This window comes from Curtobacterium poinsettiae (genome assembly GCF_025677645.1).
Taxonomy (GTDB): Bacteria; Actinomycetota; Actinomycetes; order Actinomycetales; family Microbacteriaceae; genus Curtobacterium; species Curtobacterium poinsettiae_A.
The window spans coordinates 1,537,171-1,594,841 of the sequence record NZ_CP106879.1; the positions used below are offsets into that span (position 1 = coordinate 1,537,171).

The 57,671-nt window shown below is 71.8% G+C and carries 50 protein-coding genes, 1 tRNA gene, 1 pseudogene and 1 riboswitch (2 of these 53 only partly in view); of the genes and pseudogenes, 32 read left to right on the forward strand and 20 right to left on the reverse strand.

Annotated features, from left to right (window positions below; all coding sequences use genetic code 11):
• Both OE229_RS07515 and OE229_RS07520 read left to right on the forward strand, forming a co-directional pair.
• Positions 1–132: the final stretch of a DUF3097 domain-containing protein gene (locus tag OE229_RS07515; protein ID WP_262137250.1), read on the forward strand. The gene continues 783 nt to the left of window position 1, outside the view; 132 of the gene's 915 nt are visible here — the last part of the coding sequence; its start codon lies off the left edge, out of view; it ends in the stop codon at positions 130–132.
• A 70-nt stretch (positions 133–202) separates the two neighbouring features.
• On the forward strand, positions 203–856 hold the full coding sequence (locus tag OE229_RS07520; protein ID WP_182065891.1) for a spermidine/putrescine ABC transporter substrate-binding protein: 654 nt from the start codon (positions 203–205) through the stop codon (positions 854–856).
• Positions 857–994: 138 nt separating this feature from the next.
• On the opposite strand, the gene OE229_RS07525 is transcribed toward OE229_RS07520, so the two are convergent.
• Positions 995–2,008, reverse strand: coding sequence for a LacI family DNA-binding transcriptional regulator (locus OE229_RS07525; RefSeq protein ID WP_209133528.1), 1,014 nt, complete (start codon positions 2,006–2,008; stop codon positions 995–997).
• Positions 2,005–2,427 carry a DUF3054 domain-containing protein gene (locus OE229_RS07530; protein WP_220456603.1) on the reverse strand — a complete coding sequence of 141 codons (423 nt, stop codon included), beginning with the start codon at positions 2,425–2,427 and terminating at the stop codon, positions 2,005–2,007. The genes OE229_RS07525 and OE229_RS07530 overlap by 4 nt, the downstream gene beginning before the upstream one ends.
• A gap of 115 nt (positions 2,428–2,542) precedes the next feature.
• On the opposite strand from OE229_RS07530, the gene OE229_RS07535 reads away from it, so the two are divergent.
• From OE229_RS07535 to OE229_RS07575, 9 genes are all read left to right on the forward strand, one after another.
• Positions 2,543–3,493 (forward strand): hypothetical protein, encoded by a 951-nt coding sequence (locus OE229_RS07535; RefSeq protein WP_262137251.1) that lies wholly within the window; start codon positions 2,543–2,545, stop codon positions 3,491–3,493.
• Positions 3,494–3,782: 289 nt separating this feature from the next.
• The gene (locus OE229_RS07540) at positions 3,783–4,937 is read left to right on the forward strand and encodes an extracellular solute-binding protein (RefSeq protein WP_262137253.1); all 1,155 of its coding nucleotides are present in this window, start codon (positions 3,783–3,785) and stop codon (positions 4,935–4,937) included.
• Positions 4,934–5,974 carry an ABC transporter permease gene (locus OE229_RS07545; RefSeq protein WP_262137255.1) on the forward strand — a complete coding sequence of 347 codons (1,041 nt, stop codon included), beginning with the start codon at positions 4,934–4,936 and terminating at the stop codon, positions 5,972–5,974. The genes OE229_RS07540 and OE229_RS07545 overlap by 4 nt, the downstream gene beginning before the upstream one ends.
• The gene (locus OE229_RS07550) at positions 5,971–6,783 is read left to right on the forward strand and encodes an ABC transporter permease (protein ID WP_262137257.1); all 813 of its coding nucleotides are present in this window, start codon (positions 5,971–5,973) and stop codon (positions 6,781–6,783) included. Before OE229_RS07545 ends, OE229_RS07550 begins: the two co-directional genes overlap by 4 nt.
• 30 nt (positions 6,784–6,813) lie before the next feature.
• Positions 6,814–7,920, forward strand: a complete 1,107-nt coding sequence (locus OE229_RS07555) for an ABC transporter ATP-binding protein (protein ID WP_262137259.1) — start codon at positions 6,814–6,816, stop codon at positions 7,918–7,920.
• Positions 7,917–9,503 (forward strand): inositol monophosphatase family protein, encoded by a 1,587-nt coding sequence (locus OE229_RS07560; RefSeq protein WP_262137261.1) that lies wholly within the window; start codon positions 7,917–7,919, stop codon positions 9,501–9,503. The genes OE229_RS07555 and OE229_RS07560 overlap by 4 nt, the downstream gene beginning before the upstream one ends.
• A 213-nt stretch (positions 9,504–9,716) precedes the next feature.
• Positions 9,717–10,508 (forward strand): hypothetical protein, encoded by a 792-nt coding sequence (locus OE229_RS07565; RefSeq protein WP_182065884.1) that lies wholly within the window; start codon positions 9,717–9,719, stop codon positions 10,506–10,508.
• 59 nt (positions 10,509–10,567) lie between these two features.
• On the forward strand, positions 10,568–11,569 hold the full coding sequence (locus OE229_RS07570; protein WP_262137263.1) for an ATP-binding cassette domain-containing protein: 1,002 nt from the start codon (positions 10,568–10,570) through the stop codon (positions 11,567–11,569).
• Positions 11,566–12,414 (forward strand): ABC transporter permease, encoded by an 849-nt coding sequence (locus tag OE229_RS07575; protein ID WP_051596514.1) that lies wholly within the window; start codon positions 11,566–11,568, stop codon positions 12,412–12,414. Before OE229_RS07570 ends, OE229_RS07575 begins: the two co-directional genes overlap by 4 nt.
• A gap of 74 nt (positions 12,415–12,488) precedes the next feature.
• Here the strand turns inward: OE229_RS07575 and OE229_RS07580 are convergent, their stop codons facing one another.
• Positions 12,489–13,151: a LuxR C-terminal-related transcriptional regulator gene (locus tag OE229_RS07580; RefSeq protein WP_262137266.1), complete on the reverse strand. Its 663-nt coding sequence runs from the start codon at positions 13,149–13,151 to the stop codon at positions 12,489–12,491.
• A complete protein-coding gene (locus tag OE229_RS07585) occupies positions 13,148–14,383 on the reverse strand; it encodes an ATP-binding protein (RefSeq protein ID WP_262137267.1) in 1,236 nt (411 codons plus the stop codon). Before OE229_RS07585 ends, OE229_RS07580 begins: the two co-directional genes overlap by 4 nt.
• A gap of 114 nt (positions 14,384–14,497) precedes the next feature.
• On the opposite strand from OE229_RS07585, the gene OE229_RS07590 reads away from it, so the two are divergent.
• The 4 genes from OE229_RS07590 to OE229_RS07605 all read left to right on the forward strand — a co-directional run bounded on the left by OE229_RS07590 (position 14,498) and on the right by OE229_RS07605 (position 19,290).
• Positions 14,498–15,895 carry a PspC domain-containing protein gene (locus OE229_RS07590; RefSeq protein WP_262137269.1) on the forward strand — a complete coding sequence of 466 codons (1,398 nt, stop codon included), beginning with the start codon at positions 14,498–14,500 and terminating at the stop codon, positions 15,893–15,895.
• 11 nt (positions 15,896–15,906) lie between these two features.
• Entirely contained in the window at positions 15,907–16,230 is a 324-nt protein-coding gene (locus OE229_RS07595) for a hypothetical protein (RefSeq protein ID WP_262137271.1), read from the forward strand.
• 154 nt (positions 16,231–16,384) lie between these two features.
• Complete coding sequence (locus OE229_RS07600; RefSeq protein WP_247737568.1) at positions 16,385–18,286, forward strand: APC family permease; 1,902 nt, start codon at positions 16,385–16,387, stop codon at positions 18,284–18,286.
• Complete coding sequence (locus OE229_RS07605; protein ID WP_262137273.1) at positions 18,283–19,290, forward strand: DMT family transporter; 1,008 nt, start codon at positions 18,283–18,285, stop codon at positions 19,288–19,290. Before OE229_RS07600 ends, OE229_RS07605 begins: the two co-directional genes overlap by 4 nt.
• Positions 19,291–19,324: 34 nt before the next feature.
• Here OE229_RS07605 and OE229_RS07610 read toward each other — a convergent pair whose 3' ends face one another.
• Positions 19,325–21,007 (reverse strand): long-chain-fatty-acid--CoA ligase, encoded by a 1,683-nt coding sequence (locus OE229_RS07610; RefSeq protein ID WP_262137276.1) that lies wholly within the window; start codon positions 21,005–21,007, stop codon positions 19,325–19,327.
• Between the two features lie 95 nt (positions 21,008–21,102).
• Here OE229_RS07610 and OE229_RS07615 point away from each other — a divergent pair, with 95 nt between their 5' ends.
• Positions 21,103–22,029: an oxygenase MpaB family protein gene (locus OE229_RS07615; protein ID WP_262137278.1), complete on the forward strand. Its 927-nt coding sequence runs from the start codon at positions 21,103–21,105 to the stop codon at positions 22,027–22,029.
• 82 nt (positions 22,030–22,111) lie between these two features.
• Here the strand turns inward: OE229_RS07615 and OE229_RS07620 are convergent, their stop codons facing one another.
• The 4 genes from OE229_RS07620 to OE229_RS07635 all read right to left on the reverse strand — a co-directional run bounded on the left by OE229_RS07620 (position 22,112) and on the right by OE229_RS07635 (position 26,082).
• Positions 22,112–23,143 (reverse strand): aldo/keto reductase, encoded by a 1,032-nt coding sequence (locus OE229_RS07620; RefSeq protein ID WP_280634932.1) that lies wholly within the window; start codon positions 23,141–23,143, stop codon positions 22,112–22,114.
• Positions 23,140–23,706 carry a TIGR03086 family metal-binding protein gene (locus tag OE229_RS07625; protein WP_182065874.1) on the reverse strand — a complete coding sequence of 189 codons (567 nt, stop codon included), beginning with the start codon at positions 23,704–23,706 and terminating at the stop codon, positions 23,140–23,142. Before OE229_RS07625 ends, OE229_RS07620 begins: the two co-directional genes overlap by 4 nt.
• 773 nt (positions 23,707–24,479) lie before the next feature.
• Positions 24,480–25,040 (reverse strand): YceI family protein, encoded by a 561-nt coding sequence (locus tag OE229_RS07630; protein ID WP_027464630.1) that lies wholly within the window; start codon positions 25,038–25,040, stop codon positions 24,480–24,482.
• A gap of 109 nt (positions 25,041–25,149) precedes the next feature.
• Positions 25,150–26,082 carry a hypothetical protein gene (locus tag OE229_RS07635; RefSeq protein ID WP_262137281.1) on the reverse strand — a complete coding sequence of 311 codons (933 nt, stop codon included), beginning with the start codon at positions 26,080–26,082 and terminating at the stop codon, positions 25,150–25,152.
• A gap of 471 nt (positions 26,083–26,553) precedes the next feature.
• On the opposite strand from OE229_RS07635, the gene OE229_RS07640 reads away from it, so the two are divergent.
• From OE229_RS07640 to OE229_RS07675, 8 genes are all read left to right on the forward strand, one after another.
• Positions 26,554–27,558 (forward strand): aldo/keto reductase family protein, encoded by a 1,005-nt coding sequence (locus OE229_RS07640; RefSeq protein WP_262137282.1) that lies wholly within the window; start codon positions 26,554–26,556, stop codon positions 27,556–27,558.
• Between the two features lie 190 nt (positions 27,559–27,748).
• Positions 27,749–28,273: a GtrA family protein gene (locus OE229_RS07645; RefSeq protein WP_182065872.1), complete on the forward strand. Its 525-nt coding sequence runs from the start codon at positions 27,749–27,751 to the stop codon at positions 28,271–28,273.
• The gene (locus OE229_RS07650; RefSeq protein ID WP_262137284.1) at positions 28,270–29,787 is read left to right on the forward strand and encodes a glycosyltransferase; all 1,518 of its coding nucleotides are present in this window, start codon (positions 28,270–28,272) and stop codon (positions 29,785–29,787) included. The genes OE229_RS07645 and OE229_RS07650 overlap by 4 nt, the downstream gene beginning before the upstream one ends.
• Positions 29,784–31,772: an ArnT family glycosyltransferase gene (locus tag OE229_RS07655; RefSeq protein ID WP_262137285.1), complete on the forward strand. Its 1,989-nt coding sequence runs from the start codon at positions 29,784–29,786 to the stop codon at positions 31,770–31,772. Before OE229_RS07650 ends, OE229_RS07655 begins: the two co-directional genes overlap by 4 nt.
• Positions 31,773–32,214: 442 nt before the next feature.
• Positions 32,215–33,039 carry a DUF4397 domain-containing protein gene (locus tag OE229_RS07660; protein WP_182065869.1) on the forward strand — a complete coding sequence of 275 codons (825 nt, stop codon included), beginning with the start codon at positions 32,215–32,217 and terminating at the stop codon, positions 33,037–33,039.
• Between the two features lie 99 nt (positions 33,040–33,138).
• The gene (locus tag OE229_RS07665; protein WP_262137287.1) at positions 33,139–34,293 is read left to right on the forward strand and encodes a glycosyl hydrolase family 8; all 1,155 of its coding nucleotides are present in this window, start codon (positions 33,139–33,141) and stop codon (positions 34,291–34,293) included.
• Complete coding sequence (locus OE229_RS07670; RefSeq protein ID WP_262137289.1) at positions 34,290–35,003, forward strand: class F sortase; 714 nt, start codon at positions 34,290–34,292, stop codon at positions 35,001–35,003. The genes OE229_RS07665 and OE229_RS07670 overlap by 4 nt, the downstream gene beginning before the upstream one ends.
• 45 nt (positions 35,004–35,048) lie before the next feature.
• Positions 35,049–35,843 (forward strand): polyprenol monophosphomannose synthase, encoded by a 795-nt coding sequence (locus OE229_RS07675; protein WP_071405494.1) that lies wholly within the window; start codon positions 35,049–35,051, stop codon positions 35,841–35,843.
• A gap of 105 nt (positions 35,844–35,948) precedes the next feature.
• On the opposite strand, the gene treZ is transcribed toward OE229_RS07675, so the two are convergent.
• Genes treZ through glgX form a run of 3 tightly spaced genes read right to left on the reverse strand, consistent with a single transcriptional unit; the run spans position 35,949 to position 42,429 of the window.
• Entirely contained in the window at positions 35,949–37,703 is a 1,755-nt protein-coding gene (gene treZ, locus OE229_RS07680) for a malto-oligosyltrehalose trehalohydrolase (protein WP_262137290.1), read from the reverse strand.
• Positions 37,700–40,201 (reverse strand): malto-oligosyltrehalose synthase, encoded by a 2,502-nt coding sequence (treY, locus tag OE229_RS07685; RefSeq protein WP_209133489.1) that lies wholly within the window; start codon positions 40,199–40,201, stop codon positions 37,700–37,702. Before treY ends, treZ begins: the two co-directional genes overlap by 4 nt.
• Positions 40,198–42,429: a glycogen debranching protein GlgX gene (gene glgX / locus OE229_RS07690; protein WP_182064883.1), complete on the reverse strand. Its 2,232-nt coding sequence runs from the start codon at positions 42,427–42,429 to the stop codon at positions 40,198–40,200. Before glgX ends, treY begins: the two co-directional genes overlap by 4 nt.
• Positions 42,430–42,557: 128 nt before the next feature.
• On the opposite strand from glgX, the gene OE229_RS07695 reads away from it, so the two are divergent.
• From OE229_RS07695 to OE229_RS07710, 4 genes are all read left to right on the forward strand, one after another.
• Positions 42,558–42,881, forward strand: a complete 324-nt coding sequence (locus OE229_RS07695; protein WP_182064882.1) for a hypothetical protein — start codon at positions 42,558–42,560, stop codon at positions 42,879–42,881.
• A gap of 82 nt (positions 42,882–42,963) precedes the next feature.
• Positions 42,964–43,075, forward strand: a riboswitch (TPP riboswitch).
• A complete protein-coding gene (locus OE229_RS07700; protein WP_182064881.1) occupies positions 43,070–43,708 on the forward strand; it encodes an ECF transporter S component in 639 nt (212 codons plus the stop codon). Its footprint overlaps the riboswitch before it by 6 nt.
• A gap of 2 nt (positions 43,709–43,710) precedes the next feature.
• On the forward strand, positions 43,711–46,299 hold the full coding sequence (locus OE229_RS07705) for an ATP-binding cassette domain-containing protein (protein ID WP_262137291.1): 2,589 nt from the start codon (positions 43,711–43,713) through the stop codon (positions 46,297–46,299).
• Entirely contained in the window at positions 46,292–46,912 is a 621-nt protein-coding gene (locus tag OE229_RS07710) for a nucleoside/nucleotide kinase family protein (RefSeq protein ID WP_262137292.1), read from the forward strand. The genes OE229_RS07705 and OE229_RS07710 overlap by 8 nt, the downstream gene beginning before the upstream one ends.
• Positions 46,913–47,011: 99 nt before the next feature.
• Here the strand turns inward: OE229_RS07710 and OE229_RS07715 are convergent, their stop codons facing one another.
• The gene (locus OE229_RS07715; RefSeq protein ID WP_262137293.1) at positions 47,012–48,403 is read right to left on the reverse strand and encodes an MFS transporter; all 1,392 of its coding nucleotides are present in this window, start codon (positions 48,401–48,403) and stop codon (positions 47,012–47,014) included.
• Positions 48,404–48,505: 102 nt separating this feature from the next.
• Here OE229_RS07715 and OE229_RS07720 point away from each other — a divergent pair, with 102 nt between their 5' ends.
• Positions 48,506–49,927 (forward strand): LLM class flavin-dependent oxidoreductase, encoded by a 1,422-nt coding sequence (locus OE229_RS07720; RefSeq protein WP_262137294.1) that lies wholly within the window; start codon positions 48,506–48,508, stop codon positions 49,925–49,927.
• On the forward strand, positions 49,924–51,189 hold the full coding sequence (locus tag OE229_RS07725; protein ID WP_262137295.1) for an acyl-CoA dehydrogenase family protein: 1,266 nt from the start codon (positions 49,924–49,926) through the stop codon (positions 51,187–51,189). Before OE229_RS07720 ends, OE229_RS07725 begins: the two co-directional genes overlap by 4 nt.
• A 40-nt stretch (positions 51,190–51,229) precedes the next feature.
• Here OE229_RS07725 and OE229_RS07730 read toward each other — a convergent pair whose 3' ends face one another.
• From OE229_RS07730 to OE229_RS07750, 5 genes and pseudogenes are all read right to left on the reverse strand, one after another.
• Positions 51,230–51,574, reverse strand: a complete 345-nt coding sequence (locus OE229_RS07730) for a metallopeptidase family protein (RefSeq protein WP_262140114.1) — start codon at positions 51,572–51,574, stop codon at positions 51,230–51,232.
• Between the two features lie 92 nt (positions 51,575–51,666).
• A tRNA-His gene (locus tag OE229_RS07735) sits at positions 51,667–51,742 on the reverse strand.
• A gap of 75 nt (positions 51,743–51,817) precedes the next feature.
• Positions 51,818–52,455, reverse strand: a pseudogene (gene orn, locus OE229_RS07740) (oligoribonuclease).
• A gap of 839 nt (positions 52,456–53,294) precedes the next feature.
• Entirely contained in the window at positions 53,295–54,536 is a 1,242-nt protein-coding gene (locus OE229_RS07745) for an MFS transporter (protein WP_262137297.1), read from the reverse strand.
• The gene (locus OE229_RS07750) at positions 54,533–54,982 is read right to left on the reverse strand and encodes a MarR family winged helix-turn-helix transcriptional regulator (protein ID WP_111024208.1); all 450 of its coding nucleotides are present in this window, start codon (positions 54,980–54,982) and stop codon (positions 54,533–54,535) included. Before OE229_RS07750 ends, OE229_RS07745 begins: the two co-directional genes overlap by 4 nt.
• A gap of 82 nt (positions 54,983–55,064) precedes the next feature.
• Between OE229_RS07750 and OE229_RS07755 the strand changes: the two genes are divergently transcribed.
• Positions 55,065–55,355: a hypothetical protein gene (locus OE229_RS07755; RefSeq protein ID WP_017886051.1), complete on the forward strand. Its 291-nt coding sequence runs from the start codon at positions 55,065–55,067 to the stop codon at positions 55,353–55,355.
• A 29-nt stretch (positions 55,356–55,384) separates the two neighbouring features.
• On the forward strand, positions 55,385–55,645 hold the full coding sequence (locus tag OE229_RS07760; RefSeq protein ID WP_110859168.1) for a thioredoxin family protein: 261 nt from the start codon (positions 55,385–55,387) through the stop codon (positions 55,643–55,645).
• On the opposite strand, the gene OE229_RS07765 is transcribed toward OE229_RS07760, so the two are convergent.
• Positions 55,589–57,169, reverse strand: a complete 1,581-nt coding sequence (locus tag OE229_RS07765) for a DUF6716 putative glycosyltransferase (RefSeq protein ID WP_263345199.1) — start codon at positions 57,167–57,169, stop codon at positions 55,589–55,591. The two genes, OE229_RS07760 and OE229_RS07765, sit on opposite strands and share 57 nt — an antisense overlap.
• Positions 57,170–57,322: 153 nt before the next feature.
• On the reverse strand, positions 57,323–57,671 hold the 3' portion of the coding sequence (locus OE229_RS07770; RefSeq protein WP_262137299.1) for an N-acetylneuraminate synthase family protein. Its footprint extends 524 nt past the window's final position; 349 of the gene's 873 nt are visible here — the last part of the coding sequence; the start codon falls outside the window, past its right edge; the stop codon is at positions 57,323–57,325.

The window sequence follows — 57,671 nt, forward strand, 5'->3', positions numbered from 1 at the left end:
GCCGAGCAGGCCGACATTGCCAGGGCGTGGCAGCGGATCCTCGGGCAGGTGCGCACCTTCGCCGACCTCGAGCCGGAGCTGCTCGGCCGCGTCGAGGAGCTGATCGACTTCGTCACGGAACCACGGGCCTGAGAACCGGCGGATTGCCCGACGGGCGCGGTGTGCCGGGGGTGATCCGCGCCTCCAGGCCTACTGTTGAGGCATGGACGGCATCGACGGTCGCGTACGGGGCGCGGTCGACCTGTGGCTGCGCTGGCTGCCGCGCTGGCAGATCGGTACCGCCCGCCCGCGCACACGCATCTGCCGGAAGTGCACCGGGTCCCCGATCGCCGCGGCCGCGGGGTTCGGGCCCGACGTGCCGCACGCCGTCCAGCACGCGCTGATCGGGCGGATCTCGACCATCGTCGAGGACGCCGTCGACGACTACACGGCGAGGAACCTGCCGCTGCTGCAGCGTGAACTCGAGCGGGCGGCGGCCCGGAAGCGGCACGCGGGGTACCAGCCGGCCGAGGGGTTGTCGCCGGAGTTCCAGGGCCTCGACGTCGACCCCGAGCCGTCGCCGGGGTCGCCGTTCCTGTTCACCCTCGGCGAGCTGGCCGGCACCGGTGCGGGGGAGCAGACGCCGCGCGAGCCGCTGTCCGACGAGGCGAAGGCCGCGCTCCGGCACGAGATCGCGCTGTCCGACGAGTGTGCGCGCTCGACCGGGACGGCGGTGTGCCTGGCGCTCATCGACCACCGGCCGCGGATCGCCGAGGCCGTCGAACGGCTCGTGGAGCCGCAGATCGAGGCGCTGGTGTCGGACATGTTCCGCGGGTTCGACGGGCCGGAGGACGGGCCGCGCAGCGGGTTGTTCTGAGGTGCGCGGGCGCGGGGCGCGGGGCTGCGTTCGGTGCGAGGTTCCGTACTCGGTGCGAGGGCCGTCCGGCCTCACCGAGTACAGAACCTCGCACCGTTCGCACGGCTCCTCGCACGGTGCGAGGTCGGCGGGCCGGTGTCAGCGGGGGAGCAGGGTGCGGCCGGGGATCACGGTCCCGCGCAGTGAGCGGTGCTCGACCGGGCGCGCGGGGTCGTCGATGCGGCCGATGACGAGGTCGATGGCTTCGCGGCCGATGCGCTCGATCGGTTGCTCGAGCGTCGTGAAGCCGATCCAGTCGCTCGCCAGCGGGTAGACGCCGTCGAACCCGGTGACGGAGAGGTCGCGCGGGACCTCGACACCGCGGCGGGCGAGCGCCTCGCACACGTCGAGCATCAGCCGGTCGGTCGGACACATCACCGCGGTCACGCCCGACTCCTGCACGGCGTCCACCAGGTCGGCGGCGAGGTCGTCGGGCGGCCGCACGAAGCTCGCGTCGATGTCGATCACCCGGACGCCACGTGCCCGGAGCCGCTCGAGCATCGCCGAGGACCGCGCGTGCTGCGTGATCGCGTCGTCGAGCGGGACGGTGAGCACCACGGCCGAGGTGTGGCCGGCGTCGGCGACGGCGTCCGCGATGGAAGCCCCACCGTCGACCTCGTCGCAGTAGACGCTCGAGAGCGCCGGGTGCAGTTCGGGGCGACCGGCGACGACGGTGGCGATGCGGGGCGCGAACTCGGCGATGTCGGCGGACGGCATCAGGCCGCTGCAGACGACGAGCCCGTCGACGCGCATCGACACGAGTGCGGCGAGGGCGGACTTCTCGTCCTCGACCCGCCCGACACCCGTCGTGGTGACGACGCGGTAGCCGAGTTCGGACGCGCGGCGCTCCATCACGGCGTGCAGTGCGGTGTAGACCATCGACGAGGCGTCACGGACGAGCATCCCGATCGTGTTCGTGCGCCCGCTGACCAGCCCGCGAGCCATCGCGTTCGCGACGTACCCGAGCTCGGCTGCCGCTCGTTCGACGCGTTCGCGGGTCTCGTCCGAGAACCGTCCCGTCCCGGACAGCACGCGGCTCACCGCCGACTTCGAGACGCCCGCACGTGCAGCGACGTCGAGGATCGTCGGCTGGGAACCGCGGCTGCCGTTCACGCGTCGGACGCTGCGGCGTCCTGCCGCGACCGCGACCCGGTGAACCGGAGCACGCCGCGGGCGATCGCGCGCCAGCCGAGCAGGAACACCCCGAGCACGATCGTCGCGACGATGACGAACGAGATCGGCAGCGGGTTGCCGTCGACGTCCCCCTGGCCGGTGGCGACGCGGATGGCCAGACCGACGAAGACCGTGAGGACCCAGACCACGATGCCGGTCGGCCAGAAGCGCAGCGGTCGAGCCCATGCCCCGCTCGTCACGTACCCGATCGCCCAACCGGCCAGGAACGGGTAGGCGGTGGTCCAGAGCGCCAGGGCCGTGTTGGCCTCGCCGTGCGACGAGCGCCCGATGAGCGCGAAGACGACGATGAGGACGACGTCGATGACGGCTGCGAGCCAACCCCAGGTGCGTGCGTTCACCCGCTCATTCTCGCAGTTGCTGATTCATCCGCTTGCGACTGTGGACGGACGCGGCTGTCCACAGGCTGATCCGGCTGTACTCGCACCGTGCGAGGTGTCCGCCAGCATCCGGTGCATGGCTGCTCATCCCCGTTTCCCCGCCGTCCCAGACTGCACGGTCCTCGTCGCGCACGAGTCACGACCCGACGAGGCCGCGGCGATCCGGGTCCGGGCCCGCGCTGGGGAACTGATCCGCATCGCGCACGGCCGGTACGCCGACACCGAGCGGTGGAAGGGCCTCCGCCCCGAGCAGCGGCACCACGTGCTCGTGCGATCACTCGTCGACCGGATCAGACCCCGCTTCGTCGTGTCGCACCTGTCAGCGGCAGCGGTCATCGGTGTGCCGCACGTGGGCCGGTGGCCGGAACGAGTCCACCTGACCAGACCCGGGCGTGATGCTCGGACGACCAACGCCACGTTCGTCGTGCACGCCGACTTCGACCCGTCGATGGCGGCCACGTGGCGGTTCCGCACGGACGACCTGACCCTGACGGGGTTCGACGGGACGGCCGTGGACCTCGCCATGACCTTGCCGATGACGGAGGCGGTGGTGGCCCTCGACCGGCTCCTCGCCCTCGGCGCGGACCGCGACGCCGTCCTGGACGGGGTCGCCCGGCGGGGACGGAAGGGCCGGCGCCGTGCCCTGCGGTCCGTCGGTTTCGCAGACGCAGCCGCTGACTCGGTCGGGGAGTCGCTGGTCCGGGTCCGTCTGGACGAGTACGGCGCTCCCACCCCGGTGCTGCAACGACGCTTCACCACCCCGGGCGAGCCGGACATCGTCGTGGACTTCTGGCTCCCGGACCAGGGCGTGGTGATCGAGTTCGACGGTGAGGTGAAGTACCGCGATCCAGGGCTACGCGGAGGGCGGTCGGCGGAGGACGTCGTCATCGCGGAGAAGTACCGCGAGGACCGCTTGCGCTCCTTCCCCGAGGTACGCGGTGTGATCCGGTACGGCTGGAAGGACGTGTGGGACGAGCCCGCGTTCCGCGCGAAGCTTCGGAATGCCCGGGTACCGATGTCACGGTGACCTCGCACGGTGCGAGGGGCGGCGCGAACGGTGCGAGGTTCCGTACTCGGTGCCGGGCTCCAGGGCGGGCACGGAGTACGGAACCTCGCACCAGGCGCGCAGCACGCGCCCACCCCACCGCACCCGGAGTTCACCCGGCGGCGACGCCGGAGGCACCCGGAGTTCACCCGGCAGCGCCACACTCGACCTCGGCGCGGGAACGTTCCCACACGGCCCGCCCGCACCGCCCGCACGACCGCACGCCCCCACCCCGCACGCCCCCACGCACCACGGAACAGGGAGAACCCACGTGAAGACCCGAGTCCTCGCCGGCCTCGCCATCGCGGCAGCCGCGACCGTCGCACTCTCCGGCTGTGTCCAGAGCGCCAACGCCTCGAACGCCTCCGACGCCGACGGCACCACCGACCTCACCGTGTTCATCAGCGGCGACACCAACGTCCAGGACCTCTGGGACAAGTCGCTCATCCCCGCCTTCGAGAAGGCGAACCCGAAGATCCACGTCAGCACCAGCATCGACCTGCACGGCGAGCACGACGCCCAGACCCAGGCGAACCTCGCCACCGCGGTCAAGGCCGGCAAGTCCGTCGCGTACGACCTCGTCGACGCCGGGTTCGTCACCACCGCCGGCAAGGCCGGGCTGATGGCGACGGTCAGCGACAGCACGATCCCGAACCTCAAGGACGTCCCTGACGCCACGAGGCAGCAGGGCGGCGACAGCGCCATCCCGTACCGCGCCTCGAGCGTCCTGCTGGCGTACGACGCGAAGAAGGTCACGGACCCGCCGAAGACCCTCGACGACCTGCTCGCCTGGATCAAGGCGAACCCGGGCGAGTTCGCCTACAACTCCCCGTCGTCCGGCGGCTCGGGTGGCTCGTTCGTGGCCACGGTGCTCGCGAAGTACCTGACGCCCGCCGAGCAGGAGACGATGCAGACGAAGTACGACAAGTCGCTCGAGTCGAAGTGGGACGAGGGCTTCGCGGCCCTGAAGGACCTCGGCCCGTCGACGTACCAGAAGGGCGTCTACCCGAACGGCAACGACCAGGTCGTGCAGCTGCTCGGCAGCGGCCAGATCGCGATGGCGCCCGTGTGGAGCGACCAGTTCATCACCTCGCAGAAGACCGGCATCATCCCGAAGACCGTCAAGGCCGTGCAGATCGACGACCCGTCGTTCACCGGCAGCGCGAGCTTCCTCGGCATCCCCAAGACCGAGCCGGCGGCCAAGAAGGCGGCAGCCGAGAAGCTCGCCGACTTCGTGCTCAGCGCGAAGGGGCAGCAGCTCGTCGCGAGCGCCGTCTCCGGCTACCCGGTGATCCCGCTCGACAGCCTGCCGAAGTCGGTCGCCGAGCAGTTCGCCGACGCGAACCCCTCGCAGCTCCGCCTCGGGTTCCAGAGCGACTTCTCCGCCGACATGAACGCGGCGTGGGACGCGAAGGTCCCGCAGTGACCCAGACCGTCCAGGACGGCCCGGCAACCGGCCGGGAGGCCCGTGGCGACTCCGCCATGGGCCTCCCGCCCGTCCCGCCCCACGCCCAGGGCCCGGCGCACCCCGCCGGCGGGCGCACGGCGCAGCAGCGACTGGCCCGCCGTCGGCGGGGGCAGGGCCTCGCCCTCGTCGCCGCCCCGGTGCTGGTCGTCGTCCTGTTCGTCGGCGTCCCCGTGGTGAACGCCGCCCTGTTCAGCCTCGGGTTCACCGGCGGCCTGAACCAGGCGCTCGCCGACATCGGTGGCGACACCGTGCGCGGCTTCTCGTTCGCGGTCTACGCCACCCTGCTCGGCAACGCCACGTTCCTGCGTGACCTGGTCGCGACGCTCGGGGTCACCGCGCTGTCGACCGGCCTGACCGTGGGGCTCGCCGTCGTCGTCGCGGTGATCCTGCGGCTCCGCGGAGGTTTCCTCGGCAAGACCCTCAGCGTCCTGGCCGTCGTGCCGATCTTCGTGCCGGTGGTCATCGCGAGCTGGTCGATCCTGACCTTCACCGATGCGCAGGGCTTCCTCCGGAGCCTCGGTGCACAGTTCGGCCTCGACGTCCCGGTGTGGGGCTACACCCTCGTCGCCGTGGTGTTCGGCAGCGTCTGGACGAGCCTGCCGTTCGCGGTGCTCATGATCGCCGGGGCGCTGCAGGGCACCCCGGACGCCCTGGTCGAGGCCGCGAAGGACGCCGGGGCGAGCACCTGGCGCGTCGTCTGGCAGGTGCTCCTGCCGATGGCCGCGACTCCGCTCGTCATCGCGACGACGTTCACCGTGATCGGGGTCCTCGGCTCCTTCACGGTGCCGTACTTCACGGGTCCGAACGCCCCGACGATGCTCGGCGTCGACATCTCGAAGTACTTCCAGGCCTACAACCGCCCCCAGCAGTCGACGGCGATGGCGTTCATCGTGTTCGCCTTCGCCGCGGCCGCGAGCGTGTTCTACCTCCGCTCGACGGTCCGGGCGAACGCCGGCGAGCTGCGGAAGCAGCAGCAGAAGCAGGAGCAGCCGTGATCAAGCGACTCACCGGGACCACCCTGGTCTGGGCCACCGCCGTCGTGCTGGCCGTGTTCATCCTCGGGCCGCTCGTCTGGCTGGCCGCCCGTGCCTTCGCCACGACGTGGACCTACCCGAACCTGCTGCCCGACGGCTGGACCCTGCAGTGGTGGGGCACCGTGTTCGAGGACCGCAGCCTGGCCGTGGCGGTGCAGAACTCGCTCGTCCTCGCACCGCTCACGGTCCTCATCGCCGCGGTGGTCTGCCTGCCCGCCGCGTGGGCGATCAGCCGCATCGAGTTCCCGGGGCGGCGGCTCGTGCTCGTCGGGCTGTTCGCCACGAACGCGTTCCCGAAGATGGGCCTCTTCGTCACGATGTCGGCGATGTTCACCGCGCTGGACCTCATGAACACGGTCACCGGCATCCTGATCGTGCACGTCCTGGGCTGCGTCGTGTTCATGACGTGGCTGCCCGCCGCAGCGTTCTCGGCCGTGCCGCGATCCCTCGAGGAAGCCGCCCGCGACGCCGGGGCCAGCCGCTGGCGGACCTTCTGGAAGGTGACGTTCCCGATCGCCTGGCCCGGGAACCTCGTCGCGATGGTGATGTCGTTCCTGGCGTCGTTCGACGAGGCGCAGGGCACGTACCTGGTCGGAGCCCCGACGTACATGACGATGCCGACGGCGATGTACTCGCTCGTCCTCAACTCCCCGCGGCAGGTCTCGGCGGTGTTCGCGATCGCGCTGAGCATCCCGTCCGTGGTCCTGCTGCTGCTCGCCCGGAAGCACATCATGGGCGGCCGCCTCGCGGACGGCTTCCAGATCCGATGAAGCGACAGAACCCATGAAGCGACAGACCCGATGACCCACACCAGCACGAAAGGCGACCAGATGACGGACCAGGCGCTCGTCGCGGAACGCGCTCCGGGCCTCCAGGCCGACGGCAGCACGACGGACCGGACCCGATCCGGCGGCCTCACCATCCGCGGACTGCGCAAGACGCTCGGCGGGCGCGACGTCGTCGCCGGCATCGACCTCGACGTCGCGAAGGGCGAGCTCGTCTCGCTGCTCGGGCCGTCCGGATGCGGCAAGACCACGACGCTCCGCATGGTGGCGGGGTTCCTGCCCGCCGACGGCGGCGTGGTGGCCATGGGGGACCGCGACGTCACGTCGCTCGGCCCGGAGCGCCGGCCGAGCGCGATGGTGTTCCAGAACTACGCGCTCTGGCCGCACATGACGGTGACGCAGAACGTCGCGTTCCCGCTGCGGACCCGACGGGTGCCGAAGCAGCGGGTCGCCGAGCGGGTGCGCGACGCGCTCGAGCTCGTCGGCCTGAGCCACCACGCCGGCTCGAAGCCGACCGCGATCTCGGGCGGTGAGCAGCAGCGCGTCGCCCTGGCGCGCGCCATCGTGCAGGAGCCCGACGTGCTGCTCCTCGACGAGCCGTTGTCGAACCTCGACGCGAAGCTCCGCGTGAGCGTCCGCGACGAGATCCGCCGCATCCAGCAGCGACTCGGCATCACGACCGTGATCGTGACGCACGACCAGGACGAAGCGCTCAGCATCTCCGACCGGATCGCCGTCATGCACGACGGCCGCATCGAGCAGATCGCGACCCCGACGGAGCTCTACGCCCGCCCCGCCACGAGCTTCGTCGCATCGTTCATCGGGTCGACGAGCGTCGTCACCGGCCGGTTCCTCGCCGGCACGTCGGTCAGTCCGACGGCGGCCGACACGGTCCTGGTCCGGCCCGAGCAGGTCGTGCTCACCGACGACTCGCCGATCCGTGCGACCGTCGCGCGGGTGCTCATGCGCGGGCACTTCGCCGAGGTGGTGCTCAGCACCGACGGCGCAGAGCTCCGCGCCTACGTCACCGGGCCACCGCCGACGGTCGGCACCGAGACCGGGGTGCGCCTGGGCGACGTGCTCGTCCACCGCGACGGCGTGCTGCTCGAGGTCGCCCGGTGAGCGCCGCCGTGTCGGCACCCGCCGACCAGGTCGTCGCCACCCGCCCGGACGGGAGGCCCGGCGTGCGTCCGCCACGCCTCGTCGCCCACCGCGGTGCGCCGCGCGTCCGGCGCGAGAACACCCTGCCCGCCATCGCGGTCGCCGAGGCGCTCGGCGCCGAGGTGATCGAGGTCGACGTCCGCCGCACCGCCGACGGCGTCGCCGTCCTGCTGCACGACGAGACCCTCGGCCGGATGTGGGGCGACGCCCGCCGGGTGGCCGACGTCGACTGGTGCGACGTCGCCCGGCTCGGCAACGGCCTCGACCGGATCCCGCGGCTCGACGGTGCGCTCGAACGGCTCGACGGCTGCCGGTCGACCCTGGTCGTCGACCTGACGGACGCCGAGGACGCCCTGGTGGCCGCCCGGACCGTGGCCGGCTTCACCGGCTCCACGGTGGTGGCCTGGTGCGGGGCGCCGGCGGCGATGGCGGCCGTCCGTTCCGTGCTGCCCGACGCCGACGTCTGGCTGGCGTGGGAGTCGCTCGACCCGCCCGTGTCGGCGGACCTCGAGGCGCTCGACCCGTCGACGCTCAACCTCGACGTCGCGTTCCTCACACCGCGCACCGTCGAGGTCGCACACGCCCTGGGCCTGCGCGTCGCCGTCTGGACGATCGACGACGCCGAGCCGGCGGTCTGGGCAGCCCGGCTCGGCGTCGATTCGATCACCACGAACGACGTCGGTTCCATCGGAGCGGCCCTGTCCGCGGCTGAGCGCGACGGCTGGCCCGAGCGCGACCGCGAGCCCACCGAGACCGAGGTCGCCTCGCGCGCCCAGGCCCTGGCCCACCGCATCGCCCACGAGGTCATCGCCTACACGCGTGAGCACCCGGTCAGCGAGGTCCACACCAAGGCGAACCCCGCCGACCTGGTCACCGATGTCGACCGCCTGGTGGAGCAGCACGTCCGCTCCCGCGTGCGGATGGTGTTCCCCACGCACGGGTTCACCGGCGAGGAGTACGGCGAGGCCCCCGGCGACCGGCACCGCTGGTTCCTCGACCCCGTCGACGGCACCACCAACCTGGCCAACGGCGTGCCCTGGACCTCGATGTCGCTCTGCCTGACCCGTGGTGGCCGACCGCTCGTCGGTGTCGTCGCCGACCCCTGGCGCGGCGAGGTGCTCGAGGCCCGACGTGGCCGCGGCGCCACCCTGCGCGACCGCCAGCTCCGACTCGACGACACACCCCGGCCGCTCGCCGGCGCAGTCGTCGGCACCGAGCTCGACGGACACCGCCCCTGGCCGGGGTTCGGGGCGTTCCTCGACGCCCTGGTCGACCGGTCGTGCACCCTCCGGGTGCAGGGGTCTGGCACGTTGACGATCGCGCAGGTCGCGGCCGGGCGTGGGATCGGCGGCTGCGTCTCGGCGTTCAACCCGGTCGATCACGGGGCCGCGGTGCTGCTCGTGCACGAGGCCGGGGGCGTCGTGCTGACGCCGGCCGGCCCCGTCGAGGGCTTCCCGCCCGTGGGGGAGCCGTTCCTGGTGGCGCACCCTGGTGCCGCGGACGAGCTGCACGCGGTGTGGACGGCGGCGCTCGCCGCGGGGTGAGCCGCGGGGTGAGCCGCGGCGCGCACGGGGCCGGGAACCGTGCCCGGGGTGCGCAGGTGCGCACGGTGCGGACTGGAGGCACGGTGCCAGCCCGGCACGCGCCTCCCGGCCGACTCTGAGCGGGCGCTCAGTCACCGGACGCCCGGGGTTCGTAGTGTTGCAGTCCACGACGGGTCCGACCGGGCCCACCGTGCACCCGAAGGAGCATCGACCATGGGATTCCTCGACCGCCTGCTCGGACGTCCGGAGCGTGACCGATCCGCTGACGCACAGCAGAACCAGTGGGGGCAGCCGCCGCAGCAGCAGCAGGGCTACCGGTACGGCCAGCAGTCGTACCAGCAGCCGGCGCCGTCCGCACCGCAGGGCGGCCAGTACGGCGTCCCGCAGTGGGGCGGTGCACCGACGCAGCAGCAGGGTGCGACGACTGACGACGAGCGTGCGGTCGAGCGCTACCGCTACCTGCTCCGCACCGCACCGCCGGAGCGCATCGAAGAGGTCCACGCCGAGGCCTTCGCCAAGCTGACCGACGAGCAGCGCCGCATGGTCTACGACGAGTTCACCCGGACCGCGCCTCCCGGTGAGGCGCCCCGGGGTGACGACCCCCGCTCGCTCGCCCAGTCGGCGACCCGCTCCGAGATCCGTCAGCCGGGCTTCATGGAGCGCTCGCTCGGCGGTGTCGGCGGTGGCGGACGCTTCGGCGGCCAGCGCGGCGGTCCGTCGTTCGGCAGCATGATCGGCGCCTCGATCCTCGGGACGGTGGCCGGCTACGTCATCGGTTCGGCGATCATGAGCGCGTTCCTGCCGGACCCCGGTTCGTTCGATGGCGGTACCGACGCTGCGGGTGACGGTGGTTCGGAGGACACTGGTGCTGAATCCGGCGATGCCGGGGCGTCCGACGGCGGCGCATCCGACGGCGGCGGCTTCGACAATGCGGGCTGGGGCGACAGCGGATCCGACTTCGGCGGTGGCTTCAGCGACTTCGGTGGTGGTGACTTCGACGTCTGAGTGACGTCCGTCGCTCCGCCGGACCCCCGGGTACCCACCGTGTCCGACGAAGGAGCGACATGGCCATCATCGAAGCCTCCGGGCTCACCAAGACCTACAAGTCGAAGTCCGGGCCGGTGCACGCGCTCGCCGGACTCGACCTGTCGGTGCCACAGGGCACCGTGAAGGCGCTGCTCGGGCCGAACGGCGCAGGCAAGACCACGGTGGTGAAGGTGTTGACCACCCTCATCACACCGGACTCGGGCACCGCGACGATCGACGGCATCGACGTGATCGCCGACCCGCAGGCCACCCGGCGGTCCATCGGGGTGTCCGGGCAGTACGCGGCGGTCGACGAGAACCTGACCGGGTTCGAGAACCTCGAGATGATCGGGCGGCTCTACCACCTGGGCCGCAGGACGGCGCGCGATCGTGCCCGGGAGCTCATCGACGTCTTCGACCCGTCCGAGGCCGGGGACCGACCGGTGAAGGGCTTCTCCGGCGGCATGCGGCGACGCATCGACCTCGCCGGGGCGCTGGTGATGAACCCGCGCGTGCTGTTCCTCGACGAACCGACCACGGGCCTCGACCCCCGCAGCCGGCTGGCGCTCTGGGGCATCATCGAGGACCTCGTGGCCGAGGGCGCGACGGTGCTCCTCACCACCCAGTACCTGGAAGAAGCCGACCGGCTCGCCGACGACATCGCGGTCATCGACGACGGGGCGGTCATCGCCGAGGGCACCGCGGACCAGCTCAAGGCGCAGGTCGGCGGGCACCGGGTGGTCGTCACCCTGGTCGACGATGCCGACGGCGACGCGGCGACCACGGTGCTGCGCCGCTCCGGGGTCGGTGAGGTCGAGACCTCGGGCGACGGCCGCACCCGTGCCATCGCGGTGGAGGCCGGTCCGGCAGCCCTGCAGCGCGTGCTCGCCGACCTGGGCGAGGCCGGCATCGAACTCCACGACGCCGGCATGCGACGACCGACCCTCGACGACGTCTTCCTCCGCCTGACCGGGCACGCCGCGACGGACGACGACCCCGGCGAACCCGCGGCGACCAAGCAGAAGGAGACGGCACGATGACCACCACGTCCCTCGCGCCGGGCCGCCAGCTGCCCGTCGTCGTCACCTCGCCGCTCGCCGTCTGGGTCGAGGACGGCTGGACCGTCACCAAGCGGAACCTCATCAAGCTCAAGCGGTCGCCGGACATGCTCGTGTTCGCCGTGCTGCAGCCCATCATGTTCGTGCTGCTGTTCAGCCAGGTGTACGGCGGCGCCATCCAGGTGCAGGGGACCGACTACACGCAGTTCCTGATGGCGGGGATCTTCGCGCAGACCGTGGTGTTCGGTGCGACGTTCTCCGGGTCGGCGATGGCGCAGGACCTGAAGGAAGGGCTGATCGACCGGTTCCGGACGCTGCCGATGTCGGCGTCCGCGGTGCTGGTCGGGCGCACCAACTCCGACCTCGTCCTGAACTCGATCTCGATGGCGATCATGATGCTCACCGGCCTGGCGGTCGGGTGGAGGGTGAACTCGTCGCCGCTCGAGTTCCTGGCCGGCATCGCCCTGCTGCTGCTGTTCAGCTACGCGTTCAGCTGGGTGATGGCGCTGCTCGGCATGAGCGTCAAGACGCCCGAGGTCATCAACAACGCCTCGTTCATGATCCTGTTCCCGCTGACGTTCATCTCGAACGCGTTCGTGCCGAGCGACACCCTGCCGCTGGTGCTGCGCGTGTTCGCGGAGTGGAACCCGGTGTCGTCGCTCGTGCAGGCCGCGCGGGAGTTGTTCGGCAACGTCGGGTCCGCCCCGGTACCGGACATCTGGACGATGCAGCACCCCGTGCTGACCGTCCTGATCGGGATCGCCGTGATGCTCGTGGTGTTCGTCCCGTGGGCGGTGAACAAGTACACCCGTATCAGCGCGAAGTGAGGTGGCTGTGGGCGGTCAACAAGGCTGCCCCCTCACCGCCTCGCATCAGCGCGAAGTGAGACCGGCGTGGGCGCTCAGAGCAGCTTGCGCTGCAGCGCCCACGCGGTCAGCTCGTGCCGGTTCGACAGCTGGAGCTTCCGCAGGACCTTCGACACGTGTGTCTCGACGGTCTTCACCGAGATGAACAGCTCCGTCGCGACCTCCTTGTAGGCGTACCCGCGGGCGATCAGCCGCATGACCTCCTGCTCGCGGGCGGACAGGCGGTCCAGCTCGGCGTCGTGCTGCGCCGTCTCGCCGCTGACCGCTCCGAACGCGTCGAGCACGAAGCCGGCCAGGCGCGGCGAGAACACCGCGTCCCCGTCCGCCACGCGGGCCACGGCCTCGGCGACCTCGGCACTCGACGAGCTCTTCGTGATGTACCCGCGGGCGCCGGCGCGGATGACCCGCACCACGTCGTCGGCGGCGTCCGACACGCTCAACGCGAGGAACCGGGTGTCCGGGTCCTCCGGCGCGGACCGCGTGATCACCTCGGCACCGCCGCCGCCGGCGCCGCCCGGCAGGTGCACGTCGAGCAGGACGACGCGTGGGCGGGTGGCCGCGACGAGCGCCACGGCCTCGTCGACGGTCGCCGCCTCACCCACGACCTGGAGGCCCGGTGGCAGTCCGGCGCGCACGCCGGCTCGGAAGATGGAGTGGTCGTCGACGATCGCGACGGTCAACGGGGCGGGCTCGGTCATGCGTGCTCCTCGTCCTGGGCCGCGGGTGCGAGCGGCAGGGTCAGCCGGACCTCGGTGCCGGCGCGCCCCGGCCCGGGCGCGATGGTCGCGTGGCCCCCGAGGCGCTGCATCCGGCCGACGATCGACTCGCGGACGCCGTACCGGCCCGCGGGCACCGCGTCGACGTCGAAGCCCGGGCCGCGATCGCGGATGCTGATCTCGACCCGGTCACCGGCGGTCTCGACGTACACGCTCACGGTCCCACCGGCGTGCCGGGCGGCGTTGAGCATCGCCTCGCGGGCGGCGGCGACGAGCCCGTCCGGCAGGTCGCTGCGGGCGGGTCCGACCGCGATGACCTCGATGCGGGCGGGGTACTCGGCCTCGATGTCCACGGCGGCGTCGCGCAGCTGCGCGCCGAGGTCGCGCGTCGGTTCCGCCTGTTCCGTGAAGAGCCAGGACCGCAGCTCGCGCTCCTGCGCCCGCGCCAGCCGTGCCGCGTCCGAACCCGGCTCGGCCTTCTGCTGGATGAGGGCGAGGGTCTGCAGCACCGAGTCGTGCAGGTGCGCCGCGAACTCGGCCCGCTCGAGGTCGCGGACTCGGGCGGCGCGTTCCTCGGCGAGGTCGCGGACGAGCCGGACCACCCACGGCGCGACCACGACGGCGACCCCGACCAGGACGGCGACCGCGGCGGTCAGCACGGTCCAGACGTTCGGGCGGCTGCTCGTCGTGAAGAACAGCAGGATGCCGAGCACGACGAGCACCAGGGCTCCGAGCGCCCGGACGACCAGGGCGGACGATCCGGCCGTGCGGACGTTGCGCAGCGCGTCGAACTGCCGCCAGGCGAGTGCGGCGCCGGTGACGACCACGACGCCGGGCACGACGACCTCGAGGGGCACGGCGGCGCCCATCCGTGCCGCGACGACGGCGCCGGCAGCGGCGAGCAGGGCCACGCCGAGCAGGATCTCGACGACCGGGGCACGCCGGGCGGACGCGGTGGTCTCGTCCTGGTCGACGTCGGCGCCCGGGGTCAGCACGGACTTGAGCGGCGCGCGCCCGGCGGTTGCCCCGGCGGCAGCGCTCGGCACGGTCGCCCAGAGCCAGGCGTAGAGCAGCAGGCCGGCGCCACCGCAGACCACCAGCACCGCGGTGGCGAGCCGGACGGCTCCGACCGGCAACCCGGTGTGCGCCGCGAACCCGCTGCAGACCCCGCCGACGACCCTGGGGGTCGGGCGCGTCATCGTCGCGGTGGCCATGGGGCAATCCTGGCACCGGAACGGCCGGCGCAGCAGGGTCCGGGCCCGGGATCAGGGACCGGTCAGGGGGAACCCCGATGGTGTCGGCGCAGCACTGCCGGGATGCTGGTGGCCATGACCGATCACCAGCACGACTCCGCTCCCGGCACCGCCGCCGGCAGCGCCGACTCGACGACCCGGTTCTTCGACTGGGTCCGCGGCCTCGGCATCGCGCGCACCGACGACCGCTGGCTCGCCGGCGTGTGCGGCGCCGTCGCTCGCCGCACCGGGCTCGACCCCCTCGTGGTCCGCGGTGTGACGATCGTCGTCGCGCTGCTGGGCGGGCCGGTCTTCCTCGCCTACGCGGCTGGCTGGGCGCTGCTGCCCGACACCGCCGGACGCATCCACGTCGAACGGATGATCCGCGGGGTCCTCGACCCGGCGCTCATCGCGATCGGCGCCTTCGTGGCGCTCACCTTCGTGCCCGCCGCCCGCGGCCTCTGGTGGCAGGGGGTCCCGGACGCCTGGGGGATGCCCGGCTGGCTCGAGGCGACCCTGGCCACCGCGTGGAGCATCGTGCTGGTCGGCGGGATCGTGTGGCTCATCGTGGTCCTGGCCCGACGCGGGGTGGACGGCGATCGGACAGCGGGCACCGGCACCGGCACCGGCGCCGACCCGACCGCTGCCCCGCGAGGCGACTTCTGGACCAGCCCCGAGGAGCCGCGCCCGGCCCGGAACGCGTGGACCGCGGACGCGACCGGCGCGCCGGACGCAGGACGGGCCTCCTGGCAGTGGGGTGCACCCGTGAGCCCCGAGGACCGGCGACGGCAGCACGAGGAGCGGATGCGCGCGGAACGCGAGCGCGCGTCCGAACGGCGGGCGGAGCGGGCCGAGCGGCGCCCCGGTGCGGCGTACGTCGCCGTGTCCCTCGGACTCGCACTCGTCGCCGGAGCCGGGGTCGCGTTCTGGGCACAGCAGGCCGGGTGGTCCGTCCCGGTCCTCGGGATCGCCGCGGCGCTCGCCGTGCTGGCGGTCGCCACGATCGTCGCCGGGGTCCGAGGCCGTGACGACGACGTGCTCGGACTGTTCTCCACGGTCGCCGCGGTGGCCCTCGTGGTCACCGGGGTGCTGCCTGCCGGCACCCAGGTCTCGCTGATCGGCGGCACCACGTGGCAGGTGGAACGGGCCGCCCCGGGGACCGAACGGAACTTCGCGATGCTGGCCGGCGGTCCGACGCTGGACCTCCGCGGGCTCGAACCGTCGGCGGTCGGGGGCGACGTGACCCTCTGGCTGGGCGCCGGCGGGGCCGATGTCCTGCTGCCGACCGACCTGCCGGTCCGGGTCCAGGTGAGCGGCGTCGGCTACGGGGTCGACACCGGCGGCGACGGCGACGGCGCCGGTGGGGTGCTCCGGACCACCACGCTCGAGAACCGAGCGGCACGCACCGCCGACGCGGACGAGACGACGACGGTGCACCTGTGGATCCTCGGCGGTGGCGTCGAGGTGCCGCGGGCGATCACGGTCGGCGAGTGAGGAACGGGACGATGACGACGGACAACACGACGAACGACAGCCCGACGAACGACAGCCCGCTGGACGACGGCACGACGAACGACGGGGCGACAGCACCGGTGGTGTCCGCGGTGGCCGCGGACGGGCCCGCCCACCGGCCTCGACACGGTGGTGCACGCTTCGGCACGATCCTCTGGGGCGTGCTGCTCCTGGTGTTCGCCGGCGCGATGGCCGTGAGTGCGCTGCCGATGTTCTCAGTGGACACCACGACCCTGCTGTTGGCCGCCTGCATCGCCGCCGGTGTGCTGCTGGTCGTGGCGGGGATGGTGGCCGCTCTGTCCCGCACACGGCGGTAGTCCGCCCGCTCCGTGCACATGGCCGTCGAGGTGTGCACGGGGGTCACCCGGACGGCTTAGCATCATCCACGTGACCGCGACAGACGCCGAGCGGGCCGCCCAGCGCGACGCCACCGAGCAGCCCCTCGACCGCAGCACCCGCCTGCGCCGGTGGATGCTGCACGGGGCCGACCAGGGCGCCTCGCACCAGGGCCCGCACCAGGTCGAGGTCGAGAAGACCCACCCGTGGTGGCGGGTCATGTGCCTGACCGGCGTCGACTACTTCTCCACCCTCGGGTACCAGCCCGCCATCGCCGCGCTCGCCGCGGGTCTGCTGTCGCCGATCGCGACGATCGTCCTCGTGCTCGTCACGCTGTTCGGGGCGCTGCCGGTCTACCGCCGGATCGCCCACGACAGCTTCCGGGGTGCCGGGTCGATCATGATGCTCGAGAAGCTCCTGCCGTGGTGGGCGGGCAAGCTCCTCGTGCTGGTGCTGCTCGGGTTCGCCGTGACGGACTTCATGATCACGATGACCCTGTCGGCGGCCGACGCCACGGCGCACATCGCCGAGAACCCGTACACGCCGCACTGGTTCACCGAGATCCCGGTCCCGCTCACCCTGGCGCTGCTGCTCCTGCTCGGCATCGTGTTCCTGCGCGGGTTCAAGGAGGCCATCGGCATCGCGGTCGGGCTCGTCGCGGTGTTCCTCGCCCTGAACGCCGTGGTCATCATCGTCGCCCTCTGGCACGTGTTCGAGAACCCGATGGTGGCGAGCGACTGGTGGTCCGGGCTGACGGCGCAGCACAGCAACCCGCTCGTGATGGTCGGCATCGCCCTGATCGTGTTCCCGAAGCTCGCGTTGGGGCTCTCCGGGTTCGAGACCGGCGTCGCGGTGATGCCCCAGGTCCGCGGTGACGCCAGCGACGACACCAGCGACCGACCCGAGGGTCGGATCCGCGGCACCAAGCGGCTGCTGACCGTCGCGGCGCTCATCATGAGCTCGTTCCTCATCACGTCGTCGATCGTGACGACGTTCCTCATCCCGCAGCGCGAGTTCCAGCCGGGCGGCGGCGCGAACGGGCGTGCCCTGGCGTACCTGGCGCACGAGTACATGGGCGGGGTGTTCGGGTCGATCTACGACTTCTCGACCGTCGCCATCCTGTGGTTCGCCGGCGCGAGCGCGATGGCGGGGCTCCTCAACCTGGTGCCGCGGTTCCTGCCCCGCTACGGCATGGCACCGCAGTGGGCTCGTGCGGTGCGTCCCCTCGTGATCATCTTCACGCTCATCGCGTTCGTCATCACGATCATCTTCCAGGCCGACGTCGACGCCCAGGGCGGTGCCTACGCCACCGGCGTGCTGGTGCTCATCACGAGCGCAGCGGTCGCGGTGACGCTGTCCGCGCGCCGCAAGCAGCAGCGCAAGCGCACCATCGCGTTCGGTGTGATCTCGGTCGTGTTCGTCTACACCACGGTCGCCAACGTCATCGAGCGGCCCGACGGCGTGCGGATCGCGGCGATCTTCATCATCGCGATCGTCGTGGTGTCGCTCATCTCGCGCGTACGGCGTTCGTTCGAGCTCCGGGCGTCGTCGATCGAGCTCGACGCGACCGCCCGCCAGTTCGTCGAGGCCGACGCCGACCAGTTCAGTTCGGTCTGCATCATCGCGAACGAACCCGGTGCCGGCACGGCCGAGGCGTACCGGGCGAAGGGGCGCGAGGAACGCCGCGACTCCGGCATCCCGGCCCGCGTGCCGACGATGTTCCTCGAGGTCCTGCCGGCCGACTCCTCGGACTTCGAAGAGGACCTGGTGGTCGAAGGCCACGTCATCCACGGGTTCCGCGTGCTCAAGGTCCGTTCCGGCAACGTCCCGAACACCATCGCGTCGACGCTCCTTGCCATCCGCGACATCGCCGGGGTGGTGCCGAGCATCTACTTCGAGTGGAACGAGGGCAGTCCGATCCGCAACGCGCTGCGCTTCGTGTTCACCGGCGCCGGCGACGTCGCCCCCGTCACGCGCGAGGTCCTGCGCGAAGCGGAACCCGAGGTCAACCGACGGCCGAGCGTCCACGTCTCGTGAGCCACGGACCGGGCGCGGGGCGTGCCTCCGGGCCCGTCGGCGGCCTGGCGGCGATCGCGGTCGCCGCGGCGGTCTGGGGCACCACCGGGACCGCGACGCACTTCGCCCCCGGTGTGCCGGCGTTCGTGTTCGGTGCGGTGACCTTCGGGCTCGGCGGCCTCGTCCTCGCCGCGACCGCGGGCCGCGGCACACTGCGTGCCGTCACGCAGCGCCGGACCCGCGGCTGGGCGCTGCTCGGGGCCGCATCGCTCGTGGTCTACGCGGTCGCGTTCTACGCGGCCCTCGCCGACGCCGGGGTCGCGCTCGGCACGACCCTGGCCATCGGGTCGTCGCCCGTCTTCGCCGGCCTGGTCGAGTGGGTCGCCGACCGCAGACGCGTCACCCGTCGGTGGGTCCTCGCAACCATGGTGAGCGTGGTCGGCATGGTCGTCGTCACCCTCGCGCGCTCGGAGCACGACAGCGGCGGGCAGTCACTCGCGGTCGGCGTCGGCAGCGCCCTGGTCGCCGGTCTGACGTACGCGCTGTACTCGTGGGCGGTGGCGCGGGGGATGCACGCCGCGACGAGCCGGATGCCGATCGCCGTCGTCCGCGCGGAGTCCGACAGCATGCGCGTCGGCGGGGACGTCGGGGTCGCGGCGGCACGGGCTGCCCGAGGGCCGAACGAACGCGGGCTCGTCGGAGCGGTGTTCGGGGTGGCCGCGGTGCCGCTCGTCGTGCTCGCCGTGGTGGCGGGCGGGCCGTTCCTGGGCGACGCCGGCAACTGGCCGGTGTTCCTGTACCTGGCGCTGGTACCGACGGTGATCGGGCACTCGCTGTACGCGCTCGGGCTCCGGACGGTGACGGCGTCGGTCGCGACGTTGCTGTCCCTGCTCGAGCCCGTCGTGGCCGCGGTGCTGGCGGTGCTCGTGGTGGGGGAGCGCCTGGGGCTCGGCGGATGGGCCGGGATCCTGCTGGTGGTGGCCGGGCTGTCCGTGCTGGCGCTGCCCGCGCGGCGCGCCGGCTGACCTGCAGCGACCAGCCAGCGGTGACGCCCGCGCGTCAGCCGTCCAGGATCTGGTCCCGCACCTTCCGCCGCAGCACCTTGCCGATCATCGAGCGCGGCAGGTCCTCGACCACGACGACCCGGCGCGGCACCTTGTACGCCGCCAGGTGCTCGCGCGACCAGGCCCGGAGCGCGGCGCCGTCGAACGTCGCGGGGTCCTTCGGCACGACCGCGGCGACGACCTGCTCGTTGCCGCCCTGCGTGATGCCGACGACCGCGACCTCCTTGACGCTGGGGTGCTTGAGCAGGGTGTCCTCGACCTCGGACGGCGACACGTTGAAGCCGCCGGTGATGATGAGTTCCTTCAGGCGGTCGACGATCCGGACGTACCCGTCGGCGTCGATCGCCACGATGTCGCCGGTGCGGAACCAGCCGTCGGGCGTGAAGACCTCGTCGGTGGCCTCCGCCTTGCCCCAGTAGCCGCGGAACACCTGCGGGCCACGGACCTGCAGTTCGCCGGGCTCGTCGATACCGAGCACCTTCGTGTCGTCGTCGGGGTCGACCACGCGCGCCTCGGTGGAGGACAGCGGCAGGCCGATCGATCCGAGTCGACGCTCGGGGGAGACCGGGTTGGCCATCAGGACCGGGGAGCACTCGGACAGGCCGTAGCCCTCGACCAGGTAGCCGTCGGTACGGGCTTCCCACGGCTCGACGATGTCCTGCGACAGCGGCATGGCGCCGGAGATGCCGATCTCGATGCCCTTGAGGGACACCTTCGCCGAGTCCGCCGCGTGCTGCAGTCGGGCGTAGATGGGCGGCACGGCCGGCAGGAACGTCGGTGGGTGGCGCTTGATCGCCGTCAGGACGAGGGCGGGGTCGAACGCGGGGAAGAGCACGAGCCGTGACGCCATGCTCATCGCGAAGGTCAGGCAGAGCGTCAGGCCGTAGGCGTGGAACATCGGCAGCACCGCGTACACGACGTTGTCGCCGCGACGGATCTGCGGCACCCACGCCCGGGCCTGCGCGGCGTTCGCCAGCAGGTTCCGGTGGCTCAGCACCGCACCCTTCGGGATCCCGGTGGTGCCGGACGTGTACTGGATCAGCGCGACGTCGTCGGTGGCCGGCCGCGGGTGCCGCTTCGACAGCTTGCGGGTGTCCGCGAGGTCGTCCCACTTGACCGTGCCGCGCACCTTCGCCGTCAGCTTCGCGCGGGACTCCCGGGCCTTCGACACCGGCAGCGCCAGGGCGAGCCGGGTGCTCCGGGGCATGGCGCGGGTGATGTCGACCGAGACGATCGCGTCGAGGTGCACGTCGGCCGGGAAGTCCTGCAGCGTCGCGACGGACTTGTCCCACGCGATGGCGACCTTGGCACCGTGGTCCTCGAACTGGTGGCGGAGTTCCCGCGGCGTGTACAGCGGGTTGTGCTCGACCACGATCGCACCGAGCCGCAGTACCGCGTAGAACGCCACGATGTGCTGCGGGCAGTTCGGCAGGACGATGGCGACCCGGTCACCCGCGCCCACGCCGAGCTTCCGCAAGCCGTTCGCCGCGCGGAGGATCTGCTCCTCGAGGTCGGCGTAGCTCGTGGTGCGCTTGAAGAACTCGAGTGCGACCTGCCTGGGGAACTTCCGGGCCGACTGCTCGACCAGGTCGTACAGGGAACCACTCTGTTCCTCGATGTCGTGCGGGACCCCCGGGGCGTACGAGGCAAGCCAGGGACGAGGCGTGTCGATGCTCACCCGACCCAACCTAGTGGGCGACCCCCGTGCACGCTGGGAGGGCCACTTTGCGCGATGCCACCCCCGTACCCAGGCGACGGACGGAACATGACGGCATGTCCACTGTCTCCGACGCCTTCCGGTCCCGCCTCAACCAGACGTTCACGGGTGGTTCGACCGGCACGGAAGCCTGGATGGACGACCTGGAACACGGCACCGACGCGGGCTTCTTCGGTCCGGGTTCCGCCACGTGGGCGGTGCACGGTGGCAGCCACGGCATCGTCGCCGGTGTGCGGGCACTGCTCGTCCAGGCGCTGCACCCCGGCGCGCTCGCCGGCGTCGCGGACCACTCCCGCTACCGCGAGGACCCGTTCGGTCGCCTGGCCGGCACCAGCCGGTGGATCGCGACGGTCACGTACGGCGACCGGCAGACCGCTCGCAGCGGCAGCGACTGGGTGCTCCGGCTGCACGAGCGGGTCCGTGGGCAGTACGTCGACGCGCACGGCACCACCCGCCCCTACGCGGCGAACGACCCGGACCTGGCGCTCTGGGTGCACCTCGCCTTCACCGACGCGTTCCTCCGCGCCGCCCAGCGCTGGGGTGGTCCGATCCCCGGGGGCGCCGACGCGTACGTGCGGGAGTGGGCCGAGGCCGGTCGCCTCATGCGCATCGTCGACCCGCCCGAGTCCGAGGCGGAGCTCCGTGCCCAGATGAACGGGTACCTCGACCGCGGCGAACTCCTGGTCGACTCGCGCACCCGCGACGTCGTCCGGTTCATCAAGGACCCGCCGCTGTCCCGCCTGCTGCGACCCGGTTACCGCGCGGTGTTCCAGGGCGCCGTGTCCACGCTCGATCCGCGGCACCGGTCGCTGCTGGGCCTCCGTGCGCCGATCGTCGGCCCGGTCGAGCTGCCGGTGGTCCGCACCACGAAGCTCGTGCTCGACGGGATCGGGGCGGTGCTCGACGACCAGACCGCCTCCGAACGGGCCGCGCGGCGGCGCATCGCGCGCCTGCAGCGCACCGACGGCGGCGTGGTCGCCTGACCACGGCGGTCACCGCGACCACCTGACGGACGGGAGGCACGGTGCCAGCCGGCTCCGTGCCTCCCGTCCGCTCGTGGGGGCGTCAGAAACCCGACGGCACCCGGGGTGTGTACGCGGACTCGAGTCGCGTGACCTCGTCGTCGGTGAGCCGCAGCGACGCTGCGGCCACCGCGTCGTCGATGTGGTGCTCCTTCGTCGCGCCGACGATGGGCGCGGAGACCGCGGGCTTGCCGGCGACCCAGGCCAGGGCGACCTGCGCCATCGGGACGCCGCGCTCCGTGGCGACGGCCTCGACCGCGTCGACGATCGCGCGGTTGGCGTCCTCGTCCTGCTTGTACAGGGTCTTGCCGAACTCGTCGGTCTGCGCACGCGAACCCGACCCGGAGGCGTCCCAGGGGCGGGTGACACGGCCGCGGGCGAGGGGGCTCCACGGGATCACGCCGACGCCGGTGTGCTCGCAGAACGGGAGCATCTCGCGCTCCTCCTCGCGTTCGAGCAGGTTGTACTGGTCCTGCATGCTCACGAACTTCGTCCAGCCGTGGCGCTCGGCGGTGTGCTGCATCTCGGCGAACTGCCACGTCCACATGCTGCTCGCGCCGATGTACCGCGCCTTGCCGGCCTTGACGACGTCGTGGAGGGCCTCCATGGTCTCCTCGATCGGCGTCACCGGGTCGAAGCGGTGGATCTGGTACAGGTCGACGTAGTCGGTGCCCAGCCGGGTCAGGGACGCGTCGATCTCGTGCATGATCGCCGCACGCGACAGACCGGCGCCGTTCCGGCCGGGACGCATCCGGTTGAAGACCTTCGTGAAGACCTGGACGTCCTCGCGCGGAGCCAGTTCGGCGAGGAGTGTGCCGGTGATCTCCTCGCTGCTGCCGTCGGAGTAGACGTTCGCGGTGTCGAAGGTCGTGATGCCGGCCTCGAACGCGCGACGGACGAACGGGCGGGCGTCGTCGATGCCGACGCTCCAGGCGTGCGAACCCCGGTCCGGGTCGCCGTACGACATCATGCCGAGGACGACGCTGCTGATCTCGAGCCCCGAGTTGCCGAGGCGCTTCGTGTCGGTGGTCATGCTGCTCGTCTCCGCGGCAGTGCCGCTCGTGTCGGTGGTCATGCCGTCACTCTGGCATCGCGGCCTGTGACGGCGAGCAGGCGGACCTGGAGCGGGGAGTCCTCGGTGACGTCGACCGGGGGCGCGTACAGCCCGGTGGCGGCGAGGTCCTCGATCTGGGGCTCGAAGTACTCCCACACCGCGCGGACGAGCTCCTCGGGCAGGGCCTCCTCGGTGCCCGTCGCCCGGGCGAGGTCCCACGTGTGGATCGTGATGTCGCTCGTCTGCTCGGTGAGGTACTGCGCGGCGGGCACGACGTCGGTGCTGAGGTGCACGGGGGTGTCCTGCGGGGCGTTCCGCCAGGCGTCGGTGGCCGCCGTGGCGAACCGGTGCCACTCGGCCACCAGGTCATCACCGATCGGCTCGAGGTCGGCCTGGGCCTGGGCGTAGTCGCACCCGGTCAGGAGCTTCGGGATCCAGCGCTGCTCGTCGACCACGTGGGCGACGAGGTCGCGGGTGGTCCACTCGGAGTCGGGGGTGGGAGCGTCCCAGTCGGTGACGGCGGCGACACGGCGGCCGAACTCGGCTGCCGCGAGGGCCTGCATCGCGATCCAGTCGGTGGCCATGGTGGTGCTCCTGTTCGTCGTGCGGGCGTGTGCGCTGGTGCTTGTGCTCTTGGTGCTGGTGCTTGTGCTGGTGCTGGTGCTGGTGCTGGTGCTGGTGCTGGTGCTTGGTGCTTGGTGCTTGGTGCTTGGTGCTTGGTGCTTGTCGTGCAACTCGGGGTGCGGAGTGTGGATTCCCCTCGCCTCGTCGCACGTGCCAACGTTACGCGGCGGCAGCGCTCGGCCGCCCGTCCCCGCTGTCTGCCCTGCCCTTGCTCGCTTTCGTGCCCCGTTTGTGCCCCCGTGTGCCCCCTGTGCCCCCGTGCTCGTCGTTGGGGGGTCCTTGCTCGTCGTTGCTCGTTCTCGCGCGTCCTTGCGCGAGCGGGCGAAATGCCGCGCTGCGTCCCCGCCGTGTCCCGGGCATTCCGCCCGCTCGGCCACGCTTCCGATCTCGGCCGGGGTCGCTCGCGCCCTCCGCTCGGGTCCTTGCGCGAGCGGGCGAAATGTCAGGCGTGCCACAGGGACCGGCGTGGTGTTTCGCCCGCTCGTAGCGTCCGACACGGGCGCCGGCGTGGGTGTGATCGCGGGGGCCGGCGTCGACTTCGGTGCCGGCATCGGCGAGCGGGCGGGATGCCTGACGAGCCAGGACGAGGCTCCGTGGTGTTTCGCCCGCTCGTGGTCGGGGGAGCGGTGCCGACAATGAAGAACGCCCCGACTCCGTGCGGAGTCGGGGCGTTTTTCTCGGGTTCGGGGAGTGCCGTTCGGTGCCCTCAGGCGGGCAATGCGTCAGAGGTGGGTCAGGCCGCCTGGAGGACGAACTGGACGTCGAGGTTGATCGTGACGTCGTTGCCGAGCGTGAAGCCGCCGGCCTCGAGCGCCGCGTTCCAGTTCACACCGAACTCGGTGCGGTCGATCTTCGTCGTCGCCTCGGCACCGAACTTGACCTGGCCGTAGCCATCGGTGGTGAAGCCGCCGAGCTCGGCCTTGAGGACGACCGGCTTGGTGACGCCGCGCAGGGTCAGGTCGCCCGCGATGTGCAGGTCGTCGCCCTTCGCCTCGATGCTCGTGGAGCGGAAGGTCAGCTGCGGGTGCTCCTCGGTGAGGAAGAAGTCGCTCGTCTTGAGGTGCTGGTCGCGCTGCTCCTGGCCGGTGTTGATCGACGCGACGTCGATGTTGGCCTCGACGGTCGATTCGAGCGGGTTCTCGGCGGTGACGACGGTGGCGTCGAACGTCTCGAACTTGCCCTTGACCTTGCTGATGGCGAGGTGGCGAACCGAGAAGGTGACCTCGGAGTGGGTCGGGTCGATCTTCCAGGTGCCGGTCTTGTAGCCGGGAACGGTGTCAGCGGTGAGCGTCATGGTGGTCCTTCTTCCGAACGAGAGTCTGCGGTGCGACGCGTTCCATGCGCCTGCATCGAGTTGATACTACGACAGTGTGCACCGTTTTGGTTGAAGCGTCAACCATTGTTCACCCAAGTGTCGCAAACCGCGTGTCGTGGGCTCCTCTGGTACCGACCTCGAGCAGCCGACGGATGCGGTGCACGAAACGCTCGACACCGTGAGCCAGGTCGTCTGCTGTCGCTCTGACGAGCCACCAGTCCACGTCCTTCAGGTGTTCCCCGCGCGTCAGGTCCTTCCGGAAGGTCGCGGGATCGGTGCGGTGCAGATCGCTCTCGTACTCGATCGCGACCCTGGCAGCGGGGTAGGCAAGGTCCACACATGCGATCCACTGCCCGTCGACGACGACATCGTGGTTGAGCGACGGCTCTGGGAGCCCGCGACGAACGAGTGCCAGCCGTGTCCGGGTCTCTCCGGGAGACCGAGATCCCCGCCGGATCTCGTCGAGCGCGAGGCGGAGCTTCACGATGCCGCGCATCCCTCGTCGTCGATGGACGGCCTGGGCGAGTTCGTCGAGCGTCGCCCAGCCGAGCCACCCCACGAGCGCATCGCCCGCGACGATGAGTTCGTCGAGCGTCAGCATCGAGCCCAGTGCGACGAACGTGTCGGCCGGAGTGGTCAGCGGGACCCCTCGTGCGATCGTCGCGCGGACCGATCCGTACCGGGCCCGGTGGCCGACCGTGCCGCGAACCCGGAGCGCTTGGTCGGTCCCGATCCTCGTGACGTGCAATCGCTGGTCGCGTTCGAGACGGCGGGGCAGTGGGATGCCGATGATCGCTGCTGCGGTGACGTGGCTGAACACCTGATCGGGGCGGAGCCGAGGAGCGAGTGCTCTCGCACGTTCATCTACGGCCTCAGGCGGGAACGCCGATCGGATGCCGTGGAACGGGCGGACGAGATCGCGAGCATCGAGTCGGCCACGCGACACGCCTCGATGCAGCGCATCCCGTACTCGGAACGAAGCGTCGCGGAGTGCCATCGGGAGTCGGCGTCTCACGGTCATCTCCACAGCGTGACGGCGAGCCGATCCCGAGGGGGAGAGTCAGGCCTCCTTTGTGGACGGCTTGCCCGCTCTCGCCGCTGTGGAGGGACGGCTGTTCCTGCGAGCGGGCGAAACACCGTGCCTGCCGCCTGGCCGCACGGCGATGTTTCGCCCGTTCGCCGGGTGGAGGCGATCGAAGGGAGCAGGAAGCCACAGCCCGGGGTCGTCCTCCAGGCGAGCGGGCGAAATGTCTGGGTGTGCTGGCGAGGGCACCGTGGCATTTCGCCCGCTCGCGGATCCCCTTCCCGACCCCGCACCCCCGCACCCCGCACCGCCGCACCGCCGCACCTCCACCCCCGCACCCCGCACCGCCGCACCCCGCACCTCCACCCCCGCACCCCGCATCTCCAGCCCGCGCCACACCCCCCACCCCCCCCGACAGGCACTCGCGGGACCCCTCACGCCGCGGCAGGAGCCAGTAGCGTCGGGGCCATGGAATTCAGGTACCTGGGCAACTCCGGACTCAAGATCTCCGAGATCACCTACGGCAACTGGCTGACGCACGGCTCGCAGGTCGAGAACGACGTCGCCACCCAGTGCGTGCGGGCAGCGCTCGACGCCGGCATCACCACGTTCGACACCGCGGACACGTACGCCAACACCGCCGCCGAGACCGTCCTCGGCGAGGCGCTCAAGGGCGAGCGGCGCCAGTCCCTCGAGGTCTTCACGAAGGTCTACTGGCCGACCGGCCCGAAGGGGCACAACGACGTCGGCCTCAGCCGGAAGCACATCATGGAGTCGATCGACGGCTCGCTCGAGCGACTGCAGACCGACTACGTCGACCTCTACCAGGCGCACCGCTACGACTACGAGACCCCCCTGGAAGAGACGATGCAGGCCTTCGCCGACGTCGTCCGCCAGGGCAAGGCGCTCTACATCGGCGTCAGCGAGTGGTCTGCAGAGCAGATCCGCGCCGGTGCCGCACTCGCCAAGGAGCTCGGTTTCCAGCTCATCTCGAACCAGCCGCAGTACTCGATGCTGTGGCGGGTCATCGAGGGCGAGGTCGTCCCCGCCTCGAAGCAGCTCGGCCTGTCGCAGATCGTCTGGTCGCCCATCGCGCAGGGCGTCCTGACCGGCAAGTACAAGCCGGGTCAGCCCGTGCCCGAGGGCTCGCGCGCCACGGACGAGAAGGGCGGCGCGGACATGATCAAGCGGTTCATGCGCGACGAGGTCCTCGAAGCCGTGCAGCGCCTGCAGCCCGTCGCCGACCAGGCCGGCCTCACGCTCGCGCAGCTCGCGATCGCGTGGACCCTGCAGAACGAGAACGTCGCGTCGGCCATCGTCGGCGCCTCGCGTCCGCAGCAGGTCACGGACAACGTCAAGGCCGCCGGAGTCAAGCTCGACGCGGACGCCCTCGCGGCGATCGACGAGGCACTCGGCGACATCCCGGAACGGGACGCGTCCAAGAACGTGTCCCCGTCGTCGCGCCCCGCGTAGACGCGACCGACCGACGGACGGGAGGCCCGGTGTCAGCTGGCACCGGGCCTCCCGTCCGTCGTCCCCGCGCCGCTGACCACCGCAGCTGACGGATCGTCAAGATGAACGGCATGTGTCGTGTATCTGGCAGGGGCCTGGCAAAACACGTACCCCACCCAAACCACCCACCCAGGCCCCCCGAATCGGGGGCATGACCCGAACTGATACCCCCGTTCTGGTGTCACCCGACACCGGTGCGGAGCGGACCGTGCGCCCTGGCGCGGTCCCACGCCTGCTCGCCACCGCGAGGCAACTCGCGTCGTTCGGCACCATCGGTGCCGTCTGCTTCGTCATCGACCTGGGCGTCTACAACCTGCTCCGCGCCACCGTCATGTCGGACGGTCCCATCGCCGCGAAGATCGTGTCGGCCATCGTGTCGACCTCGGTCGCGTGGATCGGCAACCGCTTCATCACCTTCCGTGCCCAGCGCCAGACCGGCCGCCGCGAGACCGTCCGCGAGGGGTTGCTCTTCGCTGCCACGAACCTCGTCGGCCTCGGCATCGCCGCTGCCTGCCTGTTCGTCTCGCACTACGTCCTCGGCTTCACGTCCACCCTCGCCGACAACGTCGCCGGCAACGGCGTCGGCCTCGTCCTCGGTACCGCGTTCCGCTTCGCCGCGTACAAGGCCCTCGTCTTCCGGTCCACCGACACTCGTCCGAAGGGGTTCCCCGAATGACCATCCCAGCCGTGTTGCTGACGGCCGCAGGGCCGCTGCTCCAGCCCGACGAACGCCCTGGCACGACCGGGGACGTCCCGAACCGTGGGACCACGGACGTGCCGACGGGAGGCTCGGGGCAGCTCCCACAGGCCGCCTGGTCGCTGGGCGAGTGGCTCGGCTACTCGACCCTCATCGCCCTCTCCGTGCTGCTCACGATCATCGCGTTGACCACCCTCTGGTGGATGCTGCACGCCTGGCGGTCCCGGGACGCGCTCAAGTCCACCAGCTTCAGCCAGACCCCGCTCCCGGCGGCGCACCGGTTCACGCTCCTGGTGCCCGGTCGGCACGAGCAGGACGTGATGGGGCAGACACTCGACATGCTCGCGACCCAGGACCACCCCGACTTCGAGATCATCGCGATCGTCGGGGAGGACGACCCGGAGACCGACGCCGTCGTGCGTGCCGCGGCGGCTCGGCACCCCTCGCTGATCAAGGTCGTGGTGGACGACACCCTGCCGAAGAACAAGCCGAAGGCGATGAACCTGGCGCTCCAGCACGCGACGGGTGACATCGTCGGCGTGTTCGACGCCGAGGACGAGGTCTACCCGCGGCTGCTCTCCCTCGTCGACTCGCGGTTCCAGGAAACGGACGCCGACGTGGTGCAGGGCGGCGTCCAGCTGATGAACTTCAAGTCGAGCTGGTGGTCGCTCCGGAACGTCCTGGAGTACTACTTCTGGTTCCGCTCGCGCCTGCACTTCCACGCCGGGTCCAAGTTCATCCCGCTCGGGGGCAACACCGTCTTCGTGACGCGCTCCCGCCTGGAGTGGTCGAACGGCTGGGACGCGCACTGCCTCGCCGAGGACTGCGAACTCGGCGTGCGGCTCTCCGCCGACGGCGCGAAGGTCGTCGTCGCCTACAGTCCCGAGGCCGTCACCCGTGAGGAGACCCCGCCGACCTTCGCCTCGCTGCTCAAGCAGCGCACGCGGTGGAACCAGGGCTTCCTGCAGGTGCTGGGCAAGGGGGAGTGGAAGAAGCTGCCGTCCTTCCGGCAACGGTTCTTCGCCCGCTACATGCTCACCATGCCGTTCATCCAGGCGGCCACCGGACTGCTCATCCCGCTGAGCGTCCTGATGATCCTGTTCGTCAAGGTGCCGACGGCGATCGCCCTCGTGTCGTTCGTGCCGGTGGCACCGACGCTCATGCTGCTCGCCGTCGAGGTCGTCGGGCTGAACGAGTTCGGCCGCCTGTACGGCGAGAAGGTCCGGCTCCGCGACTACGTGCGGCTCGTGCTCGGCCTGGTGCCGTACCAGGTGTTCCTCGCCGCCGCGGCGGTCCGGGCAGTCGTCCGGCACGCCAAGGGACAGAACGGGTGGGAGAAGACCGAGCACACCGGTCAGCACCGCAACGGACAGGTCATCGGCTTCGCCTCGGACCTCGATGGGTCGGGCGCGGCGTCAACCTCGGTCACCGGATCGGGCGCGGCGTCGTCCGACCGTGCGTTCGCCGGCACCACCACGGGAGGCACCCGATGACCGCCAGCATCACCGACACCACGGGCATCCCGATCCGCGGTGCCGCCGCAGCACACCGCTCCGGCATCGGGGCGTGGTTCCGACGGCACGCAGCCAGCCTGACGTGGTTGCTGCCCGTCGTCGCGGTCACCGTGCTCGTCCAGGCCTGGAACATGTCGGGCACGCCGCAGCGCATCGACGACGAGGGGACCTACACCGCTCAGGCGTGGGCGATCACGAACCTCGGCGAGCTCACCCACTACACGTACTGGTACGACCACCCGCCGCTCGGATGGATCCAGATCGCCGGCTACACCGGGCTGACCGGGGCGTTCGCGCGGTACCCCTTCGCGGTGGAGGCCGGGCGCGAGGCCATGGTGTTCTTCTCCGCCGTCTCGAGCATCCTGCTGTTCGTGCTGGCCCGACGTCTCGGTGCCGGACGGATCACGGCGGCCGCGGCCGGACTCGTCTTCGCGCTGTCACCGCTCGCGCTGCAGTACCACCGCACCGTGTACATCGACAACGTCGCGACGCCCTGGCTGCTCGCTGCGTTCGTCCTCGTGCTGAGCCGTCGCCAGCAGCTCGCCGGGTTCGCCGGTGCCGCTGCCTGCCTCGGCATCGCCGTGCTGTCCAAGGAGACCTACCTGCTCGCGCTGCCGTTCCTCATCTGGATGGCCGTCCGTCGCGCCGACACGAGCACCCGCCGGTACACGCTCAGCGTCGCCGGGGCCGTGCTCGTGCTGATCGGCGGCGGGTACCTGCTGCTCGCCGCGGTGAAGGGCGAACTCGTGCCGGGCAACGGGCGAGTCAGCCTGTGGGAGGGCGTCACCTACCAGCTGGGGTCGCGGACCGCCTCCGGATCGGTGTTCGACGTGGGCAGCCTGGCGAACGAGGCCGCCGCGCAGTGGTGGGCACTCGACCCGGTGTTCATCGTGCTCGGCTCGGTCGCGGCCTTCGTCGGGCTCTTCCTGCGACGGGTCCGACCGATCGCCGCGATGCTCGTGTTCCTGCTCGCGGTGATGTTCCGGCCGAACGGGTACCTGCCGGTGCCCTACGTCATCATGCTCATCCCGTTCGCAGCGCTCCTCGTCGCGTACACCGTGGAGCGTGCCGTCCTGACGATCGCCGGTCGGGTCCACACCCGGGGCTGGTTCGGCCCGAGGGCCCGGCGCGGCCTCGGCATCACCTGGGCCGTCGTCACGACTGCGGCGCTCGTCGTCGCGGTGCCGCTCTGGGGGACGCAGCTGCGCGGGTTCCTGCTCGGCAACCTCGACCTGCCCATGCAGCAGGCCGAGCAGTGGGTGGGCGACAACGTGCCGAAGTCCTCGCGCCTGCTGGTCGACGACGCCATGTGGGTCGACCTCGTGGACGACGGCTTCGCCCGGAACAACGTCGTCTGGTACTACAAGCTCGACACCGACGGAGCGGTGGAACGGCAGTCACCGAACGGCTGGAAGGACTCGGACTACGTCATCACGACGGACTCCATGCGCACCGGCGGCAACTCGTCCACCGACGTGCGGCAGGCGATCGAGAACTCCACGGCCGTCGCGACCTTCGGTACCGGTGACCAGCAGGTCGAGGTCCGCCGGATCCACGCCGAGGGAGCCAGTGCCGCCGAGACCGCGATCACCCGGGCCACCGACGTCCGGAAGACCCTGGGGACCGAGCTCGCCTCGAACCCGTCCCTGCGTGCGGACGACGGCACGAAGTCGCAGTTCCGCGCCGGACAGGTCGACTCGCGGGCGATGATCGCGCTCGGACAGGTGCTCGCCGACCAGGACGTGCGGGTCGACCGGTTCACCCCGCGCACCGGGGAGACCGGCCAGCCGTTCCGGACCGTCGTCCTGCACACGAGCGACGACGCCTCGGCTGCCCGGGTCCTTCGGACCTTCGACGCCATGTCCGAGGCCTTCCGGCCGGACTCGGTCGAGCGCGAGGGAGCACGGCTCACGGTGACGTACGCCCCGGCCGACCCGACGACGACCGCGACGAGCGCCTCGTGACCCGCGATCGCTCGGCCGGGCCGACCGATCGGGCGTCGGCCGAGCTGACGTCCCGCGAGCGGGCGAACCGCGAGCGGGCGGAATGCCCGGAGGCCTCCGGCGCGGACCCCGGTATTCCGCCCGCTCGCCGGATCGGCCGCGATGACCCTCACCGCGAACGCGTCGGGGCGGAACGCCCGTTGGACGAGCGGGCGAAATGCCCGGGCGGCTCCGGCGCTGACCCCGGTATTCCGCCCGCTCGCGCGGCGGCCGCCGCGCGCCCGGGGCGCGCACGGTCCGCACGAACCGTACGAACCGCACGAACCGCACGGCCTGCACGAACGGCACGAGCCGCACGAACCGCACGGCCTACACGAACCGCACGGCCTGCACGAGCCGCACGGCCCGCACCTCGACACGACGACCGCACGCCAACCGCACCTCGACCCGAAGGAGCACCATCATGACCGCACACACCACGAACCGCCGCCGCACCGTCGTCGTCGGAGCGCTCACCGCCACACTCGTCGCCGCGACCGTCGGGCTCGCCGCCCCGCAGTCCGCCTCCGCCGCGACGGCCGACCAGGGCTGGCTCCGCGTCGGACACCTGTCGCCGGACACGAAGGGCGTCGACGTCGAACTGTCCAGCCTCGCCGGGGGCAAGACCGTCTTCGAGCTCGACGACGTCACGTACGGCCAGGTCAGCCCCTACGAGAAGCTGCCGGTCGGCACCTACGTCCTGTCGATGCGCGCCGCCGACGCCCCGGACTCCACGCCTGTCATCTCCACCGACGTCACCGTGCAGGAGGGCGACGCGAGCACCGTCGTCGCCTACGGCAAGAACGACGGGCTGAAGACGACCGCGTTCACCGACGACCTGCAGCAGCCCGGCGACGGCAAGGCGAAGCTCCGGCTCGTGCAGGCCGCCACCACCGCGAAGCGGGTCGACGTGCAGACCTCCGAGGGGACCCCGATCGCCGAGGACGCCACCTTCGGCACCGCCACGAAGTACGCCACGGTCGACGCCGGCAAGTGGTCGCTCGACGTCTCCGGCAGCGGTCAGCAGGGCACCGCCAAGGTGGACCTCGCCGGCAACACCGTCTCGACCCTGTTCGTCCTCGACGACAGCGAGGGCAACCTGACGGTCGTGCCCGTGACGGACGCTGCGGCGACCGCCGCCACCCCGTCCGGCGGTGTGCAGACCGGCGGTGGCGGCGCAGCCGCCGACCGGCCGGTGACCGAGGCGGTCCACGCGGCCGTCGCGATGCTCCGCTCGCTGTTCCGCTGACGCCCCGGACTGGAGGCACGGATCACGTGCGCCGCACGGCCCACGTGATCCGCGCCTCCCCGTCGACCCCCACCACCATCCCCGGAGAGGCAGGCCAGCATGACCCGCAGGACCTGGATACCGGTCGCCGCCGCGGCGGCGGTCATCGTCGCCGTCGTGGTCGCGATCGTCGCCGTCCGCCCCTGGTCGTCGAGCACCACGACCGCCGACCTTGGCACGGCGACCCCGACCTCGACCACCGCGCCCGACGCGACGCGCTCGCCGCAGCAGCTGCGGTCCGCGTTCCTGGACCGCTACGTCGAGGGCGGTCGCGTCGTCCGCACTGACCAGGGCGGTGACACCGTCAGCGAGGGGCAGGCGTACGGCTTGCTCATCGCCTACGCGAACGACGACCGTGCGCGCTTCGACGCGATCTGGGAGTGGACGGAAGCGCACCTGCTCACCGACGACGACCTGCTGGCGTGGCGGTGGACGTCCGATCAGGGCGTCGCCGACGAGCAGTCCGCGAGCGACGCCGACCTCGACGCAGCCCGGGCCCTGGTGCTCGCGGGGAAGGCCTGGGACGACGACCGGTACACCGCCGCGGGCAAGCGCATCGCGGCGGCGATCCTCCAGCACGAGACTGCCCGGACCGACCTCGGCACGATCCTGCTGCCCGGACCGTGGGCGGATCAGGAGCCCTACCGGTACAACGCCTCGTACGCCTCGCCCGCGGCCTTCTCGGTGCTGGCGGACGCCACCGGGGACGACCGCTGGAACGCGCTGACCCGGGGTTCGCGCGCTGTGACCGCGGCCGTACTGGACGCCTCCGACCTGCCCAGTGACTGGTCCCAGGTGCACGCCGACGGATCGGTGGACCCGATGCCGGCCGTCGGTGGCGACGGGCGCGTGCTCTACGGGTACGACGCGATGCGGACGCCGCTCCGGTACGCCGAGGCGTGTTCGGCGCCGGACCGGGAGCTCGCGGCGGCACTCGCGCCCACACTCGGACGGACGACCCAACTCGCCTCGCAGCTCGACCTCGGTGGCACCCCGGTGACGCGGGACACGAACGCGCTGGCCTACACCGCGCGGGCCGCGGCCGAGCAGGCTGCCGGTTCCTCCGGTGCGGCTGCCGCCGACCTCGAGCGGGCCGACCGGACGGCGGCGACCACGCCGACGTACTACGGGGACGCCTGGCTGGCCATCGGCTCGACCATGCTGACCTCCGACGTGCTCGGGGGTTGTGCCGGCGACGTGGGAGGCGGCTCGTGAGCGGCCGTCGGAGCGCCGGGCGCGTCTCGGCCGTCCGGCGCCGAGGCGTGGTGATCGGTGCCGTGGTCGCCGCAGTCGTGGTGGTCGGGGGTGTGGCCGGGGTGGCGGTCGCGTCGACCGTCGGCGGTGGTGCGTCGTCGGCGCCGTCGCAGTCCTCGTCGTCTCCGTCGCAGTCGTCGTCGTCTTCGTCTCGTTCTTCTTCGTCGTCCTCGGGTACGGGCATCGAGGGGTTCCAGGACCCGGCTGCACCGCAGGCCCGCTCGACGGCCACCCCGGTCAGCGTGTCGATCCCCGCCATCGGGGTGCGGTCCTCACTCGAGGACCTGCACCGCGGCGCGGCCGGGGAACTCGACCCGCCCGTCGACTGGGACAGCGCGGGCTGGTTCAGCGACGGGATCGTCCCCGGCGAGGTCGGCCCCGCCGTCATCGCCGGTCACGTCGACAGTCCCACGAGCGCCGCGGTGTTCTTCCGGCTCGACGAACTGGTCGCCGGCGACGAGGTCCACGTCCGGATGTCCGACGGCAGCACCCGCACCTTCACCGTCGACCGTTCCGAGCGCGCCGCCAAGTCGGCGTTCCCGACGAGCGACGTCTACGGCCCCACCCCCACCCCGCAACTCCGACTCATCACCTGCGACGGCACGTTCGACACCGCCACCGGGCACTACACGGACAATCTGATCGTGTTCGCAGACCTGTCGTCGGATTGACCCAACTAGCCCGCGATACATTCGATGTGGAGCACGAGGAGCACCATGAGCGAGACCCTGGTCATCATCCCGACCTACGACGAAGCCGAGAACGTCCGGCCGATCGTCGAGCGCACGTTGGCCGCGACCGACGACTCCGTGCACGTGCTCGTCGTCGACGACAACTCGCCCGACGGCACCGGCGACATCGCGGACGCCATCGCCCGCGAGACCGACCGGGTGCACGTCATGCACCGCACCGTCAAGGACGGCCTGGGCGGCGCGTACCTGTCCGGCTTCGCGTGGGGCCTGGAACACGGCTACGCCAAGCTCGTCGAGATGGACGCCGACGGCTCCCACCACCCCGAGTACCTGCCCTGGATGCTCGAGCTCGCCGACTCGAACGACCTGGTGCTGGGCTCCCGGTGGATCAAGGGCGGCAAGGTCGAGAACTGGCCCTGGTACCGGCTCCTGCTCTCCCGCGGCGGCAACCTGTACACGCGTCTCGCCCTGGGCATCGCCGTGCGCGACGCGACCGGTGGGTTCCGGGTGTTCACCTCGCGGGCGTTCGAGCGGATCGACCTCGCCGGCGTCGCGTCGAAGGGGTACTGCTTCCAGGTGGACCTGTGCTGGCGTGCCCTCGAGGCGGGCTTGCGGGTCGTGGAGACGCCGATCACGTTCACCGAGCGGGAGTTCGGCGTCTCGAAGATGAGCGGCAACATCGTGCGCGAGAGCCTGGCACTCGTGACGAAGTGGGGCATCGACCGCCGGATCCGCGAGACCCGCTCCCTGGTCAAGGACCACCGCAAGCTGCCGTCCGTGCGGAAGAACGCGCACGCGGTCGCCGACCACGCGGGCTGAGGCCGAAGACACGCGAACGCCTGCACACACGAACGGCGACGGACCCGGGGGTTCGTCGCCGTTCGTGTGTGCAGCCTGCGGCTCGCTCGCGCAGCCCGCGGTCGGCTAGCGGAGCACGACCACGCCGCGGCCACGGAAGCGGACGACGCCGGCATCGACCTCGATCGCGCCGAAGCCGTAGAGCTCCTCGCCCACGGCGTCGGGCACCGGGACCTCGGCTGCGTCGTCGGCGAGGTTCACCACGACGTGCACCGGTGCCACGTCGGGGCCGAGCAGCCCGCGCGTGAGCACGAGCCAGCGGCGGTCCTCGTCGAAGCGGACGGCGTTCGCCTCGTAGCGGTGGTCGACGAACGCCTGGTCCGTGCGCCGCAGGGCGATGAGTACCCGGTAGGCACGCAGGATCGCCGCACCGCGTTCCGAGCTGACGTCGGCCCAGTCGAGCTTGGAGTTGGTGAACGTCGTCGGGTCCTGCGGGTCCGGCACCGCTGACTCGTCCCACCCGTGCTCGGCGAACTCGGCGATGCGCCCCTCGGCGGTGGCCTTGCCGAGCTCGGGCTCCGGGTGCGAGGTGAAGAACTGCCACGGCGTCGAGGCTGCGAACTCCTCGCCCATGAACAGCATCGGCGTGAACGGCCCGAGCAACGTCAGGGCCGCGGCGATCACGAGCCCCTCGTCGTCGAGCGTCGCCGCGAGCCGGTCGCCGGCCGCGCGGTTGCCGATCTGGTCGTGGTTCTGGTTCGCGACGACCAGGGCCGTCGCGGGGGAGGTCCCGCGGTCGATCGGCCGGCCGTGACGCTTGCCGCGGAACGACGACCACGTGCCGTCGTGGAAGAAACCGTCCTCGAGCACCTTCGCCAGCGCCGACAGCGGGGCGAAGTCGGCGTAGTAGCCGTTCGTCTCGCCGGTGAGCGCCACGTGCACGGCGTGGTGGAAGTCGTCCGACCACTGCCCGGTGAGGCCGTACCCGGCGGCCTCGCGCGGCCGGAACATCACCGGGTCGTTGAGGTCGGACTCCGCGATCAGCGACAACGGACGACCGATGAACGACGAGTAGGCGTCGGTCTCGTCGGCCATCGACGCCAGCACGTGCGGGCGGGTGGTGTCGCGGATCGCGTGCACGGCGTCGAGCCGGAGCCCGTCGACGTGGTGGTCGCGGAACCACATGCGGACGTTGTCGAGCACGTACCGACGGACCTCGGGGTGTTCGACGTTCACCGAGTCACCCCAGGTGTTGCCGAGCCCGGCCAGCAGGTACGGGCCGTACAGCGGCAGGTAGTTGCCGCTCGGTCCGAGGTGGTTGTAGACGACGTCCTGGATGACGCCGAGCCCCAGCGCGTGCGCCGTGTCGACGAACCGGTCGTAGGCGTCCGGGCCGCCGTACGGGGCGTGCACGGAGAACCAGCCGACGCCGTCGTAGCCCCAGTTCCACTCGCCGTTCACGGCGTTGACGGGGAGCAGCTCGACGAACTCGACCCCGAGCTCGACCAGGTGGTCCAGCTTCTGGGCGGCGGCGTCGAGCGTGCCCTCGGGCGTGTAGGTGCCGATGTGCATCTCGTAGATCACGGCGCCGCGGGCCGGACGTCCGGTCCACGACTCGTCGGTCCACGCGAACCGTGCGGGGTCGACGACCTCGGACGGGCCGTGCACGCCCTCGGGCTGGTACCGGCTGCGCGGGTCCGGTCGGATCGCGTCGTCGTCGCCGACGCGGAACCCGTACCGGGCGCCGACGACCGGCATCACGGCGTCGGTGGACCACCAGTCGTCGTCGCCCTTGGTGAGCGGGTACTCGACGTCGTCGACGACGAGCCGGACCCGGTCCGGCTCGGGCGCCCAGACGGCGTAACGGTCGGGTGCGGTCATGCGTGACCCTCCAGGATGTCGATCTCGGCCTGCGCGTCGGTCTCGGTGGCGTCCGTCGTGCGGTCGGCGGCGGGCCGGGAGGCGCCGCTCGCGTCGGACACGGCGGTCACCGCGTCGGCGTGGCCGGCTGCACCGACCGCGTCGGCGGGCACGAGCAGCGCGACCGGGTAGGTGGTGAGCAGGTCGGCCAGCGCGATCCCGCGGTCGGCGGGGACGTGTCGGCCGGTGAGCAGGTCGATGCGCTCGACGGGGACGGCGTGCACCAGTGTGTCGCCCCAGCCGCCGACCCGGTCGAGGCCGATCGGCAGCCGCGTCGCGATCGTCACGGCACCGCCGCGGTCGAACGCGATGACGTGGTCGGCCGCGCTGCCGGTGGCCTCGAGCTCCAGGTACCGGGTGAACAGCTCCGGGTGGTCCCGACGGATGCGCAGTGCGCGGGTCGTGACCAGGAGCTTCGCGGCGCCGTCGATGCCGATGGCCGGCAGGTCCTCGGGCCCGTCGTCGTCCGGGCCGTCGAGCTCGGCGAGCACGTGACGCCGCTCGGCATAGTCGACCGGACGACGGTTGTCGGGGTCGACGAGCGAGCGGTCCCAGAACTCGGTGCCCTGGTAGACGTCGGGGACGCCCGGTGCGGTGAGCTGGACGAGCTTCTGGGCGAGACCGTTCGACCACCCGGCGGCGTCGATCTGCTCGTCGAGGGCGTCGAGCACGGCGACCACGTCCGGGTTGTCGAACGCGGCGTCGACGATCGCGTGCATCTGCTGCTCGAACGCCTCGTCGGGCTCGGTCCAGGTGGTGCTGTCACCGGCTTCGCGGGATGCCTTCTCGGCGTACGCGTGCAGACGCTCACGGCTGGCGGGCCGGGCACCGACGATCGCCTGCCAGAGCAGGTCGGCGAACACGCGGTCCTGCAACGGCACGAGCGACTGCAGACGCTCGAGCGTGGCGGCCCACTCGTCGCCGAGCTCGGCCAGCACGGCGATGCGGGCGCGGGTGTCCTCGCTGCGCTTCGTGTCGTGCGTGGTGAGCGTCGTCATGGTGTGCGGCCAGCTGCCGAGCCGTTCGCGCTGTGCCTGGTGGAAGTCCGCCACCGAGACCGCGAAGACGCTCGGGTCGCCGCCGACCTCGCTCAGGGACGACAGGCGCGAGGTGCGGTAGAACGCCGTGTCCTCGACGCCCTTCGCCATCACCATGCCGCTGGTCTGCTGCAGTCGGACCGCCGCCGCGTTCGTCGGGTCGACGAGTGCCGGTGCGATCCGGTCGATGACGTCGTCGAGGTCCGGTCGGGCCTCGGCGGCACGCTCGAGCGCGGTGATGAGGTGGTGGGCGCCCTCGGGCAGGTACGTGCGGTACACGTCGAACGAGGCCACGATCTCGGCGACCGCGTCGACGATTCGCTCGTGCGTGATCGTCTCCGTCACGGCGCTCGGCGCGAGCAGGCGTGCGAGCCGCTCGACCTCACTGCCGAGGATGCCGTCCGCGATGCCCCGTCGGGTGTCGTGCGTGAGCTGCTGCCAGTCGGCCGGCTCGGCGCCCGATGCCGCGGTCAACGCCTGCTCGCCCGCGGGGTCGACGAACACGCGGTCGAGCACCCCGAGGGCGTCGTACCCGGTGGTGCCGTCGACCGGCCACGAGCTCGGCAGCTGCTCGCCGGGCTCGAGGATCTTCTCGACGAGGGTGTAGGCCCCGCCGGTCAGCTCCGCCAGGTCCTGCAGGTAGCCCGCCGGGTCGTACAGCCCGTCCGGGTGGTCGATGCGCAGGCCGTCGACGAGGCCGTCGCGGAACCAGCCGCCGATGACCCCGTGCGAGGCCGCGAACACCTCGGGCTCCTCGACCCGGATCGCCGCGAGGGTGTTCACCGCGAAGAACCGGCGGTAGTTCAGGTCGTGGTCGGCACGCTTCCAGTGCACGAACGCGTAGTGCTGGCGCTCGTGGACGGTCTCGACGGTGTCGCCGTCGTGCACCGTCCCGGGTGCGGTGGGGTAGGCGGTCTCGCCGACGCGGAGCACCGGACGCTCGGCGTCGGACGTGTCGAGCGTGACCGCGTCGAGCAGCCGGTCGTCGAGCACGGGGACGCGGAGCTTGCCGTCGCCGGCTTCCCAGTCCACGTCGAAGGCCCACGCCACGGGGGAGCCCTGCCCGAGTTCGAGCAGGGACCACCACCACGGGTTCGACTCGGGGGTCGCGACGCCGACGTGGTTCGGCACCACGTCGACGATGACCCCGAGGCCGACGGCGTGCGCGGCCTCGGCCACCGCCCGCATCGCCTGGTCACCGCCACGGTCGGTGTCGACCCGCGTGTGGTCGACCACGTCGTAGCCGTGGTTCGACCCGGACTCGGCCTGCAGCACCGGCGACAGGTACAGCCAGTCGGCCCCGAGGTCGTGCACGTAGTCGACCAGGTCGCGGGCGGCGTCGAGGTCGAAGTCGGCCGAGACCTGCAGCCGGTACGTCGACGAGGGGACGCGGTTCGCTGCGCCGGGCGTTCCGGCGGTCATCGGGCGGCTCCGCTCGGTGCGGTGGAACCGGCCGGGTTGGCCGGGGTGACGGCGTCCTGCGGGGCGACCGGTTCGGGGGCGCCGTCCTGCTCGGCGTCGACCGGGGTGCTCGTGACCTCGTGGTCGGGCTCGGCACGCAGGACGATCATCGACCGCGCGGGGACGTCGAGCGGGGTCCCCGCATCGAGCACCTCGTCGCGTGCGCCGGGGTCGGCGGTGTCGATCCGGACGGTCCAGCCGGGGGAGTACTCCTCTGGTGGGAGCGTGAAGGTCACGACGTCGTCGTGGGCGTTGAAGTACGTGATGAAACCGACGTCGGTGACGCGCTCACCACGGGCGTCGCGCCCGCGGATGCCCTCGCCGTTCAGGTACATGCCGACACTCTTGCCGAAGCCGGAGTCCCAGTCCTCGGGGTCCATCGCGTCGCCCGAGGGGGTCAGCCACACCACGTCGGGCAGCGGCTCGCCCTCGCCACGACGGACCGGACGGCCGTTGAAGTACCTGGTCCGGCGGAACGTGGGGTGGTCGTGCCGGAGCTTCACCACGTCGGCGGTGAACTGGATGAGGTCCTCGTCCGCACTGTCCCAGTCGATCCAGCTGAGCTCGGAGTCCTGCGCGTAGACGTTGTTGTTGCCGGACTGCGACCGGCCGAGCTCGTCGCCGTGCGCGATCATCGGCACGCCCTGGCTCAGGAGCAGGGTGGCCAGGAAGTTCCGGCGACGCTGCAGCCGCAGGGCGTTCACGGCCTCGTCGTCGGTCGGGCCCTCGGCGCCGGAGTTCCACGACCGGTTGTGGCTCTCACCGTCGTTGTTGTCCTCGCCGTTGGCCTCGTTGTGCTTCTCGTTGTAGGCCACCAGGTCGTACAGCGTGAAGCCGTCGTGCGCGGTGATGAAGTTGATGCTCGCCTTGGGCGTGCGGCCGTCGTGCTCGTACAGGTCCGCCGAGCCGGAGATCCGCGAGGCGAACTCGCCGAGCGTCGACGACTCACCGCGCCAGAAGTCGCGGACGGTGTCGCGGTACTTGCCGTTCCACTCGGACCACTGGGGCGGGAAGTTGCCGACCTGGTACCCACCGGGGCCGACGTCCCACGGCTCGGCGATCAGCTTGACCTGCGACACGATCGGGTCCTGCTGCACCAGTTCGAAGAAGGCCGACAGCCGGTCGACTTCGTAGAACTCGCGGGCCAGTGCCGACGCGAGGTCGAAGCGGAACCCGTCGACGTGCATCTCCGTCACCCAGTAGCGGAGCGAGTCGAGGATGAGCTGCAGCGAGTGCGGGTGCCCGACGTTGAGCGAGTTCCCCGTGCCCGTGTAGTCCATGTAGAACTTCTTGTCGTCGTCGACCAGGCGGTAGTAGGCCGCGTTGTCGATGCCGCGGAACGACAGCGTCGGGCCGAGGTGGTTGCCCTCGGCGGTGTGGTTGTAGACGACGTCGAGGACGACCTCGATGCCGGCGCGGTGCAGCTCGCGCACCATCGTCTTGAACTCCTGGACCTGCTGGCCCTGGTCGCCCGACGACGAGTACGCCGAGTGCGGCGCGAAGAAGCCGATGGTGTTGTAGCCCCAGTAGTTCGACAGCCCCTTGTCCTGCAGGGTCGAGTCGTTCACGAACTGGTGCACCGGCATGAGCTCGAGCGTGGTGACGCCGAGACGCTGCAGGTGCTCGATGACCGCCGGGTGGGAGACGCCGGCGTACGTTCCGCGCTGCTCTTCCGGCACGTCGGGGTGGGTCTCGGTGAGTCCCTTGACGTGCGCTTCGTAGATGACGGTCTCGCCGTACGGCGTGCGCGGCGGGCGATCCCCCTGCCAGTCGAAGAAGGGGTTGATCACGACGCCCTTCATCATGTGCGACGCGGAGTCCTCGTCGTTGGTCGAGTCCGGGTCGCCGAACGTGTACGAGAAGAGCGACTGGTCCCAGTCGATCTCGCCGCTCGTCGCCTTGGCGTACGGGTCGAGCAGGAGCTTCGACGGGTTGCAGCGTGCGCCGGAGTCCGGGTCGTACGGGCCGTGCACGCGGAAGCCGTACTCCTGCCCGGGGCCGATGTTGGGGAGGTACGCGTGCCAGACGTAGGCGTCCACCTCGAGCAGGCGGACGCATTCTTCGTTGCCGTCGGAATCGAACAGACAGAGTTCGACGCGCTCGGCGACCTCGGAGAACAGCGCGAAGTTCGTGCCGCTCCCGTCGTAGGTCGCCCCGAGCGGGTACGGGTTTCCGGGCCAGGTGTGCAAACGGTCCTCCAGGTGTGGGTCCGGCCAACATATCGGCGGCGCTCGTCCGCGTCCGCAGACAAGCCCCAGCTGTGGATGCCAGCTGTGCCCCGCGGCCTGTGGAGGAACGGACGAGTAGCGTCGCGCGCATGGCCAACATCGTCTCGAAGATCGCAGACCAGGTCCGCCCGCTCGGGGTCTCCACGAACTACGGAGAACCCGTCGAGGTCGGCGACCAGACCCTGATCCCCGTGTCCGTCAGCTGGTTCGGCTTCGGCGGCGGCGGGGGCGACGACGAGAACGGCGGTGGTGGTGGTGGCGGTGCGTCGGCCCCGGTCGGCGCCTACGTCCGTCGCCCGGGCAAGGACCTGGTGTTCGAACCGAACCCGATCTCGCTGATCGTCGTGGCCATCCCCTTCGTGTGGGTGGCCGGGCGTGTCCTCCGCAAACTGGTGCGCGCGCTCAAGAAGTGACCCCCTGACGCAACGGGAGGCCCGTGGCGACGCCGCCACGGGCCTCCCGTCCGTCACGCGGTCGCGACCGCGTCTAGACTGCTGGCACACACACGGGAGTCCGGGACCGCCGGGCTGAGAGGGAGCGATCGGCGCTCCGACCGTCGAACCTGATCCGGATCATGCCGGCGCAGGGAGGAGTCAGCAGCATGCCTTCAGGCACGTCCACAACCGTCACCACCGCTCCGCGGCGATCGCTGCGTTGGCGGGTCGTCGACATCGTCGTCGCGAGTGTCCTCGCGGTGGCCCTCGGGGTCGTCTTCCGGCTCTGGGAGTTCGGCTACGAACCCATCAGCGCCGTCATGGACCTCGTGCTCCCCGGCACGAAGGCCCTGTTCGGCGGGGTCTGGCTGCTCGCCGGCCCGATCGTCGCGATCGTCGTCCGCAAGCCCGGCGCCGCGCTCTACGGCGAGATGGTCGCCGCCTCGGTCGAGGCGTTGTTCGGCACCCAGTGGGGATGGCTCACGCTCGAGGCCGGGCTCGTCCAGGGCCTCGGCGCGGAGATCGTCCTCGCGTTGTTCCTGTACCGCGTCTACCGCCTGCCGGTCGTCGTGCTCGCCGGTGCCGCGGCCGGACTCGCGCTCGGCATCAACGACACCGTCCTCTGGTACCCGGGGCTCGACGTCGCCTTCAAGGTCGTCTACGTCGTCTGCGCGATCATCTCCGGCGCCGTGATCGCGGGGGCGGGTTCGTGGCTCATCGTCCGGGCACTCGCCCGCACCGGGGTGCTGTCGTCCTTTGCGGCCGGCCGCGAGCACAGCCGTCGCGAACCCCGCGCCCTGGTGTGACCGTGCCCGCTCCGTCGGCGACGTCCCCTTCCACCGGCGGCGACGCCGGCGCAGGTGCCGGCGTCCGCGGGGCACGCATCGTGTTCCGTGGCTGGGGCTGGCGGTACCCGGAGCGGGACGCCTGGGCCGTCCGCGACGTCGACCTGACCGTCGAGCCGGGGGAGCGGGTCGCCGTCGTCGGCCCGTCCGGGGCAGGCAAGTCGACGCTCCTGCGAGCGGTCGCGGGCGTGCTGCCCGACGAGCCCGATGCCACCGACGACACCGCTGCTTCGGTGCAGGGAGCACTCCTGGTCGACGAGGCCGACCCCCGCGCGGTCCGCGGGCGAGTCGGTCTCGTCATGCAGGACCCCGAGGCGCACACCGTGATGTCCCGCGTCGGCGACGACGTGGCCTTCGGCTGCGAGAACGCCGGCGTCTCCCGCGACGAGACCTGGGCCCGGGTGCGGACGGCGCTCGACGTCGTCGGCCTCGACCTGCCGCTCGACCGCTCCACCGCGCAGCTGTCCGGCGGGCAGCGGCAGCGGTTGGCGCTCGCGGGCGTGCTCGCGATGCGGCCGGGTGCGCTCGTGCTTGACGAACCCTGCGCGAACCTCGACCCGGACGGCGTGGCGCAGGTGCACGACGCCGTCCGGGCACTGCTCGACGAGACCGGGGCGACGCTGCTCGTGGTGGAGCACCGGATCGGCACCTGGCTGGACCTGGTCGATCGGCTCGTGCTGCTCGAACCGGGCGGCGGCGTGGTCGCGGACGGTCCGCCGGCCCGGGTGCTGGTGGACCACGGCGAGGCGCTCACGGCGGCCGGGGTCTGGGTGCCGGGCGCCGAGCCGGCGCGCGGTTCGGCGCGGGGGCGGCGGCGTGCGAGCGGGCGAGCGGGCGAAGTACCCGGGGCGTCCGGTGGGGCGACCGCGGCATTCCGCCCGCTCGGCGAGGGGGTGCTCGGCGAGGGGGTGCTCGACGAGGGGACGGCGGTACTGCTCGAAGCCCGGGGGCTCGGCACGGCACGGGGGAAGCGAGCGGTGGGGAACGGCATCGACCTCGGGCTCCGGGCCGGGCAGGTCCTCGCCGTCACCGGACCGAACGGCGTCGGCAAGTCGACGCTCGGGCTGACCCTCGCGGGCTTGCTCCCACCGGCAGCCGGTCAGCTCCGCGCCACGGACACCCTCGCCGACGGCATCGGCGCCGCACCGCACGCCTGGACGAGCCGCGAACTCGCCGCCCGGATCGGCACGGTGTTCCAGGACCCGGAGCACCAGTTCGTCGCCCGCTCCGTCCGCGAGGAGGTCGAGGCAGGCCCCCGCGCCCTCGGAGCCGCGGACGCCGCCGAACGAGCCATCCTTCTGCTCGACGAGTTCGGGCTCGCACGCCTGGCCGACGCCAACCCCTTCACCCTGTCCGGGGGCGAACAACGACGACTCGCGATCGCCGCGGTCATCGCGGCCCGGCCGCCGGTCGTCGTGCTCGACGAACCGACCTCCGGGCAGGATCGTGCCACGTGGCAGGCCGTCGTCGGTCGGCTCGGGGCCCTGGCCGACGCCGGCACCGCGGTGGTGGCGGTCACCCACGACCGCGATCTCGTCCGGGCACTCGATGCCGACGAGGTCGTGCTCGGGCCGGACGGTGTCCGGACCGTCGGGCGCGACCAGGGGCCGTCGGTCGCGACCATCCCGGAGACGGGGCCGACGGTCGGGATCCGCCCCGGGCCTCCAGACCGGACCGACACGGCCGCCCGGACCGCCGGGACCGCCGAGACCGCCCGGACCGCCGGGACCGCCGGGACTGACGCGACCGCCGGGACGAACGCGACCCACCGGACGAACCCCGTGCGACGACCGCTGCCGGTCCGCGCGCCCGGCATCCCCGGCGTCCAGCCGGTCGCGTCGCTGATCGGTGTGCTCGCCCTCGGCGTCTGCCTGGTGCTCAGCCTCGACGTCGTCTCCGCCGCCGTCGCCCTGGCGCTCGAACTCGCGCTCCTGCCGCTCCTGCGCCTGCCGGTCCGGACCCTGCTGCTCCGACTCGCACCGGTGCTCGTCGCGGTGCCGCTGACGGCGGTGAGCATCGCGCTGTACGGCAGGCCCTCCGGGCGGGAGTGGTTCGACCTCGGGTTCGCGCACGTCACCGACGGTTCGTTGACGCTCGCGTCGGCGACCGCGCTCCGGGTCCTCGCGGTGGGGGTGCCGGCCATCGCGCTCTTCGTGCGGATCGACCCGACCGACCTGGCCGACGGGCTCGCGCAGGTCCTCCGGCTGCCCGCGCGCTTCGTGCTCGGGGCGCTCGCGGCCGTCCGGATGATGACGCTGCTCGTCGACGACTGGCGACAGCTCGCGATGGCGCGGCGCGCCCGAGGACTGGCCGACTCCGGGCGGCTGCGACGCGGGGCGACCATGGCGTTCGCGCTGCTCGTGCTCGCGTTGCGTCGGGCGACGACGTTGGCGGTGGCGATGGAGTCACGGGGGTTCGGTGCTCCCGGGCGGCGCACCTGGGCGCGGGTCGCACGGTTCGCCGGGCCGGAGTGGGCGATGGTGGCGGCGCTGGTCGGCATCGGCGTGGTGTCGATCACGGTCGCGGTGAGCGTGGGGACGTGGCGTGCCTGACACGGAAAGCGCGGACGGGACGACGGCCGGCGGGCGCGCGACGGGCGGCGAACACGCGACAAGCGGCGGGCGCGCAACGGGCGCGACCGCCGCTGACCTCGCCCCCGGCCTGGCCGCTGCTGCTGCCGGTGTCGCCACTGCCACGGGTCGGCGTGCCGTCGTGCTCGTCGACGGCCGGTCCGGCACGGGCAAGACCACCCTCGGAGCACAGGTCGCGGAGTTGCTCGGCGCGCAGCTCGTGCACCTGGACGACCTGTACCCGGGGTGGGACGGCCTGCGTGCGGCTGCCGATGCCGTGGTGACCGACGTCCTCGGAACGCCGAGTGGGTACCGACGCTGGGACTGGGCGGCCGATGCACCCGCGGACCGGGCGTCGGTGGACCCCGACCTGCCGATCGTGGTCGAGGGGTGCGGGGCGTTGTCCCGGGCGTCGGCACCGCTGGCGTCCCTGCGGGTGTGGCTCGAGGCCGATGACGCCGTGCGGTGGGACCGGGCGATCGGCCGCGACGGTGCGGTCTTCGCGCGCGAGTGGGACCGCTGGGCCGCGCAGGAGCAGGCCTTCATCGCCGCCGAGGACCCGGCCGCCCTCGCCGACGTGGTCCTGCGGACGTAGGGCGCCGCAGCACCGCGGCCGGCGGCGAGCATCGAGGTTTCGCGCTCGGCGACACCTCACGGGCTCCGGACGGCGAGAGCTGTCGCTCAGCGCGGAACGTCAGCCCGCCGCGCCCGCGCCTGTGCCCGCCCGCGCCCCCGCGCTCGTGCCCGTGCTCGCCTCCCGCCGCGCCACTGCCCGCGGATCCACCGCGAACACCGCCGCCACGATCGTCAGCACGGCGTACACCCCGAGGTACCCGCACAGGATCCACGGCGAGCCACCCCCGAGCTGCACGAACACCGCGGCCAGCAGCGGCGTCAGCCCCACCGAGAAGATCGACCCGATCTGGTACCCGAGCGACATCCCCGAGTACCGCCGCCCGGTCGGGAACTGCTCCGCGAACCACGCCGCCTGCGGCCCGTAGATGCTGTCGTGGAAGACGCACATCCCGATCAGCGCCACGAGCGGCAGCAGCACGAGCGGACCGGCGTCGAGGAACGCGAAGAACGGCCAGATGAGCACCGCGATGCCCGCCGCCGACCAGATCGTGAGCACCCGCCGCCCGACCCGGTCGGACAGCCACCCCCAGAACGGCGTCGACACGAGCGACACCGCCGAGATCACGAGCACGGCCTGCAGCCCCGCGTCCGAGCCCGCCGGCCCGCGCACGTTGCCGAGGTAGGTCAGCGAGTACGTCGTCAGGATCGAGTAGAGCGCCGGCTGCACGAGGCGCAGGCCCGCCGTCACCAGGATCGACCGCGGATGCTGCCGGATCGCCTGCCACACCGGGAACCGCTCGACCCCACCCGCGGCGCGCAGCTCCTGGAACACCGGGGCGTCCTGCACGCCGAGCCGGATGACGAGCCCGACCGCCACGATCACCGCCGAGAACAGGAACGGCAGCCGCCAGCCCCAGGCCAGGAACGCCTCGGTGCCGAGCGTCGACCGCACGAGCGTGAAGACCCCGGTCGCCAGGAGCATCCCACCGGCCGACCCCATCTGCGTGAACGCCCCGAACAGCCCCCGGTGCCGTTCCGGTGCGTGCTCGACGGACAGCAGCGCCGAGCCGCCCCACTCCGCACCGGCCGCGACGCCCTGCAGCAGCCGCAGGAACACGAGCGCCACGACGGCACCGACCCCGATGGTCGCGGCGGACGGGATCACCCCGATCAGTGTGGAGGCGATGCCCATCAGCACCAGCGACGCGACGAGCAGCTTCTTCCGCCCGATCCGGTCACCCAGGTGGCCGGCGATCACGCCGCCGAGAGGCCGCGCCACGAACCCGACGCCGTAGGTCGCGAACGACGCGATGACCCCGACGGCCGGCGTCACCGACGGGAAGAACGTCGGTGCGAACACCAGCGCCGAGGCCGTCGCGTAGAGGTAGAAGTCGTAGTACTCGACGGTCGTGCCGACGAACGACGCGAGGGCGACCCGACGACGGGTCGCGGTGGTCGACGGTGCGGCGGGACGGCCTGGAGGCGCGGTGACGGTGGTCTGGCTCGGCATGCCTCAGGAGCATGGTCGCGTCCAGGGCCGCGGGGAACACCGCGCGTAACGGGAGGTCACGTCGCTGTCGTCGGGCGGTGCCCGCCGACCACGATGGGACGCATGAGCGATGCACCGAACCGCCCGCTGCGCTTCGCGGCCTTCGTCATGAACACGACGTCGCACATCCAGCACGGCCTGTGGCGCCACCCCGACGCCCGGCAGGCGGACTTCGACGACGTGACGCTGTGGACCGACCTGGCGAGGACCCTCGAGCGCGGCAAGTTCGACGCGATGTTCTTCGCCGACGTCGTCGGGACCTACGGCCCCGGTCGCGGCGACTACTCGACCAACCTGCGCGAGGGGCTGCAGATCCCCTCGAACGACCCCTCCGTGCTGCTCTCCGCGCTCGCCGTGTCGACCGAGCACCTCGGGCTCGCGTTCACCTCGAGCGTCATCCAGGCGCACCCGTTCGACTTCGCCCGCAAGGTCTCAACGCTCGACCACATCACCCGGGGCCGTATCGGCTGGAACGTCGTCACGAGCGCCCTCGACAGCGCCGCCCGGAACTTCGGCGCCGACCGGCTCGAGGAGCACGATGAGCGCTACGTCTGGGCCGAGGAGTACCTCGAGGTCTGCGCGAAGCTCTGGGAGGGCTCGTGGGAGGACGGCGCCGTGCTGAAGGACCCCGTCCACGGCTACGCCGACCCCGACAAGGTGCACCGCATCGACCACCACGGCACGCGCTACGACGTGCAGGGCCCGCACCTGTCGGCTCCGTCGCCGCAGCGGACGCCGGTGCTGTTCCAGGCTGGGTCGTCGCCGGCCGGCCGTGCCTTCGCCGCGCGGAACGCCGAGGCCCAGTTCATCCTGACCTCGAACCGGGACGCCACCGAACAGCTCATCCGCGAGACCCGCGACCTCGCTTCGACAGCGGGGCGCCGACGGGAGGACATCGCGTTCTTCCTCGGCCTGACCTTCGTCACCGGCTCCACCGAGGCCGAGGCGAAGGCCAAGGAAGCGGAGATCGACGAGTACCTGGCCGCCGACGGGTTCCTGGTGCACTCGAACCTCGGCTTCGACCCGGACACCGGCGAACCCCTCGACCCGGACACCCCCCTGTCCGAGGTCCGCACCCACGCCGGGCAGTCGCACCTGCAGTGGCTCCGCGAGGCCGCCGGCGACCGCGAGCCGACCATCGCCGACCTGGCTCGCCTGTCCGCCAAGCTCCGCGCCCGGGTCGTCGGCACGCCGGAGCAGATCGCCGACGAGCTCGCCGACTGGCAGCGGGTGGGTGTCGATGGCGTCAACGTCATCAACTGGACGCTGCCCGGCTCGTACGAGGAGTTCGTCGACCACATCGCGCCGACCCTGCAGGAGCGCGGGCTGATGCAGTCCGAGTACCGCGAGGGCACCCTGCGCGAGAAGCTCTTCGGCCACGCGCAGCTGCCGGACTCGCACCCGGCCAGGCAGTGGCGCGGAGCGTTCACCGGCGGCGCGAGCGGCGTCGCGGACGCGGCACGTGGCGTGGAGGTGACCGCGTGACGGCGGCGACGACGACCGACGGGCGCAGGACGGGCCTCCCGGCCGACCGCCTGACCACCCTGCGGGCGCGCTTCGCACCGCTGTTCGCGGCCATCCGCGACGGCGCGGTCGCGCGCGAGCTCGCATCCGGGACGCCGGGAGACCGGCCGCTACCGCACGACGAGGTCCGCGCGCTCGCCGACGCGGGGTTCGGGCGGCTGCGTGTGCCGGAGGACCGCGGCGGCTTCGGGGTGACCCTCGTCGAACTCGCGCACCTGGTGGCGGACCTGGCCGCCGCGGACTCGAACATCGCCCACCTGTGGCGCGGGCACTTCGGGTACACGGAGCTCGTGCTGCTGCGGCCGGACTCGGCCGGGCGGGACGAGTGGCTCCAGCGCATCGTCGACGGGGCGGTCATCGGGAACGCGACCTCGGAGCGGACCGGCACGACGCTCGCCGACATCTCGACGACGGTCACACCGGCTGGCGATGCCCTCCGTCTCGACGGGCGGAAGTTCTACTCGACCGGCACGCTCTACGCGGACTGGATCTACCTGGCGGCGGATCGCGACGGGGAGCGCGTGACGTTCGCCGTCGACGCCACCGCGCCGGGGGTCAGGAGCATCGACGACTGGGACGGTTTCGGGCAGCGGTTGACCGCGTCGGGCACCACCGTGTTCGAGGGGGTGGCGGTCGACCCGTCGGTGGTGTCGGCGTACCGGGACGCTCCGCTGTCGCACATCCAGGCCTTCTACCAGCTGTACCTGCTGGCCGTCCTCGCCGGGATCGGGCAGGCGGTGTCCGACGACGCCGTGGCCTTCGTGCGACCACGGACCCGCACGTACATCCACGCCAACGCGGCCGTGCCGGGGGAGGACCCGCAGGTGCTCGCGGTGCTCGGGCGGCTGTCGGCCGGGGCGTTCACCGCCCGGTCACTCGTCGCCGCCGCCGCTGGGCTGCTCGACGGGGTCGTCGCGACGAACGAGCCCGGGGTCGGTGTCGACCGCGTGCTGCTCGACGCGGCCGAGAACGCCGTGTACCAGGCGCAGGTCGAGGTCGGGCCGCGGGTGCTGCGGTCGGCGTCCGAGCTGTTCGAGGTCGGCGGGGCGTCCGCGGCCGACCGGACGCGTGCGCTGGACCGGCACTGGCGGAACGCGCGGGTGGTGGCGTCGCACAACCCGGCCGTCTACAAGGAACGGATGGTGGGGGAGTACGCGCTGCACGGGCGGGGGCCGGTGGGCGCGTGGGAGAAGTACCACGAGGTGGGGCCCACGCGGTTCTGAGGTGCGGTGCGGTGCGGTGCGCGGGCGAGTCGCTGGGCCGCTATGCCCAGCCGAGCTCGTGCAGCCGCTCGTCGTCGATGCCGTAGAAGTGTCCGATCTCGTGCACGAGCGTCGTGTGCACCTCGTCCTTGAGCTCCTCGAGGGTGTCGCACTCGGCCAGGTGCTGCTTCCGGAACACCACGATGCGGTCGGGCAGTTCGCCGAAGCCGTACTGCCCGCGCTCGGTGGCCGCGATGCCGTCGTACACGCCGAAGAGCTCTTCGCCGTTCTCCGGTTCGTCCTCGACGACGAACACCACGTTGTCGAGCCCGTCGACCATCTCGTCAGGCAGCAGGTCGAGTTCGTCGGTCACGAGCTGCTCGAAGTCGTCGGCGGACATCTCCATCACGAGGGGATCGTCCCACACCGCGCTGACCACCCGCGGTACGACGAAGGCCCCGATCCAACGGACCGGGGCCTTCGTCTGTTCTAGAACACTGGGGTGAATAACGGGTCTCGAACCCGCGACCTCCTAGACCACAACCAGGCGCTCTACCAACTGAGCTATATCCACCATGTTCGAACCGGCGGACCGGCGCGACCACTCAATAGTAGTACATGCGGGACGGGGTGCGGACCACCCGTGTCGCTACTCGGCCGCGGGCTGCGCCAGCCGTGACTCCCACTTCGCCACGACGTCGGCCTGCACGGCACGCACGTCGTCCGTGCTCGGGCCGGGCTCGGCGACGAAGCCGGCGCGGCGGTAGTACTCGAGCTCCGGATCGACTCGAGGATGTCCGCGAGGGCCCGGTGTCCACCGTGCTTCTCCGGCGCGTTGAAGTACACGCGCGGGAACCAGCGGCGGCACAGCTCCTTGATGCTCGACACGTCGACGCTGCGGTAGTGCAGGTGCCCGTCGACCCGCGGCATGTACTTCGACAGGAACGCTCGGTCGGTGCCGATCGTGTTGCCGGCCAGCGGCGCGGAGCCCTCGGCGGGGACGTGCTGGAGGATGTACTCGAGCACCTGGTACTCGGCGTCCGCCAGGCTGACGCCGTTCGGGATCTCGTCGATGAGCCCCGAGGTGACGTGCATGTTCGTCACGAACTCGTTCATGTTGTCGAGCGCCGACTGGTCCGGCTTGATGACGATGTCGAAGCCGGGGTGCACGGGCTCGAGGTCGAAGTCGGTGATGACCACGGCCACCTCGACGAGTTCGTCGACCTCGAGGTCGAGGCCGGTCATCTCGCAGTCGATCCAGACGAGGCGGTCATTCGCGGTTGCCATGTCCCCGATCCTATTCCCGCCCCGCGATCGTCCCGTACGTGCGGCCGCGCTCGCCGGTGCCGGCCCGACCGTGCCCGGCCGCGTCCGCTCGCGCCGGCCCGACCGCGCCCGGCCGCGTCCGCCCGTCCCAGCCCGTCCCGCCCGTCCCGCGAGCGGGCGGAATGCCGCGATCGCCCTGCGGACGCACCCGGATGTTCCGCCCGTTCGTCCGGGACGCGAGCCGCATGCGGTGCAGGCGACCGCCGGGAGGCTCGTGGCGACCCCGACGGGCCGCCCCGCGCCTCCAGGCGGTCGCCACCCACCCCGCCTGCCGCACCGATCCGGCCCGGTCCCGCGTCGTCGACGCGAGCGGGCGAAATGGCGAGGGCACCCTTCGAACGGACCGCGGTATTCCGCCCGCTCGCCGACAGCGGCCGCGCCGCGCTCCCGGCTTCGCACGGCTGCGTGCTGCCGAGCGGGCGGAATGCCGCGGTCGTCCTGCTGGCGCACCCGGATGTTCCGCCCGCTCGTCCGCGACGCGAGCCGCATGCATCGTGAAGCGACCGCCTGGAGGCCCGCGGCGACCCCGGCAGGCCGCCCCGCGCCTCCAGGCGGTCGCCCTCCACCCCGCCTGCCGCACGGTTCTCGCCAGCCCGCACGAGCGGGCGAAATGCCGGAGTTGCTCCGCGGTCGGGGCCGGGCATTTCGCCCGCTCGCGGGTGGGGCGTGGAACGAGGGGTGAGCGAGCGCCCGCGCGGACGCACGAACGGGCGAAATGCCGGGGTGCCCATGGGGGACACTCCGGCATTTCGCCCGTTCGTGCGGAAGGGGGAAGGGGGAAGACCCCCGCACCCCGGCGGCTAGGCCATGTCGCCGGCGGTGATGGCCTCGGCCTCGACACGCTCCGGCTCGGGGCCGTCGTCGACGCGGCGCAGGACCCTGGTGGTGCAGAGGATCACGACGAAGGCGACCGCAACGGATGCACCCGCGAAGACGTAGGCGGCCGAGGGGGAGTACGCGTCGGCGAGCAGGGTCGCGACGGGCGGCGCGATGGCGCCGCCGATGAACCGGACCGCGGAGTAGGCGCTCGAGGCGACCGAGCGGGGGAGGTCGGTGGCCTCCATGACGCACTCGGTGAGCACGGTGTTCAGGACACCGAGCACGAGGCCACCGATGACGACGCAGATGATCAGGCCGACCTGGGAGCGGACGACCAGGGCCGCGGCGAACAGGTCGAGGGCGAGCAGCGGCAGTGCGACCTTCAACACCGTCGTCCGCCGGAGACGGGCGGTGAGCATCGGGGCGACCCACACCGACGTGATCGCGAGACCGACACCCCAGCCGAAGAACGTGAAGCCGATGCCGAGCGCGCCGAAGCCGAGCGGGAACGGGGTGTACGCCAGCAGGACGAAGAAGCCGATGTTGTAGAACAGTGCGGTCGCGGCCAGGGCGGCGAGTGCCGGACGGGTCAGGGCGCGGAAGGGGGCGGAGAGCTTCGTCGGTGTGGGCTTCTCAAGGCTGCCGGTCTTCAGCAGGGCGACGATGGCGATGAACGCGACGGCCATCAGGGTCGTGACGCCGAAGAACGGGCCGAGCCAGCTCACCGAGCCGAGCAGGCCTCCGACGAGGGGCCCGACGGCGATGCCGAGGCCGAGTGCTGCCTCGTACAGGATGATGGCCGAGGCGGTGCCACCCGACGCTGCCCCGACGATGGTCGCGAGCGCGGTGGAGATGAAGAGCGCGTTGCCGAGGCCCCAGCCGGCGCGGAAGTCGATGATGCTCCACACGCTGTTCGACGTCGCGGCGAGCACCGAGAAGACCACGATCAGGGCGAGTCCGATGAGCAGGGTGCGCTTCGCGCCGATGCGGCTGGAGACCCAACTGGTGAAGAACATCGCGACACCGGTGACGGCGAGGTAGCTCGTGAAGAGCAACTCGGTCTGCGCCGGGGTCGCCTTGAGGGACGCCGCGATCGCCGGGAGGATCGGGTCGACGAGGCCGATGCCCATGAACGCGACGACGCAGGCGAAGGCGATCGCCCAGACCGCAGACGACTGCTTGAGGATGGAGCCGGACTGGCCGGCGGGTGCGTGGGCGTTCACGCGGGGATCTCCGTTCCGTTGGGGGTTGTCCGGGTGCGCTGGGCGATCAGGTTCGCCGCGTGGTGCAGGACGTCCCAGTCGTCGTCGGTCAGGTCGGCGAACAACGGACCGACCGTGCTGGTGAGGGTGGAGCGCCAGGAAGCGAGCCGCTCGCGTCCGGCCTCGGTGAGTTCGATGAGCTGGCCGCGGGAGTCGTCCGGGTCGACGCTGCGGCTGACCAGGCCGTCGGCGAGCATGCCGGCGACGAGTCGGGTCATCGTGGGCTGTGCCACGCGCGATGCTGTCGCCAGCTCACCGAGTCGCAGGGGCTCGTCGGTCTCGAGGATGCCGAGTGTGCGCCAGACCGCGGTGGACGTGGTGTTGCCCGTCGACTGGACGGCGCTGCGGATCAGGCGGTTGACGGAGACGAGGAGGGTCTCGATCGTCTGCTCACGCGGTGTTTCCATAGCTGAACTATATAGCTGTGCTATGAATACCGCAACGCGGGCCGGACAGACTGCACCAGCCGCCGCCTGGTAGAAGGGAGGCATGAGCGACATCACCATCCACGAAGGCGACGAGTACACCGCGATCTTCCACGGCGGCCCCTTCGACGGCACGACCGACACCCGCACCGCCACGAGCGACGCGCTGGACGACGAGGTCACGGTGTTCGCCGACGTCGAGGGCCTGCAGACGGCCTTCACCTACCGCGCCACGAAGTCCCGCCAGGTCCTCGACCAGATCTCGGTCGAGTTCACCTACGAGCCCAGCGAGTCCGACCCGGTCGACGACCTGCAGGACCGCGGCGACCGCAGCGGCGAGTTCGACCGGGAGTAGAACCCGCTTCCGCCGCGTTGCAGGACCACATGCAGCTCGACCTCTGGACGTCCGCCTTCTGTGCGCCGTGTGCCGCCGCCCGCCGGGTGTCGGCCGAGGCCTCGGCGCTCGTCCCCGGGCTCACCGTGACCGAACGCGACGTGGCAGCACACCCCGACGACGCGGAAGACCTCGGTATCCGATCCACGCCCACGATCATCGTGCGGCAGGACGACGGCACCGAGGTCTTCCGTTCACCCGGCGTCCCGACCCGCGACCAACTCCTGCTCGCGGTGGCCAGGGCGCTCTGAGCGAGCGTCCGCCGCAGCGGCAGCCGCGGGCCTCGCGGCCGTGCCTGCGGCGGCCCCCGGCGCAGGCACAGCGGCGCGAGTCCCCGCGCGCTGCGACGTCGGCGCCGCCACCACGACGGGTTCCGGCGGATCGACCAGCGCCCGCACGCGTCTTGCCAGCCGCTTGGCGCCCCTGATCGGTGCCCCGATGCCCAGTGCCACCCACCCGAGCGGGCTGCGATCGGCCCCACCGAGGGCGTTCTTCCGCTCCCACGCACGACGCAGCAGCCCACCGCGACTCCGCCGAGCCGGCGCCCGGTCCATCAAGTTCCCGGCGTCCCGTCGGGCCATGAGCTCCACCAGCCGGTGCTGCCAGTCGTCCTCCGAGGCCGGGTGGAAGTAGTTGTCCCGCATCCACTCCGGCCGGACGACGCCGAACCGTCCGTCGACCAGGTCGACGGCGTCACCCTCGAGGCCGCTCCCCACGAACACCTCGTTGATCAGGTGCCGCCCGATGCCGAAGTCGGTCAGCGTGAGCGCGGGGACGCCCCGGGCCGCAGCCTCGAGCACCGCGGTCGAGCTGATCGTCACGAGTGCCACCGCCCGGTCGAGGTGTTCGGCCATCGGCCCGCTCTCCACCACGAGGTTGGTCGGCGCGTCCGCGGGCACCAGGTCCGGGTACGGGTGCTCCTCGCGGTGCGTCTGGTGCTCGCCGGCCGCAGCGCGCGTCTTGATGACGACGCGCCACTCCGGGTGCGCCCGCGCCGTACCGACGAGCCACCGCACGACGAGGGCCCGGTCGGCCCGCTCGAACGGCACGCTCGGCTGCGCCGCGAAGACGACGGAGTCGCGGACGGTCGCGCCCGTCGAGCCGACACCGCCCGCGCCGCGTGCGAACGGCAGCGTGGCGAGTGCGAAGTGCGGCTCGACGCCGCCATCGCGAGCCATCTCCTCGTACGCGCGGACCTCACGGTGGCTGTGCAGCACGAACAGGTCGGCCCGGGCGCGGAAGAAGATGCCCTTCCACTTCGACGGGAACGAGATCCCCGGCAGCCCCGACACCAGTACCGGCCGATCCGGGATCCGCCGGTGCACCTCATCGATCACGAGTTCGGCGACCGGTCCGATCAACGACACCAGGACGGCGTCCGGCGGGTCCCGTCGGAGCTCCTCGACGACGGCGTCGACGTCCTTCGGAGCGGGTGGGTCGCGGTGCAGGTGGGCGAGCCGCCCGTCCAGCCCGCGGAACGCCGACCGCAGCTGCTCCGGACTCGCCGACCGCGGAGTCGCCACGGTGCGGAGCTCTAGATCCCAGTCCGCCGGGGCGCTCGACAGCAGGTGGGCGCCCCACTTGGCGAACGAGTCGGTGTCGACCAGGCCGACCACGCGTCGGACGCGTGGTGACGCGTCGGACGGGAGGCGCGCCTCCAGTCCGTCTGTCGACCCGCCGCCGTCACCCGGCCCGTCCAGGGCACCGGTCCCGTCGACCGGGCCGCTCAGGTGCGCTCCGCTCGGGTGCGCTCCGCGCACGTGCGCTCCGCTCACGCGCGCTCCGCTCACGCGCCGACGCGACGCAGCTTCGCGAGCGGTGCCTGCTCGCCGGCGGTCGGATGGGGACTGCATCCGCTCACGCGCCGACGCGACGCAGCTTCGCGAGCGGTGCCTGCTCGCCGGCGGTCGGATGGGGACTGCATCCGCTCACGCGCCGACGCGTCGCAGCTTCGCGAGCGGTGCCTGCTCGCCGGGGAAGATCCTCTTGACGCCGTCGCCGAGCGCGGTCTCGATGATGCGGATGTCTCGCGCGAGCGTCTGCAGGCCGTGCGGTTCGAGCGACGCGGCGTGGTCGGAGCCCCACATCGTGCGGTCGAGCGTGATGTGCCGTTCGACGGCCGTTGCACCGAGGGCGACGGCGGCGATGGAGATCTGCAGGCCGGGCTCGTGGCCGGAGTAGCCGACGGGGACGCCCGCGTAGCGGTGGGCGAGGGTGTCGATCATGCGGAGGTTCGCCTCCTCGGCCGGCAGCGGGTAGGTCGATGTCGCGTGCATG

Coding starts and splice junctions, on each gene's coding strand:
- OE229_RS07520 (WP_182065891.1), top strand. CDS start 203: ATGGACGGCATCGACGGTCGCGTACGGGGCGCGGTCGACCTGTGGCTG.
- OE229_RS07535 (WP_262137251.1), top strand. CDS start 2,543: ATGGCTGCTCATCCCCGTTTCCCCGCCGTCCCAGACTGCACGGTCCTC.
- OE229_RS07555 (WP_262137259.1), top strand. CDS start 6,814: ATGACCCACACCAGCACGAAAGGCGACCAGATGACGGACCAGGCGCTC.
- OE229_RS07565 (WP_182065884.1), top strand. CDS start 9,717: ATGGGATTCCTCGACCGCCTGCTCGGACGTCCGGAGCGTGACCGATCC.
- OE229_RS07570 (WP_262137263.1), top strand. CDS start 10,568: ATGGCCATCATCGAAGCCTCCGGGCTCACCAAGACCTACAAGTCGAAG.
- OE229_RS07575 (WP_051596514.1), top strand. CDS start 11,566: ATGACCACCACGTCCCTCGCGCCGGGCCGCCAGCTGCCCGTCGTCGTC.
- OE229_RS07580 (WP_262137266.1), bottom strand. CDS start 13,151: ATGACCGAGCCCGCCCCGTTGACCGTCGCGATCGTCGACGACCACTCC.
- OE229_RS07585 (WP_262137267.1), bottom strand. CDS start 14,383: ATGGCCACCGCGACGATGACGCGCCCGACCCCCAGGGTCGTCGGCGGG.
- OE229_RS07590 (WP_262137269.1), top strand. CDS start 14,498: ATGACCGATCACCAGCACGACTCCGCTCCCGGCACCGCCGCCGGCAGC.
- OE229_RS07595 (WP_262137271.1), top strand. CDS start 15,907: ATGACGACGGACAACACGACGAACGACAGCCCGACGAACGACAGCCCG.
- OE229_RS07600 (WP_247737568.1), top strand. CDS start 16,385: ATGCTGCACGGGGCCGACCAGGGCGCCTCGCACCAGGGCCCGCACCAG.
- OE229_RS07615 (WP_262137278.1), top strand. CDS start 21,103: ATGTCCACTGTCTCCGACGCCTTCCGGTCCCGCCTCAACCAGACGTTC.
- OE229_RS07620 (WP_280634932.1), bottom strand. CDS start 23,143: ATGACCACCGACACGAGCGGCACTGCCGCGGAGACGAGCAGCATGACC.
- OE229_RS07625 (WP_182065874.1), bottom strand. CDS start 23,706: ATGGCCACCGACTGGATCGCGATGCAGGCCCTCGCGGCAGCCGAGTTC.
- OE229_RS07630 (WP_027464630.1), bottom strand. CDS start 25,040: ATGACGCTCACCGCTGACACCGTTCCCGGCTACAAGACCGGCACCTGG.
- OE229_RS07635 (WP_262137281.1), bottom strand. CDS start 26,082: ATGACCGTGAGACGCCGACTCCCGATGGCACTCCGCGACGCTTCGTTC.
- OE229_RS07640 (WP_262137282.1), top strand. CDS start 26,554: ATGGAATTCAGGTACCTGGGCAACTCCGGACTCAAGATCTCCGAGATC.
- OE229_RS07645 (WP_182065872.1), top strand. CDS start 27,749: ATGACCCGAACTGATACCCCCGTTCTGGTGTCACCCGACACCGGTGCG.
- OE229_RS07650 (WP_262137284.1), top strand. CDS start 28,270: ATGACCATCCCAGCCGTGTTGCTGACGGCCGCAGGGCCGCTGCTCCAG.
- OE229_RS07655 (WP_262137285.1), top strand. CDS start 29,784: ATGACCGCCAGCATCACCGACACCACGGGCATCCCGATCCGCGGTGCC.
- OE229_RS07660 (WP_182065869.1), top strand. CDS start 32,215: ATGACCGCACACACCACGAACCGCCGCCGCACCGTCGTCGTCGGAGCG.
- OE229_RS07665 (WP_262137287.1), top strand. CDS start 33,139: ATGACCCGCAGGACCTGGATACCGGTCGCCGCCGCGGCGGCGGTCATC.
- OE229_RS07675 (WP_071405494.1), top strand. CDS start 35,049: ATGAGCGAGACCCTGGTCATCATCCCGACCTACGACGAAGCCGAGAAC.
- treZ (WP_262137290.1), bottom strand. CDS start 37,703: ATGACCGCACCCGACCGTTACGCCGTCTGGGCGCCCGAGCCGGACCGG.
- treY (WP_209133489.1), bottom strand. CDS start 40,201: ATGACCGCCGGAACGCCCGGCGCAGCGAACCGCGTCCCCTCGTCGACG.
- OE229_RS07695 (WP_182064882.1), top strand. CDS start 42,558: ATGGCCAACATCGTCTCGAAGATCGCAGACCAGGTCCGCCCGCTCGGG.
- OE229_RS07700 (WP_182064881.1), top strand. CDS start 43,070: ATGCCTTCAGGCACGTCCACAACCGTCACCACCGCTCCGCGGCGATCG.
- OE229_RS07715 (WP_262137293.1), bottom strand. CDS start 48,403: ATGCCGAGCCAGACCACCGTCACCGCGCCTCCAGGCCGTCCCGCCGCA.
- OE229_RS07720 (WP_262137294.1), top strand. CDS start 48,506: ATGAGCGATGCACCGAACCGCCCGCTGCGCTTCGCGGCCTTCGTCATG.
- OE229_RS07730 (WP_262140114.1), bottom strand. CDS start 51,574: ATGGAGATGTCCGCCGACGACTTCGAGCAGCTCGTGACCGACGAACTC.
- OE229_RS07750 (WP_111024208.1), bottom strand. CDS start 54,982: ATGGAAACACCGCGTGAGCAGACGATCGAGACCCTCCTCGTCTCCGTC.
- OE229_RS07755 (WP_017886051.1), top strand. CDS start 55,065: ATGAGCGACATCACCATCCACGAAGGCGACGAGTACACCGCGATCTTC.
- OE229_RS07760 (WP_110859168.1), top strand. CDS start 55,385: ATGCAGCTCGACCTCTGGACGTCCGCCTTCTGTGCGCCGTGTGCCGCC.